This window comes from Streptomyces sp. TRM49041 (assembly GCF_008271805.1).
In the GTDB taxonomy this organism is placed as follows: Bacteria; Actinomycetota; Actinomycetes; order Streptomycetales; family Streptomycetaceae; genus Streptomyces.
In genome coordinates this window covers 61,890-117,197 of sequence record NZ_VSRY01000167.1, presented here as the reverse complement: position 1 = coordinate 117,197, position 55,308 = coordinate 61,890, and the positions used below count along the sequence as shown (strand labels likewise).

The window sequence follows — 55,308 nt, the reverse complement described above, 5'->3', positions numbered from 1 at the left end:
TCGCGCGAGGCGTTGATCACGCGGGTTCCGGTGCTGCCCAGCTCCGACAGCGAGGTGAGCATCGCCGTGAGCTTCTTCCGCTGGTCGGCCAGCACCTTCAGCGCCGCCGGCATGGTGTCGACGGCCTTGCCGATGGTGTCCTTCTCGCGGCTGAGCGTGGCGGACAGCTTGTCGACGCCCTCCAGCGCGCGCACGATGTCGGCACGCTGCCGGTCGAGGCCGCCGATGAACGTGTCGAGCTCGGAGAGCAGGGACTTGACCCGGTTCTCGCGGCCCGCCAGCGCCTTGTTCAGCTCGACCGTGATGGTCTTCAGCTGGGCCACGCCGCCGCCGTTGAGCAGCGCCGACAGCGCCGAGAGGACCTCCTCGATCTCCGGGTTGCGGCCGCTGCGGGCGAGCGGGATCACCGCCCCCTCGGTGAGCCGCCCGGCCGGCGCCACGTCCGTCGGCAGCTCAAGCGCCACGTACTTCTCACCGAGCATGCTGGTCTGCCGCAGACCGGCGACCGCGTTGGCGGGCAGCTTCACGTCGTCGGAGATCCGCAGCCGTACGCGCGCGTGCCAGCCGTCCAGCTCGACCTTCTCGACGGCGCCGACGGTCACGTTGTTCACCTTCACCGTCGACTGCGGTACGAGGTCGAGTACGTCCCTGAAGTGCACCGTCACGTGGTACGCGGCGCCGTCGGCGGCCGCGCCGCCGGGCAGCTCCACGTCGTACAGGCCGTTGAACTCACAGCCCGTCAGGAGGAGAGTGGCGACCGCCGTGCAGGCGGCCGTCCTCCGGTACGAGGTCCTTGCGCGGCTCATGTGCGGGCCTCCAGGATTCCGCCGAGCGTCCTGTCCGTCGACGCGGTCCCGGCGGCGGGCGCCGGCTGCTTCGGCAGGGCGTCGAACACGGTCTTCAGGTCCTCGCAGTCCGCCTTCTCGCCCGCAGTCCTGAGCAGGGAGCAGAGCAGGGCGGCCGGGTCCTGCGGGTGGTCGGGGTTGCTGCGTGTGTCGAGCGTGCCGGACTCCGGGTTGTAGGCGTTCTGCAGGTTGGAGAGCCCGGCGGGCGCCACGTCCATGAGTTCGGCGAGGGCCGCCCGCTGGGTGACGAGGACCCGCGTGACCTTGCTGAGGCCCTTGACGTCGGCCGTCAGCGCCTTCTCGTTGCCCCTGACGAACTGGGAGACGTCGGCGAGCGCGGACGCCAGGTGCGTGATGGCCGCGGCCAGGTCCTCGCGCTCCCCGGAGAGCTGCTCGGCGACCTTCGCGAGATTGCTGTTGAACGACCGGATCGCCGCGTCGTCCGCCGACAGGGCGGCCGTGAACACCTGGAGGTTCCGTACGGTCCCGAACAGGTCCTGCCGGCCGTCCGACAGGGTGGTGACCGCCTGGGACAGGTCCTCCACCGTCTGGTGGAGCTTCACGCCCTGGCCCTGGAGGTTGTCCGCGCTCACCGCGAGGAGCCGGGACAGCGAGCCGTCCTTGTTGGCGCCCTTCGGGCCGAGCGCGTCCGCCGTCGTACGGAGGCTGTCGAAGACCCGGTCCAGCTCGACCGGCACGGCCGTGCGGTGCTCGGGGATGACCGCGCCGCTCTTCATGGCCGCGCCGCCCCGGTACACGGGGAGCAGCTGGAGGTAACGGTCGCTGACGACAGAGGAGTTGATGATCGCGGCCCGGGCGTCCGCCGGGACCTTGCGGTGGCCCTCGTACTCCAGCTCGACCCGGACCCGGTCGCCCTCCGGGGTGATCGTCCTCACCTCGCCGATCCGCACGCCCAGGACCCGGACGTCGGACCCGGGGTAGATGCCGACCGTACGCGGGAAGTACGCCGTGACCCGGGTCTTCGGCGAGCTCGGCCACAGCGCGACGGCGGCCGCCGCGAGCAGCGCGAGCACCAGCGCGACGGCGGTCGCGCGCCCCGCGGGCATCGTCCTGAAGGGAATCCTCGGAGCGGGGACCCTCATCGTGCTCCTCCCGTCCGCGGTTCCACCGGCGTGGGCGCGACCATGTTCTGGATGTAGCTGTCGAACCAGCGGCCGTTGCCGAGGGTGTTGGTGAAGACCCGGGCGTACGGCGCCAGCAGCTGGACGCTGCGGTCGAGGCTCTGCTGGTTCCGCTCCAGCATCTTGACCACGGCGTTCAGCTTGGTGAGCGCCGGGCCGATCGCCTCGCGGTTGTCCTTGACGAGGCCGGACAGCTGGACGCTGAGCGCCACGGAACCGGTGAGCAGCGCGTGGATCGCCTTCCGCCGGGCGGTGATCTCCTGGAACAGCTTGTCGCCGTCCTTGACCAGCGTCCGGAACTCGCGCGTCCGGTCCGCCAGGACGCCGCTCACCCCGTTGGCGTGGGCGAGGAGTTCGCGCAGCGCCTGGTCGCGGGAGGCGACGGTGCGGGAGATCTTCGACAGGCCCTCGATGGACGCCTTCACCTCGGCGGGCGAGTCCTCGAACGTCGTGGAGAGGGTGTCCAGGGCGGTCGCGAGTCGCTCGGTGTCGACGGCCTCGGCGGTCGTCGTGAGATCGCTGAACGCCGTCACCACGTCGTACGCCGGGGTCGTCCGGCTCAGCGGTATCTCGCTGCCGGGCTTCAGCCGCCCGGAGCCCTTCGGTTCCAGCGCCAGGTACTTGGCGCCCAGGATCGTCTTGATCCGGACGGCTGCCCCGGTGCGCTCCCCGAGCTTCGGGTCGCCCTTCACCCGGAACGTCACCTTGACGTGGTCGCCGTCCAGGTCGACCTCGTCGACCTTGCCCACCTTGACTCCGGCGACGCGCACGTCGTCGCCGGGCCTGAGCCCGCCGGCCTCTGAGAACGCGGCGTGGTACCGGTCGCCGTTGCCGATCAGGGGCAGGTTCCCGGCGTTGAACGCCGTCACGACGAGCGCGAAGATCACGGCGAGGCCGACGGCGCCGATCACCACCGGGTCGCGGTCACGGAAGGGGGTCATCCGGCACACCTCGCCCGGGCCACATGCAGTTCGGGAGTGATGGTCTCGGCCGGCCTGCCGGCCGTCCTCGGCAGCACCACGCGGCCGTCGAAGTCGCACAGGTAGAAGTTGAACCAGGAGCCGTACGACGCCGTCCCGATGAGCTTGTCGAGCTTGTTCGGCAGCCGCCGCAGGACGCCCTCCACGGTCTTCTCGTTCTCCTTGAGCGTGCCGGCGAGCTCCGACAGCTCGGCGATGTCGTTCTTCAGCGGCGGCCTCGCGTCCTTCAGCAGCCCGGAGGTGGCGGCGGCCAGGTCGTTGATGCCGGTCAGGGACTCGCCGATGGGCTTGCGGTCGGCGGACAGGCCGGAGATCACCCGCTGGAGCTGCTTGAGCAGCTCGGAGAAGCGGGCGCTGCGCTTGTCGACGGTCGCCAGCACGTTGTTGAGGCGGGTGATGACCGAGCCGATCAGCTTGTCCCGGTCGGCGATCGTCGTGGTGAGCGAGGCGGTATGCGCGAGCAGCGAGTTCACCGTGCCGCCCTCGCCCTGCAGGGTCTTGATGATCTCGGTGGCGAGCTGGTTCACGTCCTGCGGGCTGAGCGCGGCGAACAGCGGCTTGAAGCCGTTCAGCAGCGCGTTGAGGTCGAGCGCCGGCTCGGTGCGGGAGAGCGGGATACGGCTGCCGGGCGCCATCCGGGTCCCGTCGCCCGCGCCCTCGGTCAGGGCGATGTAGCGCGTCCCGACGAGGCTGCGGTAGCGGATGACGGCGCGGGTGCTGGTGAGCAGCGGCCGGTCGCGGGAGACGCTGAACGTGACCTCGGCCGTCGCCCGGTCGTCCTCGGCGCCCTTGCCGTCGTCGCCGTCGTCGCCGTCGTCGCCGTCCTTGCCGTTCTTGCCGTCGTTGTCGTCCTTGGCGCGCCTGTCGGCGACCCGGATCTCCTCGACCTCACCGACCCGTACGCCCGCGACCCGGATGTCGTCGCCCTCCTGCAGGCTCGTCACATCGCTGAAGACGGCCGTGTACCTGTCCTCGGGGGTGAAGGACACATTGACGATGGTCGCGGCAAGGACCGCCGTGGCGGCGACGGTGACCAGCGTGAACAGACCGAGTTTGACCAGGGGCCCGGCCGTGGCCCGGGCGTCGGTGTTACGGCTCATGCGACGCTCACCGCCGTTCCGCGGGCCATGGGGCCGAACAGGAGGGTCGCGACCGCCGGGACGCGGTCCACCGGCACGCCCATCGCGGGCGCGACGAGCGCGGACACCGCCCGCTGCTCGGCCGGGGTCGCGGACACGGGGCGGTAGCCACCCGCGCCGCCCTTGCCGGCGTCCGGGTCCTTCGTACCGTCGCGGAGCCTGGTGTGGGGGGCCGGGACGTTCGGGTGGGGCAGACCTCTGCAGTTCGGTCCTGAGCGGTCGGCATAGCGCGGTTCCTCGCCGGGTCGGTAGGGGGGACGGGGATGGACGAGCTCGAGGGTGATGCGCATCTTCCCGCCGCGGAACGCCTCCTCGGACGCCGCTTCCTGCCGTACGAGCCCCTCCAGGAGGCAGGGGTACTCCGGCGAGTAGCGGGCGAACAGGGCGAGGGTCGGGCGGGAGACGCGGCCCAGGGTGATCAGCCGGTCGGCGTTCTCGTCGAGGACGCCCTCCGCGGTGTCGGAGGCGGTCGCCGTCCAGGTCAGGACGGACGCGAGCTGCTCCTTGCGCTCGACGAGGGTGCGGCTGGTGGTGAGGGTGTTGTCGAGGATGCGCAGCAGGTCGGGGGCGGCCTCGCTGTACACCTCGGCGACGTCGGCGAACCGCTTGATGTCCTCCCTGATGGACGGCATGTGCGGGTTGATCCGGCGCAGATAGCCGTCCAGGCGGACCAGGTTGTCGCCGATCCGGTCGCCGCGCCCGTCGAGGGCGGTGGCGAAGGCCGAGAGGGTCGCGTTGAGCTTGGCGGGCTGCACGGTGCGCAGCAGCGGCAGCAGGTCGTTCATCAGCTGCTGGAGCTCGATGCCGACGGCGGTGCGGTCCTGGGTGATGACGTCACCGGCGCGGATCGGCCGCCCGGCCGACGAGCCGTTCCCGGGGGCGACGAGGTCGACGTACTTCTCGCCGAAGAGGGTCTTGGGCAGCAGCCGCGCGTGCACGTCGGCGGGGATGTCCGGTACGTGCTCGGGCTTGAGCGCGAGGCTGAGCGTGGCCTTCTCGCCGTCGGCCCGCACCTCGCGGACCTCGCCGACGAGCAGGCCGCGCAGTTTGACGTCCGCGCGCGGCTGCAGCTGGTTGCCGAGCCTGTCGGCCTGCAGGGTGACCCGGACGACCGGGGTGAACACCTGCTGGTAGACGGCGACGGTGAGGGACAGCAGCAGGGCCAGTACGAGGAGGAAGAGAATCCCGTACAGCCGCAGCCGGGTCTTGGTGGCGGTGGGCATCGGCGCTCTACCCCGCTATTCGTACGGTCGTGTGGGCGCCCCAGATGGCGAGGCTCAGGAAGAAGTCGAGGATGTTGACGGCCACGATGGACGTCCGCACGCCGCGTCCGACGGCCACGCCGACGCCGGCCGGGCCGCCGCTCGCGTAGTAGCCGTAGTAGCAGTGGACCAGGATGATCACGACGGCGAAGACGATCACCTTGCCGAAGGACCACAGCACGTCGACGGGTGGCAGGTACTGCTGGAAGTAGTGGTCGTACGTGCCCGTGGACTGACCGTAGTAGCCGGTGGTGATGGTCCGGGCGGCGAAGTACGAGGAGAGCAGCCCCACCACGTACAGCGGGATCACCGCGACGAATCCGGCGATCATGCGGGTGGTGACGAGGAAGGGCAGCGACGGGACGCCCATGACTTCGAGGGCGTCCGTCTCCTCGCTGATCCGCATCGCCCCGAGCTGTGCGGTGAACCCGGCACCCACGGTCGCGGAGAGCGCCAGCCCGGCGACGAGCGGGGCGATCTCGCGGGTGTTGAAGTACGCGGACAGGAACGCCACGAAGTTGGACGTGCCGAGCTGGTTGAGCCCGGCGTACCCCTGGAGGCCGACTTCGGTGCCGGTGAAGAAGGAGAGGAACGCGATGACGCCGACGGTGCCGCCGACGACGGCGAGCGCGCCGCGTCCGAAGCTGACCTCGGCGAGGAGCCGCAGCACCTCCTTCTTGTAGCGGCGCAGCGTGCGGCCGGTCCAGGCGAGCGAGCGCCCGTAGAAGACGAGCTGGACGCCCAGCTCCTCCAGGGCGCGACCGGTGCGGGCGAGCGGGTTGTTGAGAGCCACGTCAACCCTTCTGCGGAACGAGCTGGAAGTAGACGGCGGTCATCACGAAGTTCGTGACGAACAGCAACATGAAGGTGATGACGACGGACTGGTTCACCGCGTCGCCCACGCCCTTGGGCCCGCCCTTGGCGGTCAGCCCCTTGTACGAGGCGACGATCGCCGCGATCGCCCCGAAGACCAGCGCCTTCAGCTCGGCCGCCCACAGGTCGGAGAGCTGGGCGAGATGCGTGAAGGACGCCAGGTAGGCGCCTGGGGTGCCGTTCTGGAGGACGACGTTGAACACATAGCCGCCGGCGACGCCGACGACGGAGACGAGGCCGTTGAGGAGGACCGCCACGAGCATGGTCGCCAGCACGCGTGGCACGACGAGCCGGTGGATCGGGTCGATGCCCAGGACCTGGAGGGCGTCGATCTCCTCTCGGATCTTGCGCGCCCCGAGGTCCGCGCAGATCGCGGTGCCGCCGGCTCCCGCGATGAGCAGCGCCGTCACGATGGGCGACGCCTCGCGGAGCACGGCGAGCACGGAGGCGGCGCCCGCGAACGACTCGGCGCCGAGCTGCCGGGTGAGCCCGCCGATCTGGAGCGCGATGACCGCGCCGAAGGGGATGGAGACCAGGGCGGTCGGGAGGATCGTCACGCCTGCGATGAACCATGCCTGCTGGATGAACTCCCTCACCTGGAAAGGCCGCCGGGGGAGCGTACGGACCACGTCCAGCGCCATCGCGAAGAGCGCGCCGGACTGGCGCAGACCGCCGGTCGGGGAGATGCTCACGCGTTCTTCACCTCCTGGCGGCCGGGCGCGGCGGCGGACCCGCCACCCGCGGATCCGGGGCCGCTGTGCGGCGCTGTCTCGCGTGCGGCGATCGCCTCCCACCGCGCCGACCGGGGGACCGCGGGGCTCGGGAGGAGACGCGGCGTCATCCCCTCGCCCGACGCGCCCTTGCCGCCCCGCGGCCCGCGGTGGTCGCCCGCGTCCAGCTGCGCCAGCTCCTGCTCGACCTGCGCGGCGTCCTTCTCCTCCGCCATGCCGATCGGCCCCTGCATCCGGCCGTTCAGGAACTGCCGCACCACCGGCTCGTCGCTGGTCAGCAACTCCTCGCGGGGCCCGAACATCACCAGCTCCCGCCGGAACAGCAGCCCGATGTTGTCCGGGACCTGCCGGGCGGAGGCGATGTCGTGTGTGACGATCAGGAACGTCGCGTCGATCTGCGCGTTCAGGTCCACGATCAGCTGGTTCAGATACGCCACGCGGACCGGATCGAGCCCCGAGTCGGGCTCGTCGAACAGGATGATCTCCGGGTCGAGGACCAGCGCCCGCGCCAGTCCGGCGCGTTTGCGCATGCCGCCCGAGATCTCGCCGGGCAGCTTCTCCTCGGCACCGATCAGGCCGACCATGTCCATCTTCTCGAGGACGATCCGCCGTATCTCGCTCTCCGGCCTGCGCGTGTGCTCGCGCAGCGGGAAGGCGATGTTGTCGTACAGGTTCATCGACCCGAACAGCGCGCCGTCCTGGAACAGCACGCCGAACAGTTTCCGTACCTCGTACAGCTCGTGCTCACGGAGCCGGGTGACGTCCTGCCCGGCGATCCTGATCGCGCCCCGGTCGGGCTTGAGCAGCCCGACGAGGGTCTTCAGGAACACCGACTTTCCCGTGCCCGAGGGGCCGAGCAGGACGGACACCTCCCCGGCGGGCAGGGTCAGTGACACGTCCTGCCAGATGACCTGGTGGCCGAAGGATTTCGTCAACCCTTCCACGCAGATCTCGACACCCATCCGGTTCACCCTTCAGCGGGGAGCAGCTCGACATCTGCTCTACGGGGAGGGGAGGGGCGTCCGTCGCCGGAAATACCAAGATTTTTTTACGACGCCGGAACGGGCGCGGGCGAGGGGACCAGCGGGTCCTGGAACACCCGCGGCGCGGGCCCGTCGGGCAGGGGCTCCGGGAGCTCCGCCGCCGGGAGCTCCGGCTGCGGCAGTGGCACGTCATCGGGCAGGGGCGCCCCCGGGAGCGAAGCCCCCGGCAGAGACGCCTCCGGCAGCGGTACGCGGGGCAGCGGCATCTCCGGCACCGCAGTCCGCGTCAGTTCCCCGGGCAGCGCCACCTCCGGCAGCACCTCCGGAAGCGGCGGGATCAGGGACGGGAGGGCCTGCGGCGACACGGCCGGGGCCGGAACCGGAGGAGCGCCCCCGTCGGCGTACCGGGCAGGCCCGACGGACGGCGGCGTCGGCACCTCGTACCCGACGGTGTCCGCGGCACCGTCGCCGGCCGAGGCGGCGGGCCGCGGCGGCCGGGCCCGGTCCGGGTCGTGCGGGGCGTGCGGGTCGTACGAGAAGGGGAGGGCGAGCCCGACGACGGCCAGCGCCGCAGCCGACGCCATGGCGGCGGCCTGGACATTCCCGCCGGCCTGCGACGACGCGCGTCCGCCGCGCCCGACCAGCCAGAGAGCGAGCCCCAATGTGCCGGCGAGCGAGTTGCGGAGCGTACGCCGGGCCCGGGCCAGCAGGGACTCGACCGCCTCGTAGCTGAGCCCCATCTCCCGGGCGACCTGCTCGACATCCCGGTCCTGGGCCTTCAGCCGGAGGGCCTCCGCCTGCCGCGCGGGCAGCTCCCGGCTCCGGTACGCGATCCAGGTCGCCTCGGCCCGGTCGCAGACGACCTCGTCGACCGGCACAGGGCCCGGCGCGGTGAGCTTGGGCAGCGTACGGACCTCGGCCTCGCGGTGGACCTGACGGTGCCGGTCGACGCAGATCCGCATGGTGACGGTGGTCAGCCAGGCGCCCAGCCGCGCGTCGTCGAGGTGCGGGTTCTCGGCGGCGCGCAGCATCGCCTCGTGCACGGCGTCCTCGGCGTCCTCGGCGCTCATGGAACGACGGCGCGCCACTTTGAGCAGGTGCTCCCGGTGGCTCCACATGTGGTGCCACCGCGTGTGGGCAGCCTGGTCACCCGGTCCGTCCGCGGACGGGGAAGGCGTCTCAGTCGTCGTCATGAGGGCCCCTTCGCGCTCACCACCGACAGCAGGGCAGGCCGCGACGTTACCCCTGAGTACGGTCGGTTGTGGAGAGGAGGGGCGCAGGTGAGTCCTAACCGTTGCCGGTGAGTCCTCCCGTCCCCGTGAGCAGACCGCCGTCCTGCGGCGGCACGACGGGCCCGGGCGCTGTGACCAGCGGGGAAACCACCGGCCCGGGGGCCGGCGTGGTCGCGGTAGGGGCGCTCGTACGGGTGGGCCGGGGCTCCGGCGCCGCGCCCGACGGCGACGGCGACGGCGACGGTGAGGCCGAACCGGACGGCGAGGACGAGGGCGGACGACCGGACGGCGACGGCGCGGGTGACGGCGAGGCCGCCCGGCCCTCCACCGACCCGCCGGCCGCGTCCACCGCCCGGGTGTCCACGGTCCAGCGCCCGTCGAGGAAGTAGCCGTACCAGGACCTGACGAGCCGCAGATAGGCCACCGACCGGTTGTACGCGAGGACCGCCCGGTCGAGGTCGCCGGGTACGGCCAGGTCGCGGCCGCCCGCGCACAGATACCGCCCGGCGGCCAGCGCCGCGTCGTGGACGTTGTGCGGATCGGCGACGCCGTCGCCGTTGCCGTCGGCGCCCCACGCCGCCCACGTGGACGGGATGAACTGCATCGGCCCGACCGCCCGGTCGTACACGGCGTCCCCGTCGTAGGCGCCGCGGTCGGTGTCCCGGATCAGCGCGAAGCCCCGCCCGTCCAGGCGCGGCCCCACGATCGGCGCGAACGTCGTACCCCGCGCGTCCACCCGCCCGCCGCGCGCCTGCGCCGATTCGACCTGGCCGATCGCGGCGAGCAGCTGCCAGCGCAGCCGGCACCCGGGGGCGCTCTCCCGCTGCCGGTCCTCGGCATTCCGGTACGCGGCCAGCACGGCGGCCGGGATCGTCCCGCCGCCCACGCCCACGGCCCCGTCGCCGCCGCGCCCGGCCCGCGCGTCCCGCACGGGCGGGGTACCACCGACCACCAGCGGGGGCAGCGCCGTGTGGTAGTACGCGTCGCCCGGCGTCCCGGCCGGCGACGCCGGTGCGGCCGCCTCCCGCCCGGCGGGCGTCACCGGGTCCGCCACCACCGGCGCCTGGGACGCGGTCAGTGCCGCCATGGCCGCCGCCGCGGCCGCCGTCCCGGTCATGCCCCTGCGCATCCGCCCCCTGAACCGCCCCACCACGGCCCCTCCCCATCCGATCACGCACCAGTCCGTCACCGGCTCTACGCGGGGGACCCGCCCGTCCGTCACACGGATCCGGTCTCGTTTCGGTCTCGACGGCCCGTCAGGCGAGAACCAGGTCGTCCGGCGCCGAACGGGCCAGCGCCGCGAGGGTGGTGAGGGCGTGGGAGAGGGTGTCGAGCGGGGGCGACGCCAGGCCGAGGCGGACGGCGCTGGGGGCACGGTGCGGGTCGGCGGTGAACGCGGACGCCGGGGTCACCGCGATGCCGTGCCGGGACGCGGCGGCGACGAACAGGTCGGCGCGCCAGGCGGGCGGCAGGTCCCACCAGCAGAAGCACGAGCGCGGGTCGGTGCGCAGGGTGAAGCCGGAGAGGCGGTCGCGGGCGAGGGCCTGGCGGCGCTCCGCCTCCTGCCGCTTGGCGTGGACGAGTGCCTGGACCGTGCCGTCCGCGTGCCAGCGGGTCGCGGCCTCCAGCGCGAACCGGGACGGCGCCCAGCCACCCGACCGGATGGCCGCCTCCACGCGCGCCGCGAGCGCCTCGGGCACCACCGCGAACCCGGCGGTCAGGCCGGGCGCGAGCCGCTTGGACAGACTGTCCACGACGACCGTCCGCTCGGGCGCCGACGCGGCGAGCGGCGCCGTGTCGTCGTACAGGAACGCCCAGACGGTGTCCTCGATCGCCGGGACGTCCAGTCGGCGCAGTGTCGCGGCGAGTTCGGCGCGGCGTGCGGGCGGCATGGTGAGGGAGAGCGGGTTGTGCAGGGTCGGCTGTACGTAGACGGCGTGCAGCGGGGCGCGGCGGTGGGTGTCCGCCAGGGACTCCGGGCGTACGCCGTGCTCGTCCATGGCCAGCGGGACGACCGTGACGCCCAGGCGGCCCGCGATCGACTTCAGCACCGGGTACGTGAACTCCTCCGCCCCCAGGCGGCCGCCCGGCGGGACCAGCGCGGCGACGGCGGCCGAGATCGCCTGCCGACCGTTGCCCGTGCACAGCACCTGGTCCGGGCGGGGCCGCCAGTCCGCGCGGGCCAGCAGCGCGGCGGCGGCAGCGCGGGCCTCCGGCGTGCCGGCCGCGCCCACCGGGCGCAGCGCCGCGTCGAGGACGTCGGTGCGGAGCAGGCCGCCCATGCCCTGGGCGAGGAGCCGGGCCTGCTCGGGTACCACCGGGTAGTTGAGCTCCAGGTTGATCCGCTGGTCCGGCGGGTCGCTCAGCGCGGGCGCCCCGCCCCGCCCTTCGGTGGCCCGTACGAACGTGCCGCGTCCCACCTCGCCGACCGTCAGGCCGCGCCGGGCCAGCTCCCGGTAGACACGGGCCGCCGTGGAACCGGCGATGCCGTACTGGCGGGCGAACCGCCGCTGCGGCGGCAGCCGGTCGCCGGGTCTCAGCCGCCCCGCCGCGATCTCCGCCGCCACGGCGTTCGCCACCTGTTGATAGTCGCTCAACAGCCTTGCCCCCAGACCCGTTTGATTGCACCGAGTGCAATGTTTCTATTGCTCCGAGTCAAGCGATGTCAATATGCTCCGACTCCAGGGTCTTCAGTGACTGGGGGAGAGGGAACGGCATGGTGGAGGGCAGTGCCCTGCTGGGGGTTCTCGTCATCGCGCTCGGCATGGTGCTCACACCGGGGCCCAACATGATCTATCTCGTCTCGCGCTCACTCACCCAGGGCCGCCGCGCCGGGGTCATCTCGCTCGGCGGCGTCGCCGTCGGCTTCCTGGTGTACCTCGTCGCCACCAACCTCGGCCTCTCGGTGCTGTTCGTCGCCGTGCCGCAGCTCTACCTGGCGGTGAAGCTCGCGGGCGCGGCGTATCTCGCGTGGCTCGCCTGGAGCGCGCTCCGGCCGGGCGGGGTGTCCGTCTTCACGCCGCAGGACGTCCCGTACGACTCGCCGCGCAGGCTGTTCACGATGGGGCTGATGACAAGCCTGCTCAACCCCAAGATCGCCATCATGTACCTGTCCCTCATCCCCCAGTTCGTGGACATCGACGACGGCCACGTCCTCGCCCAGGGGCTGCTGCTCGGCTCCGTCCAGGTGGTCGTCAGCGTCGGTGTGAACCTGGCCATCGTCCTCGCCGCCGGGGCCGTCGCGGTGTTCCTCGCCCGCCGTCCGGCCTGGCTGCGCGCCCAGCGCTACGCGATGGGCGCCGTGCTGGGCGCGCTCGCCGTCAGCCTCGCCGCCGACACGTCCGCGCCCAGGGCCGCGCACTGAGCGCCCCCACCCCGACGCGGGCGCGCGGCGTCGGGGTGGGGGCGGAGGTGGGTGGAGGTGGGGGTGGAGGTGGGGCGTCAGCTGGTCCAGAAGTCCCACCAGCGGGTCAGGATCAGCATCCCGACGATCCCGATGTGCACGACGGGCAGCACCCAGGTGAACTCGGCCAGGAAACGGCGCACGCCCGCCGGGGCGGGCTGGACGCCCTGACGGATGTTGTGCGAGGTCACGTACCAGAACATGACGATCGTCGCGACCCACGCGAGGCAGCACCACAGGCACAGGGCGTTGATCTCGTACAGGGACTGCTGCATCAGCCAGGTGCAGAACCCGACCCCGAACAGCGTCCCGGCGTTGAGGCCCAGCCAGTACCAGCGGCGGTGGCGCGCCCCTGCCAGCAGGCCGGCGCCGATCGCGATCACCATGCCGTAGGCGACCAGGCCGAGCATCGGGTTGGGGAAGCCGAAGACCGACGCCTGATCGCTCTCCATGACGCTGCCGCACGACACGACCGGGTTGAGACTGCACCCGGGCGTGAAGTCCGGGTCCTCCAGGAGCTTGAACTTGTCCAGGGTGATGACCCACGCCGCGAGCAGCCCCGCCGCGCCGGTCAGCACCAGCATCCAGGCGAACGCCCGGCCCGCCCCCGTACCGCCACCGGTGTCCGGTGCGTCGTCGGCGGGGGCGGAGGTGCCGGGTGCCGGGCCCGTGGATGTGTATGTGTCGTGTGTCGTCGTCATGGTTCTCACCGATTCTCCCGGTGTGTCAGGTACGCACCCGCAGCACGGGCGCCAGGCAGTGGGCGCTGCCCTCCAGGAGCCCCTCACCGGTGACGAAGGCGCGCAGTTTCTCCGCCGGCACCTCCTTGCCGGGCACGGCCTCGGGCCAGGGGCGGACCGCGAAGATCAGATAGACCTGGCCCTTCATGTGGGCCGCCTTCTCCCACTCCGGCGGCACCGGGCACTGCACCTTCATGAACGGCAGCGTCAGAACGGCCTGTTGAGCCTCCACCAGCAGAGTCACCGGGACGCCGCTGTCCTTGCCCAGGTCGGTGAGGCGTTCGCCGATCGACATGCCAAGCCGCTCCAGCTGTGCCCGCATCGCCTCCTCACCGGCCTCCGGGCCGTCGCGGCCGTCGCCGAGCGAGTACACCATCAGCAGCGGGTCACCGGGGTCGTCGGCGGTGGGCTCGCTGCACCAGGGAATGACGGTCAGCGTTCCCAGAAGGGAACGCTGCTGGTCCGGGGATACGGCGGGGGAAGAGGTCATGCCGCCGGATACTAGTGGCGCGAATGAGGACGGTTCGGTGTGTTTTCACCTGTTCGGCCGAAACTCGTTCGGCTCGATTCACCTTGACGGGTACGGGATTCGGCTTCGCGTTCCGGAACGGTTTCCGGCTTAAGGTCGCTCTGAACCCCGGGAGGGAGTCCACCGCCCGCCACTCCGCAGGGGGCGAAGCGGCGACTCGGGCCACCCGGGGAAGCCGGGCACGGGAATGGCCCGCGGAGCCCGGGGCGACGACGCTGGGTGCGTCGGTGCCCGGCGGGTTCCGCAGGCCGGTGACCATGCGACAAGCCGTCGGGTGTAACGAGCGGTTGTCATACGGGTGGCGGGGCGAATGCTTCCTTCACCCCCACGCGGCGCGGGTGGTTCAGGAGTCCGGGGAGGCCGGCCTGTGACCTCACGTTCATTTCTACGTGCACCTTCCCGGACCTGGACTGGTGAGCACGTTGCTGTCTGAATGAACGAGCACCGCCGAGAAAGGCTCGGAATTCGCCTGGTCGCAGCGCGCGACGAAGGGGACGGGCGGGAACGTCTCCATTCCCCCCGGCCCCCTCCCGGCCGTCCGTTCCTTGTGTTACCTGCCGACCGGGAGTCCACCCAGCAGCGGCGCGGTCCTCTCCGTGGCGTCCAGCCCGCCGGTGGTGTCCGAGACCTTGCCGACCAGGTTGTTGTCGGTCACCTTGCTCACGGCTTCCGCGGGGACCGCCTCGGCCAGGCCGCGCTTGCCCAGCGTGTCCACCGCCCCGTTGAGGCTGGCGGGGGTAAGAGTGTCAGCGGCAAAGGCCGGTGCGGCCGCGCCCATCGCCATGACGGAGCCGGCGACGACCGCAGCAACCTTCGTGGGCTTCATCGGGAGTGAATCCTTCCTGGAAGGGCGTCGTGCGTAACAACTCGCGCCGTGGACCGCTTATTTGTCCGGTCCCTGGGCGGCGCTCTCTGCTTCTGTAACGAGTCCCCCGCGCGGCGGAAACTCCATGTCGTGGGAATTCTCGACACTGCACCCGAATGATGTGTGGCGGTCATATTCTCGTACCAGTGTGAAAGAAGCATTCGTGGTCTTCCTTCCGGTGATACGTCGGACTGGTGACACCACCGTGCGCCGCCAAGGGGTGGCCGCACACGGAACGGCGCCGCCCCCGGTGTCCCGGGGGGCGGCGCCGTTCGCGTGGATCGTCTTCCGGCGTCAGTCGTTGATGCAGGCGTTGCCGAAAGCCGGGTTCAGGGCCCCGATGACATCGGCAGTGTTGCCGCACAGGCCGACCGGGATGTGGATCGGGGCCTGGGCGGCGTTGCCGGAGATGACGCCGGGCGAGCTCATGGTCGCGCCGTGCGCGTCGACGTCGGCGTTCGCGACGCCGGCGGCACCGGCCATGGACACGGCTGCGGCGGAGGTCAGGACGACAGCCTTCGCGATACGGGACATGGTGGAGCACTCCTCGGTTCGGAACGAGCGTTGCGGCCGACGCGGCCGACTCCATCAACAACGCGTGAGGCTTTCGCCGGTTGCTCTACTGAACGGGTGAACGCACCTCACCGACCGGTTCGCCGAGCACCTCACCCGTGACGGAGCTCCGGCTGGGCGCCGAGCCACTGCTTCATCCACGGGCTCACGCCCATGGGCCCGCACGGGCTTCGTATTCCTGTCGCACTGCAGACTCCGTGCGGGCAGTAATCGCTGAACGAGTGGTGCAGCGGCTTGTCCTCACCGATGCATTGGAGCACCCGCCGCATGCACTCGGGATTGTCGCCGTTTCGGAACAGCCCCCGCTCGGGACAGGAGATAGGCTTCCCGAGGGCCGCGGCGAATTCCACATGATGCCGCAGTCCGTACGGTTCGTTCGCCTGCTCGTCGAATGTCCGGCCCGGCGGCTGGTCGTAGGAATCCATCCCCACGATGTCCACGACGTCGCCCGGACAACCCTTGGTCCAGGGAATGGCGTCCCGGCCGCGATTGGGCGCGAAGTCGAACCGGAACTCCTGGCCGGGCACCTCACGCATGGCGGTGACGATGCGGTTCCAGTACCTCCTCCACGCGTCCGGGTCCGGCCCGCAGCGGAGCCACGTGGTCCCCCGGGCCGGCCGACACCACGGAACCGGAAATCAGCAGACCGCCGGTGAACACCCCGAATCAGACGTTCGTCGTCGTTCCCTTCCGGACGGTCATCTCCATGAGTATTCCCAATGGGCCGACCGGGAACTCGGTCCGGCTTCTCCATAGGCCATCAGAGGATTTCATCGCCCAGTCGGGGCATTGAGACGAGGACATGCCGTGCCGCCCTTCGACACCCGCGTCGCCGCCGTGCTCATGCGGTTCGACCGCGATCCGTTCCACCACGGCACGCTCGGCGCGGCCCGCTCCCTGGGCCGGGTGGGCGTCCCGGTCCACGTCGTGGCCGACACCCCGGCCGGTCCCGTGTCCCGCTCCCGTTACGTACGCCGGTGTCATCCCCGCCCGGCGAGCACGGCCCTGACGGACATGCGACGCACGCTCGCGCAGGTCTCCGATGCTCTTTCGGGCTCCCCGGCCGTCCTGCTCGCCCTGGACGACGTCACGGCCCTCGCGCTGGACGGACTACGTCGGGAGCCCGGCGGCCCGGCGGGCCGCTTCCTGCTGCCTGAGCAGCCGTCAGGGCTCCCCGGTCTGGTCGCCGACAAGGCCGCGCTCGCCGCGACCTGCCACCGCCTGGGCATCCCGCACCCGCAGACCCTGGCCCCCGCCGACGCCGGCGAGGCCGGAGCCATGGCCATGGCCCTCGGGCTGCCCGTCGTCGCCAAGTGGAGCCGCCCCTGGCTGATCCCCGCGGGCAGCGGGCTGCGCAGCACCGTCCTGGCCCACTCCGTGGAGCAGGTGCGCGACCTCCACGCGCGCGAGGCGGAGGCGGGCAGCCCGCTGCTGCTCCAGCGGTATTTGCCCGGCAGCCGCGACGGCGACTGGTTCTTCCACGCGTACTGCGACAGCGCCGGGGCGTGCGGGGTCGCGGCCACCGGCCGGAAGGCCCGCTCCTGGCCGGACGGCGCGGGCCTGACGGCCGTCGGGGCGTGGGCGCCGAACCCGGCCGTCGAGCGCATGGCCCGCGATCTGGTGGCCGCGCTCGGCTACCGGGGCATCGTGGACCTCGACTTCCGGCGCGACCCGGTGACCGGCACGTACCACCTGCTGGACTTCAACCCCCGCCCCGGCGCGCAGTTCCGGTTGTTCTCCGACCCGTGGGGCCTGGACGTCGTACGCGCCCTGCACCTGGACCTGACCGGGCGTCCGGTGCCCGACCTGGTCCGCTCGTACGGGCGCCGGTTCGTCGTCGAGAACTACGCCGCCCTGTCCGTCCTCACCTCGCCCCGGCCCCGCCCGCGCGCCTACGCCCCGGGCGGCGCCCTGGAGACGGCCTGGTACGCGGCGGACGACCCGGCCCCGGCGTTCGCCATGGCACGCGCGTGGACGGCTCACCTCGCCCGGCGCGCCCGCGAGGCGCTCCGCGACGCGTGGCGGGCGCGGAACCGCGCCAGGAACCCGGCGCAGCCGGCCGTAAGCACGGAGACCGCCCGAGGCCCTGCCCCCGCCTCCTCCGCCTCCTCCGCTGCCTCCTCCCCCTCCTCCCCCTCCTCCCCCTCCTCGCCCTCTCCCGTCCCTGCCCCCTCCCTCCCCCCGACGATGACGAAAGTGGTGGGTTCGATGCACGACGACGATCTCGTGATCGTGGGCGCCGGCCCGTACGGACTGTCCGTCGCCGCCCACGCGGCCGCCCGTGGCCTGGACATCCGCGTCTTCGGCCAGGTCATGCGGCCCTGGCATCTCATGCCGCCCGGCATGTTCCTGAAGTCGGAGCCGTGGGCCTCGGACCTGTCGGACCCCGCGGGCGCGTACGGCCTCGCCGCCTACGCCGCCACGCGCGGGGTGCGGGCCGAGCACGGCGTACCGCTGCCGATCGGGTTCTTCGCCGAGTACGGCGACTGGTTCGCCCGCCAGGCCGTCCCGCCCGTCGACCCGCGCACCGTCGTGGCCGTCCACGCGCGCGGGGACGGCGGCTACACGGTCACGACGGAGGACGGCGAGGTGCACGGCGCGCGGACGGTGGCGCTCGCGCTGGGCGTGATGCCGTTCCTGGACGCACCCGCCGGGCTGCGCCCGCTGATGCCGCACCAGGTGACGCACAGCAGCCACCACACCGACCTGGGCCGGTTCGCGGGCCAGGACGTGACCGTCGTCGGCGCGGGCCAGGCGGCCCTGGAGACCGCGGTGCTCCTCACCGAGCTCGGTGCCCACGCGCGCATGGTGGCCCGCTCCACCCGGCTCGTCTGGAACACCGTGCCCCCGTCGCTGCACCGCGGCCGCTGGGAGGCCGCCCGAGCCCCGCACACCGGCCTGGGCTGCGGCTGGCAGAACCTGCTGTACGCCCGTACGCCGGGCGTCTTCCGGCGGCTGCCCGCCACGACCCGCGAGCGGCTCTTCACCACCGCCCTGGGGCCGGCGGGCGCCTGGTGGCTGCGGCACCGGTTCGAGGCCGTGCCGGACGTACGGCTCGGCAAGACCGTCGTCGCCGCCGAACCGGCCGGCCGGGGCGGCACCCGGCTGCGGCTCACCCTCGCCGGGCCGTCCGGGCCCGAGGGGCTGACGACCGACGTGGAGACCGACCACCTCATCGCGGCGACCGGCTTCGCTCCGCGCCTGGACCGGGTGGACGTGCTGGCCGGGGAACTGCGCGAGGAACTGCACACGGTCGGCGGGAGCGGTGCCCCCGAGGTGAGCGGGCAGTTCGAGTCGTCCCAGCCCGGGCTGTTCCTGGCCGGCCTGCTCACCGCCCCGTCGTACGGCCCGGCCATGCGGTTCGTGTACGGCGCCGCCTACACGGCCGAGCGGCTCGTGCGGGGCGTCGAGCGGCGGCTGCGGTCGCCGAGGCTGCCGGCGGCGGTGCCGGGGACGCGGTCCCGCCCGGCGGACGACGGCGTACGGCCCGTCGCCTGAGCGTCGCCTGAGCGGCCGACCCGCGCCGGGAACGGCGGGAAGCCGGTCCCGGAGCGTCCTCCGGGACCGGCTTCCGCGGTGTGTCGGATACCGCTGCGTCAGCCGTTGACGCAGGCGTTGCCCATCGCCGGGTTCAGCAGCGCGACGATGTTCAGGCTGGTGCCGCACGCGTTGAGCGGCATGTGGATCGGCAGCTGGACGACGTTCCCGGACAGAACGCCTGGGGAGCTGCCGGCCAGGCCCTCCGCTCCGGCGTCGGCGACCGCCGGAGCGGCGGCGCCCATGGCCAGGAACAGACCGGCAACGGCCACTGCGGCCTTCTTGCACTTCATTTCTCGGCTTCCTTTCCGCAGCGGAAGTCTTGCCACGGATTTCGTGACCCACGAGCCGGTGAGGCCCGGCTGCCGCCGCAAATACCACAACGAATTAATCAACCGAAAAGGCACCAGCGGAACTGTCGCCGTATTGGATTCACTCGAACGCCAACGGGCCGACGCGTCACGGGAGTAGAGAAAGGCGGCCGGAGCCACTCGGGCGCATCGCGCGCGAACGGGTGACGGAGGCTCAGCGTCCGGGCCACACCGGGCGTCGCACGAGGACTTCCCACTCCTGGTCCCGCGCTCCCGGGACGACCCGGCCCTGGGCTCTCCACTCCCGGGCGAGGCGCGAGAAGAGCGGTGCCGCCTCGGCGCCCCGGTGAGACGTGGGGGTGGCCGCTGCCGCCTGCCGGTCTCGGGTCTGCGGAACGAGGGGCACCCGCTCCCACTTTCCGGCGCCTGAGGCCATGCCAACCCTTCCGTTCACAGCGCGTGGCGAGGCCCTCGCATCATGTCACAGCCGTCACGCGCGCACCCGCACTGTCCGCAGACGGATATCCGCCGCATCGCGGATGTGCATGCCCGCCGACCCCCCCGACGTCAGATAGGTCAGCACCGGTTCCGTGAGCCGCTCACCCGGCAGGACCACCGGGACACCGGGCGGGTGCGGCGTGATCATCTCGGCGGCGACCCGGCCGGCCGCCTCGCCCACCGGCACGTCCTCGAACGCGGCGAAGAACGCGTCGCGCGGCGGGCACACCTGTTCCATGCGCAGCTCGGCCGGGCCGGGCACGTCGGCCAGGCGGGCGTCGGCCACCTCGTCGGCGTGCTCGGCCAGCTCGCGCAGCGCGTCCAGCAGCGGCGCGGTGGTGGCGCGGGAGTCCGCGTAAGTGAGCTGCGCGCCGATCCTGCGGTGGTCGCTCATATGGACGTCGATGCTGCGGTGGCCGTGCAGCCAGTCGGCCGCGCGGTAGCCCGTGGTGCCGAGGCCGGACACGTCGACGACCACCGGCAGCGGGTCGAAGTCTGCGCCGCGGCCCGGTCCGGTGAGCTCCGCGCCCCCGTACACGTGCAGGCCCTCGATCCGGTCGATCTCGCCGCGCACCTCGTGAGCCAGCCGCAGGGCCTCGCCGAGCAGTTCCCGGCCGTACAGCACCATCTGCCGTCGCCAGCCGTCCAGCCCGGCGTAGATGAGCACCGACGGCGAGGTGGTGCCCAGCAGGTCGGCGCGGGACCTGAGCACCGCCGGGTCGACGAGGCCGCTCCGCAGATGGCAGACCGAGCCCTGCTCCAGGCCGCTGCCCATCTTGTGGATGCTTGTGAACGCCAGGTCCGCGCCCGCGTCCATCGCCCAGGACGGGAGGTCCGGGTGGAACGGCAGATGCGCGCCCCACGCCTCGTCGACGATCAGCGGTGCGCCGTGCCGGTGACACACCCGGGCGATCTCGTCGAGGGCGGCGCACGCACCGTACGCCGTGGGGCTGGTCACCAGGGCGCCGCGCGCGTCCGGGTGGCGTTCGAAGGCGGCCTCGTACGCGGCGGGGGACGGCGGGTACGAGATCCGCAGCCGCTCGTCCCACTGGGGCTCCACCCACACCGGCTGGATGCCCGACACGATGAGCCCGGCCACGGCCGACTCGTGCGCGTCCCGCCCGATCAGCAGTGTGTCGTGCGGCCCCGCGACCGTCAGCATGGCCGCCTTCACGGCGAGGGAACTGCCGCAGCTGGTGAACAGGGCGTGGTCGGCGTGGACGGCGTCGGCCATCAGCTGTTCGGCGCGGTGGAGGACGCCGCCGCTGGCGCGCCGGTCGTCGAGGCCGCCCGACACGGGCACGTCCGACTTGAACACCGCGTCGCCCAGCACCTTGCGCACGGCCGGGTCGGCGCCCCTGGCCTGCTTGTGGCCGGGCGGCGCGAAGGCCAGCGTCCCCATCTCGTGGTAGCGGTCGATCGCTTCGAGGACCGGGGCACCCAGATGGTCGAGACGGTTCAGGGACATGGGGTGCCACCTGCCTCAGTGCGGGAGCACCGCGAATCGCAGTCCGAAGTGGTCGAGGGTGCGGGGCAGTGGTCGGTCGGGCCGCAGCCGCCCGGGCCTGTCCGGCAGATAGGTGTGCCGCTCCACGAGGGCGGCGAGCAGCGTCGACGAGAGGAACAGCACCAGGTCCTCGCCGGGGCAGGCACCCGGTCCGGCGCTGAACGGGAAGAGGCCGGGGGTGTCCTGCGCGGTCCCGTCGAGCCAGATCTCGGGCATGAACCGGTCGGAGTACGGCAGGGCGTCGTCCCGGTGGAACAACGGCGTGTAGATCAGGAACTCGGTGCCCACGGGGAACGTACCGTCGCCCCAGCTGGTGTCCCGCACGGCCTCGCGCAGCAGGAACGGGGTCGTGGGCCAGAGCCGTACCGACTCCAGGACACAGGCCCTGGTGTACGGGAGGAGCCGGGGCTCGGTCAGGTCGGTGACAGCCACCTCGTTGCGTACCTGGGTGTCCTTCGCCGTGTGCGTGGCCAGCAGGGCGAGGGCCCGCCACGCGGCGATGCCGCCCGCCTCGAAGGCGAAGAGCCAGTGTGGCACCTGCCCGGCGGGGTCGGTGCCCGGCGCGGCCGGTGCCCTGGCCATCGCGGACGCGAGACTGCCCGGTTCGGCACGCTCGACATGGGCGCGCAGCCGCTGCTCGAAGCGCTCCCGCAGGCCGGTGCGGCGCGGGGCGGCGGCGGACCAGTTGGCGGCGGCGCGGAGCCGGCTGAGCATGGCGGTGAGCGCTGTGTCGTCCCGGGCGGCGTCCCCGAGCACCGCACGCCGTACGGCCCGGTTCCAGCCCCGGGCGAAGTCGTCCCACCCGAGCTCGCCCTGCTCGCCGCCCGTGGCCGCCAACAGTGCCCCGGCCTCCTCGCGGACGGTGCGTACGAGCCGGGGGGCGAGGCTGTGCAGCTGGTTGCCGGTCTCCAGGACGGTCTCGTTGAGTGCCCGCCGCGCGGCCCGCTCGGCGCCCCGTGAGATCAGCAGCCCGTGTGGCTGGAACTGCTCCAGCGAGGCCCGCTTCTCGCGGGTGGCGGGGGAGTACGGATCGGGCGTGCGGTCCAGGACGTGTATCGCGTCCTCGGGGTCCAGCACGAGCACGAAGTGCCGGCCGGCCAGCTGCACCCGCAAAGGCTCGGGGCCGTACCGCCGCCGCAGCTCTCCGAGCAGTCCGATGGCCCGTCGGTCGACGGCGTACCGCTCGGCCAGGGCCATCCCGCTGCGCCGCCGTACGACCACACCGGCGGCGAGCGTGGGCGCCACCACCACCGCGGCGACCCGGGCCGCGTCCCGCCCCGAAGCCTTCCGGGGCACCGCCTCCATCCGCACCATGTCCCCCGAGTGCCCCGGCCCACCCCCGCAAAACGAGCCGCGTCGCCCGGGGCCGAAGCGGGCCCGGGCAGCCGGGAGCAGTTCCCGGGCCCGGAGGGGACGTAGGCCCGGGAACTGCACGTTCAGGCGGTCAGCCGCCGCCCGTGGTAGGCCCGCCGCTGCCGAAGCCGCCGCTCGGCGCGCCGCGCCACTTCTGGTCCTCCTCGGACACGGGCGACGTGTCCGGCTCGGTGCTCTCGTGCTTGAACTCGTACGGCATCATCCGCCGCTCGCTCCTCGGTACCTCCGCCGGCCTCCGATGCCCCTCCACCTCGCCGGGGATCCCGGAATCCGGCGGGCGATGCGGCTGATCCTCCGGCTTCGGCGGAGCCGCCTCCTTCATCCAGATCCGCCGGCCCAGCCAGAAGGCGCCGAGCAGGAACGAGACGACCAGAAGCCCGGCGATGAGCTGCCCGATGCCGCCCTTGAGGAAGTGTGACTCGGCGAATTCCGCGCCGTACGTGATGAGACCGTTCATAAAATAGGAGTACCCACCCCGGCGTGAATCAGACATGCGTTTACCAGGGCCACCCTCATTTATGGCCACGCGCACTATCGTCGTAGGAATTCTGAGCCTTTATTCATTGATTGCGCTCTTCGAGTGACGTCGCGCAACCTGAACAGCGCCGCGGTGTTGGGCAGGGCGACCCGAGACCGGGTCTCTCGACGAGAAGGATCACGTAATGATCAAGAAGGCTCTGGCAACCGCCGGCGTCGCGGCCGCCGTCCTCGGCGCCGGTGCGCCGATGGCCGCCGCGACCGGCGACCACGGCGTTGACACCCAGAACGGCAACTCCGCCACGCAGACCTACGGCAACACGTACACGGGCGGGTACATGAGCCCGCAGATCGGGCTCGTCCAGGGCTCGTTCAACAAGCCTTGCCTGGGTATGCCGGTCCAAGGGGCCGACGTCCAGAACGTCCTCGCCCTGGCCAACGTCGGCGTTCAGGACATCCTCAGCGACACGCAGAGCCAGCAGTGCGCGGAGAACTCCACGGCGGTCAAGGGTGACAGTGCCCTGTCGCACATCCTGGAGAACGTCCTCTCCGAGAACGGCGCCATGGCCGCCGGCTGACGGCGTGCCGCGGCCGGCCCGCGCGTGTGAAGCGCTGCCCGAGCCGGTTCCTCGTGGCCCTTCCGGCCACCGCTCCATCTTTCAAACCATGCGCCCCGCCTGCGGGTGCGGCAGGACGACCCGGACGCCGGGTCTCTCGACGAGAAGGAACAACCATGATCAAGAAGGTTCTGGCCGGCGCCGGTGTCGCTGCGGCCGTCCTGGGTGCGGGCGCGCCGATGGCCGCCGCGACCGGTGACCACGGCGTGGACACCCAGAACGGCAACTTCGCCACGCAGTCCTACGGGAACACCGTGACCGGCGGGCAGATGAGCCCGCAGATCGGGCTGGTCCAGGGTTCCGTCAACAAGCCCTGCCTGGGTATGCCGGTCCAGGCCGGCGTCCAGAACATCGCCGCCCTGGCCAACGTCGGCGTCGAGGACATCCTCAACGACACCCAGGACCAGCAGTGCGCGGAGAGCTCCACGGCGGTCAAGGGTGACAGCGCCCTGTCGCACATCCTGGGGAACGTCCTCTCCGAGAACGGGTCCGCCAGCGTCAGGTGACACCGCCCCGCTGACAGGGAGCGCATGGGCCGGCCCCGCATCCGAGACCACGGGTGCGGGGCCCGCCCATGTCCGCACCCATGTCCGCACCCATGTCCAGATCCATGTCCAGACCCGTGTCCTGACCCGTGTCCCATCCCACCCGCGTCCGCGCGCCGGAATCCATGTGAAACATTCCCGCATGGTCACCGCGTCGGTGAGGTGAACGATGGCAGCGGTGCGAAGGGGAGGGCATGAGAAGGTCCCGCACGGAGGAGTTCCTGGAGTTCGCCACGGCACAGTCCGGGCAGCTCTTCCGCTCGGCCTGCCTGCTCACCAGCGGTGACACCCATCTCGCGGAGGACCTGGTGCAGGAGACCCTCGGCCGGATGTACGCCCTGTGGGGGCGGACCGGCCTGCTGGGCCGCGCGGTACGGATCGACAACCCGGCCGCGTACGCCCAGACCGTGCTGGTGCGCACCTTCCTCAGCCACCGGCGGCGCCGCTCCGCCGGCGAGCGGCCGCTCGGCGAGCTGCCGGACGTGGCTCAGCCGCCCGCGCCCGGCGACGACCCGGAGCTACGGGTCGCGCTGCTCGACGCCCTGGCCGAGCTGGCGCCCAAGGACCGGGCGGTCGTCGTCCTGCGGTACTGGGAGGATCGCAGCATCGAGGAGACCGCCCAGATCATGCGGGTCAGCTCCGCCGCCGTACGCACCCGGTCGGTGCGCGCGCTGGCCAGGCTCCGGGACGGGCTCGGCGGCAGTCTCGTCGAGTACGCCGCCTGCTGAATCGTTCAATCGTGTTCCACCATGAACCGGACTTGGGGGTTCGGCATGTCTGCAGATGAGAGGTTCGAGGAGGATCTCATGGCCGCTCTTCGCCGCACCGGAGACGCATTCGGCTCGGACGACGGCCGCCGCCTGGTGGCCGGGGGAGTGGCCCGGGGGCGCCGCCGCGTCGTGCGGCGCCGGGTCGGGGTGGTCACCGGCGGTGTTCTGGGGCTCGCCCTGGTGAGCGTCGGTGGCGTCTACGCGGCGGGCGCGCTCGGCGGCGGGGCCGGTGGGGGCGGTGACCGGGGGAACGGGGGTTCCTCGGTCGCCGCGCCCGACGGCCCACGGCCGAGCACGTCCGTCCCGCCCGCCGGGGACATCGGCGCCGACCGGCTGATCGCCACCTTCAGGAAGGTCGTGCCGCGCGGCGAGCTGACCGACGCCGTGGCGCGGGGCACCGCGGACGAACGCGGGCCGATGATCAGCGGCGTCCTCGACGACGGCCAGGGCAGGGCGGCGGTCGGCCTGGGCTTCTACCGGACCGCCCCGAATTCGGTGGGCACCACCGAGTGCCCCGACAAGGTGATCAACACCTACGACGACTGCACCGTGGAGAAGCTCCCCGGCGGCGCCCAGCTGATGATCTACCAGGGCTACGAATATCCGGACAGGCGCGAGCCCACCAAGCTCTGGCGGGCGACGTACTACAAGAACGGGATCGTCACCGACCTGAGCGCATGGAACGCGCCCGCCGAGAAGGGCGCCCCCGTCTCCCGCACCGACCCGCCGTTCACCCCGGCGGAGATGAAGCGCATCGTCACCGCCGAGGAGTGGCGGCCCGTCGCCGCCGCCGTACCGGACCCGTCCGGGGCCTGGCAGAACGATGGCGACCCGGCCGACCCCGGGCAGCCGGGCGCCGGGACGGGCCGCGACGGGTTCGACGGCGCCGCCGTGCGGCCCACCTTCATGTCCCTGCTGCCCAAGGGGCTGGAGGTGACGGCCGAGGGCGGTGACGGCGAGTACGCGTACGCGGTCGTCGACGACGGCGAGGGCGGGAGCCTCGTGGAGGTCAACGCCCAGCCGGACATGAGCGACGTCGAGTCCCAGCTCTTTCCGGAGGGCTCGTACACCACGCTGCCCGACGGCACCAAGGTCGCCGTCCACAAGCGGAGGGGCGACAAGCCCGGCGAGGTGTGGTGGAACGTCGACACCATGCGGCCCGGCGGCTACCGGGTCGTCGTCTCCGGCTGGAACAAGGCCACGGCCCACGGCGACCCGAACCGCGCCGAGCCCGCACTCGGCATGGAGCAGCTGAAGGCCATCGCCATCAGCGAGAAGTGGCTCAAGCTGAAGCAGTGACGCCGCCGCGTCGCTACTTCGCGTCCGAGTAGCGCTCCACAGACGCCGTCGTGAACGGGAACCGCACCGGCGTGTCCCCGAAGGCGATCCGCCCGGCCAGGTCACCGGCCGCGCAGATCGCCCCCGCGACCGCCTCCGCCTCCTCCGCGGGGCAGTGCACGATCACCTCGTCGTGCTGGAAGAACACCAGCTCCGCCCGCATCCCGGCGGTCGCGCGGCGCAGCGCGGCCAGCATCAGCAGCGCCCAGTCGGCGGCGCTGCCCTGCACCACGAAGTTCCGGGTGAACCGGCCCCGGGCGCGGGCCGCCGCCCCGCCGCCCGCGGCCGCCCCGTCGTCGTCCTGGGGGATGCCGGCCTCCTCGGCCTCTCCGGCGCCCACGGCGCTCGGACTGGTCCGGCCCAGCCATGTGCGTACCCGCCGGCCCTCCTCGCCCGCGCGCGCCGCGTCGTCGACGTACGCCACGGCGCGCGGGAACCGGCGCCGCAGCGCCGCCAGGTTCTTCAGCCCGTCCCCGCTGGTCTGCCCGTAGACCGCGCCCAGCAGCGCCAGCTTCGCCTGGTCGCGGCTCCCCGCGAACGCCCGGTCCGACAGGCGTGTGTACAGATCGCCGTCGTGCCCCGCCACCTCCATCAGACCCGGGTCGCGGGAGACCGCCGCCAGCACGCGCGGCTCCAGCTGGTCGGCGTCCGCCACGACCAGCCGCCAGCCCTCGTCCGCGACGACCGCCCGCCGGATCACCTTCGGGATCTGCAGCGCCCCGCCGCCGTTTGTCGTCCACCGCCCGCTGACCGTGCCACCCGGCACGTACTCCGGCCGGAACCGCCCGTCGCGGACCCAGTCCCGCAGCCAGCTCCAGCCGTGCGCCGTCCAGATCCGGTACAGCGTCTTGTACGCGAGGAGCGGCTCGACCGCCGGATGGTCCACCTCCGCGAGCTCCCAGCGCCGTGTCGACCGCACCTTGATCCCGGTCTCCGCGAACGCCCTCACCACATCCGCCGGCAGGTCCGGCCGCACCCGGCGGCCGAACGCCGCCGACACCTGGTCCGCCAGCTCCGCCAGCCGGCGCGGCTCGCCCCCGCCCGCGTACCGCTCGCCCAGCAGCTCGTGGAGCACCGCCCGGTGTACGTCCGCCCGCCACGGCAGACCCGCCCGGTGCATCTCGGCGGCCACCAGCATCCCGGCCGACTCGGCCGCGGTCAGCAGCCGCATGCGGTCCGGGTGCTCGGCGGCCCCGTGTCTTCGCTGCTGCTCGGCATAGACCTCCAGCAGCCCGTCGAACGGCAGCCCCGGCCCGGTGGGCTCCGCCTCGAACAGCGACGACTGCGAGCCCGGCTCGGCCGCCCGCGCCGGGGGATCGGGCGGCACCGGCCGGTCGTGCAGCCGCGCCCAGGCGGCCGCCGCCGACCGGGGCTCGCCCAGCCGCCCCTCATGGCCGAGGAGAAGCTGCTCGGCGGCCTCGATGTCGTAACACCGCTCGACCCCGACCCCCGCCGCGAGGAGGCGTGGGAAGACATCGGCCGTGGACCGCCACACCCACCGGCCGACCTCAGGCCGCGCCCGCACCGCCGCCACCAGGTCCGGCTCGGTGACGACCGGGCCGGCGGGCAGCCCGTCCCGGCCGAGGGGGACGAGCCGCGCCCCGCCGCCCTCGACACCGTCCAGCGCCCACCGATCGCTCACGGGTGCGAGTCTCGCACCCGGCACTGACAATCCCCCGGACGCCCGCCGGTCACCCGGGCAGGAGGCCGCGGATCACCCGGGCAGGGCCGCCGACCGCGAGCACCCCGGTCGCCAGGTCCTCCGTGACGACCGATCAGGCGCCGACCACCGTGTCGGCGCCTGATCGTCACACCCGGCAGACGATCACGCCGCCGCGCAGCCGGACGCCGACCCCGATCGTGATCGGCTCGCCCTTCTCCCACCCGGCGCGGCGCCGTCCGGTGTCCGGCGGGATCCGCCCCCGCCCGGCCCGCGGGGCGGGCGGTTCGCGTGGTACGCGCCCATCGCCGCCCCCCGTACTGTGCCCGCGCGGTCCGCGTGTTCTGTGCGCTGCGACCATGGTGTGCGGAGGGCGTCGAGAGCGTAAGGAGGCACCCGCATGCGCGTGGCGCACACGGAGACGAACGGCGAGGACCGCCGCGTCGCCCACGACGGGCGCAGCCGGGCCCGGTCGGCATGAGCGCCGCCGGCACGACCGTCGAGCGCGCCCTGGCGGCCGCCCTGTACAGCGACGGCACCGCCGCCCTCGACACGGGTGCGTCGCTGCTGGCCGCCGATCCCGGCGCGGACGCCGAACTGGCCCGGCGCGGCGAGGAGCTGGTACGCCGGGCGTGGGCGCGCGGCTGGCAGCCCGCCGATGTGCTGCGGCTGGTCCGCCGGGACCTCGACGAGCACCACGCGCGCGTGGCCGGCGGGCTGATCGCCGGCGAGACGGCCGGGTACGCCCACCTGCCCCCGCGCTGGCGCGACCAGCTCGACGCGCTCGACGCGCTCGACACCACGCCCCGGCGGGCCGACCGCTTCTCGTACGCCACGGCCGTGCTGGAGCTGTACCGGCTTCTCGCCCGGCTGCCCGCGATCGAACCGGTCGGCCCGCCGCCCGGCTCCGCCCCGGTCACCGGGCCGGTGGCGGGCGAGCCGCGGATGCTGGCCCGGATCAGGGCGCTGCTGGCCAAGGCGGAGGCGACCGGATACCCGGAGGAGGCGGAGGCGCTCACCGCGAAGGCGCAGGAGCTGATGGCGCGGTACAGCCTGGACGAGGCGGCGCTGGCGGCGCGCACGCACAGCGCCGATGAGCCCGCCGCCGTACGGATCGGTGTGGACGCCCCGTACGAGACGGCGAAGGCGATCCTGCTCGACGCCGTCGCGTCGGCGAACCGCTGCCGCGCGGTGTGGAACGAGGCGTTCGGCTTCTCGACCGTCGTCGGCTTCGAACCGGACCTGGAGGCGGTGGAGCTGCTCCACACCTCGCTGCTGGTGCAGGGGACGGCCGCGATGACGAAGGCGGAGGCGGCCCAGAGAGCGGGCGGCCGGAAGCGGACCAAGACGTTCCGTCAGTCGTTCCTGCTGGCGTACGCCCACCGCCTGGGCGACCGGCTGTCGGCCACGTCCCGCCGGGTCGCCGCCGAGGAGCCGACGCTGCTCCCGGTCCTGGCGGCGCGGGACGTCGCGGTCACGGCCCGTACGGACCGCATGTTCCCGCAGACCACGACGGCGCGGGTCCGGGGCGCCACGGACCCGGCCGGCTGGGACCACGGCACAGCCGCGGCCGACCGGGCCGACACGGGTCGCGCGGCGCCCCCCTGACGGACCGTTCCGCCTCCATTGCGCCGGGGTGGGCGGCGATGACGACGCAGGTGACGAAGGGGAAACGACGGATACGACGGCCCCCGGTGTCGGGGGCCGTCGACGGGCCTACGGCTGCGGCGGCAGCGACGGAAGCGGCGGGATGGAGGGGAGGCCCGGGGGCAGCTCGCTGCCGGTCGGCTTCGCGAGCGTGTCCGTCCTGCCGGAGTCCCAGGCGACGACCAGTTTTGTGCCGTCCGCCGCCCGCACCGTGCCCGACGTGCGGTCGGTGTTGCCGTCCTTGCACGTGAGGTCGAGCGTCAGTGAGTCCGCCTCCTTGGCGGTGCCCTGGCAGACATGGGCGTCGCTGACGACCACGGCATGGCCGCCCTTGCTGATCGTCAGCGTGACGGGCTTGCCGTCCGTGACGCCGATCCAGGAGCCCTCGGCGTCGGCGAGTGCCACGCTTCCGGCGCCCGCGTCCGGCGAGGCGCCGGCGGACGGTGCGGTGGAGCCGCCCTTGTCCGCGTCGTCGCTCTTGCCGGAGCCCGAGCCGCAGGCGGTCAGTGCGACGGCCGCGGCCAGCGCGGCCGCGGCCACCACACCGTTCCGTACGAGCTTCTGCACGATCAAGTCCCCCTTGTCGGTTGAAAAGACCGCGCCAAGCTACCAGGAGCCCGTACGGCGCCTACCAGGACGACTTGCGTACGCCGGGGAGGAACCCGGCGTGCGCCTGTTCCCTGACGCGCACCCGCGACAGGCCGAACTTCCGCAGGTGGCCGCGGGGTCGGCCGTCCACGCCGTCCCGGTTGCGCACCCGGGTAGGGCTGGCGTCGCGCGGCTGGCGGCGCAACTCCGCCTGGGCGGCCAGGCGTTCCGCCTCGGGGGTGCCGGGGCTGCGGATGAGTTCCTTGAGTGCGGCGCGGCGGGCCGCGTACCGCTCGACGACGGTCTTGCGGTGCTCGTTGCGTGCGATCTTGCTCTTCTTCGCCATCAGATCTTCACCCCACGCGCGCGGATACGGGCCACGGCGGCCTCGATGCCGATGGTGTCGACGGTCTTGATGCCCTTCGTGCTGAGGGTGAGCCGGACGTACCGGCCCTCGCTGGGCAGCCAGTAGCGCTTGCGCTGGATGTTGGGGTCGAAGCGGCGGGGCGTACGCCGGTGGGAGTGCGAGACGCGGTTGCCGAAGCCCGGCTGGGCGCCGGTCAGCTGGCAGTGGGCGGACAAGGGTGACCTACCTCTCGGAACGCTGTCTTGGTAATGGAAACCATTTCCATCTACTGTAACCCTCATGGCCCGCAACGAACTCCGCCCGATCATCAGACTCCGGTCCACCGCCGGCACCGGCTACACGTACGTGACCCGCAAGAACCGCCGGAACGACCCCGACCGCCTGACCCTGCGCAAGTACGACCCGGTCGCCGGCCGACATGTCGACTTCCGAGAGGAGCGCTGAGCCGCCATGCAGCCGGAAATCCATCCCCCGTACGGGCCCGTCGTCTTCCGTGACAAGGCAGGCGGCTTCGCCTTCCTCACCCGGTCGACCCTGACCGGCGACAAGACGGTCGAGTGGGAGGACGGGAACACCTATCCCGTCGTCGACGTGGAGATCTCCTCCGCCAGCCACCCCTTCTACACGGGCCAGACGCGCGTCCTGGACACGGCCGGGCGCGTGGAGCGGTTCGAGCGGCGTTACGGCGCCGGGGCCGGACGACGCGGGGTCCGCTGATGCCGTCCGTCCCCCTCTCCGTCGCCATCGTCGGCGGGCTCCACTCCGACGCCCGCAAGGCCGCCGTCGAGCGGCTGCTCACCACCGTGCCGGGCAGTGTCGCGCTCCACCACGACCTGTCGGCCGCCGAACGGGGCGCGGTCCTGCGGACCGTCCGCGACGCCACTGGCGTGCTGTCGTCCGGCGAGACGCCGCTTGTCAACGACTGCGCGTGCTGCGCGCTCCGCGAGGACCTGGTGCCCGAGCTGGAGCGGCTCGCCGACGCGGGCCTGACCCGGCTCGCGGTCGTCGAGCTGTGGGACTCCGTCGAGCCCAGGGCGATGGCCGAGGTCGTGGCCGCCGCCGGGCTCGACCTGACCGGCGTCGTCACGGCCGTGGACCCCGCCCTCGTCCTGCCGTACCTGGGCAACGGCGACGACCTCATGGACGCCGGGCTCGCGGCCGCCCCCACCGACCGGCGCACCGTCGCCGACACGTGGGCCCGCCAGTTGGAGTACGCCCCCGTGCTCGCCGTCCTGGACAGCCCCGAGGCCGACGACGAGGACCGGGCGCTGCTCGTCCAGCTCCACCCGACCGCCCGGAGGGCCGCCGTCACGGACGTACCCGACGGGGAGCTGGCCGCGGCCGCGCTCGCCGGGTTCGACGTGGAGGCCGCGGCGGCCGCCCAGCATCCGGCGTGCGCGCTGCTCCCGCAGGAGGCGGAGGCGGCGGGCGTCGGCACGTACGTGTGGCGCAGCCGCCGCCCGTTCCACCCCGAGCGGCTGTACGCGGCGCTGGAGGACCTGGCGTGCGCCGCCGCCCGAAGCCGCGGCCGGTTCTGGCTCGCGGACCGGCCCGACACGCTGCTGCACTGGGACGCCGCCGGAGGCGCCCTGTGCGTCGAGAGCGCCGGTCCCTGGCTGGCCTCGCTGCCGGACGGCGCCTGGGAGATGGTCCCGCCCGTGCGCCGCGCCGCCGCCGCGCTGGACTGGGACCCGGAGCAGGGGGACCGCTGCCAGCACCTGGTCTTCACCTCGCCCGGTCTGGACCGCGACGGGCTGTCCCGGCTCCTCGACTCCTGCCTGCTCACCGACGCCGAGTACGCCGCGGGCCGCGCCGCCTGGAAGCGGCTGCCGCCCGCCTTCGACACCCTCCTGGAGGTCTGACCCATGTCCCCGCGCCGCCCCGCCGACCGCAAGCCCGCGAAGGCCCGCCCCAACCCCCTGGACAGGGCCGGCATCACATACATCGACTACAAGGACACCGACCTGCTGCGGAAGTTCATCTCGGACCGTGGCAAGATCCGCAGCCGACGGGTGACCCGTGTCTCCGCCCAGCAGCAGCGGCAGCTGGCCCGCGCCGTCAAGAACGCCCGCGAGATGGCGCTGCTGCCGTACGCCTCGTCGGCCCGCTGACCGCAAACCCCTCGGAGGGGCTTTCCCCGCGCACGCGCGCGGGGGAGGCCCCTTTTCCGCGTTGTGCGGCCCTGTACGGCCGCTTTTCCGAATGGGTACAAGCGGAAGGAGCCCGACGAAGTTCGCGCGCGTCTGAGTAGTCGGAGGAACACCCCCCGTGCACGTGCATCTGCTCATGCAATCGCAGGTGAACGCAGCTATGATCCCGGATAGTTGACACCTGCAACATCACTCACTCATGTAACTCATGTGACTCGGGGAGCGTCCTGTGCACCACGTGTTGAACGTGTACAACGGCATGGCGGCCACGGAGCTTCATGGGGTCGTCTGGCAGAAGAGCCGCCACAGCAATTCCCAGGGCTCGTGCGTGGAGTTCGCCAAACTGCCCGGCGGAAATGTGGCGGTGCGCAACTCGCGGCACCCCGAAGGCCCGGCCCTCGTCTACACCCCTGCGGAGATCGAAGCGCTGCTGCTCGGCGTCAAGGACGGGGAATTCGACCATCTGGTGGGCGGCTGAAGCACCCTGCCGCCCCGCCGGCACCCACGGAAAAAGGGGCTCCGCGAGCGGAGCCCCTCTTCATCGGCGTCGAGTCCCCCGTGGCCTCGTGCCGACGTCTCTTCCGGCCGGCCCGGTCTCTCCGGGCTTTTGGCCTCCGGTTCTCCGGTGTGACGGGTCCTACGCGGTGTCCGTGAGCCGGAACAGCGCCCAGACCACCTTTCCGTGCAGTCCCCCGCCGTTGACCCCCCTGCCCGCGTCGAGGTGGGAGCTCGGGGAGGGGTGCCAGCCCCAGCTGTCGCTGAACGACTCGACCAGGAACAGCCCGCGCCCCGACTCGGCCGAGAAGTCCTCGTCGGTCTGCCTGGCCTCCGGTGTGTCGGGGCTCGGGTCGCGCACCGCGCACACCAGGCGGCCCGCCCACCGCATCAGATGCAGCCGTACGGGCGGGTCGAGCGAGTGGTCGCGCGGTGTGTCGGCGGGCAGCGCGTGCCGCAGCGCGTTGGTGACCAGCTCCGACACGACGAGCGCCACATCGTCGAACCGGTCGCTGAGGTTCCACTGCGCCAGCGTCGTGTCGGTGAACTGCCGCGCTCCGCGCACGGCCTCGTATCTGGCGGGCAGTGCGCAGGACGCGGAACTCGAGACGGACGCGGCGTCGATCGGAGGAAGCCCCTGCCTCAGCGGCTCGAGCATGGTCGATCCATTCGTCCCCATGCGAGGCACTCCCCGGATTCGCAGCTGTGGTGCTACAACACGAACGACTACGCAGGTGCGCGGGGACCATGGTTCCGAAAGGGAGGGTCGGATGCAAGGGCAGATGCACGTGCACGCGCCCGACGTGTCCGACCCCGTGACGGTTCTTGGCCATATCTTCCTCGGGGTATCTTCGCGGTCGTGGCCGAACTGTTCGCCATTCTGTAATCGTTCGAGTACGGGGCGGAGTGTTTTGGTGGCAGAATCCACATCCTCGGGGCTCGGGGGTTGCTCCGTCGTACACATCAGCGATGGGGAGGGTTGGAGACGTGACCGCGACTGAATCGGGCGGTTCCGTGGTGCGGCGCATCCTGCTGGGCTCACAGCTGAGGAGGCTGCGGGAGTCGCGCGGCATCACACGCGAGGCCGCCGGCTACTCGATCCGGGCGTCCGAATCCAAGATCAGCCGTCTGGAGTTGGGCAGGGTGAGCTTCAAGGCGAGGGATGTGGAGGATCTGCTCACGCTCTACGGCGTCACCGACGACCAGGAGCGCGCCGCGCTCCTCGGCCTCGTCCGCGAGGCCAACCTCGCCGGCTGGTGGCACAGTTACGGCGACGTCCTGCCGGGGTGGTTCCAGACGTACATCGGGCTGGAAGGCGCCGCCTCGCTCATCCGGATCTACGAAGTCCAGTTCATTCACGGACTGTTGCAGACCGAGGCGTACGCGCACGCGGTCGTCGCCCGTGGCATGCGGGGCGCGCCCGCCGCCGAGATCGACCGCCGTGTGGCCCTGCGCCTGGAGCGCCAGAAGACGCTGGTCTCCGAGCGGGCCCCGCAGTTTCACGCCGTTCTCGACGAGGCGGCGCTGCGCCGCCCCTACGGCGACCGGGCCGTCATGCGCGAGCAGCTCAAGCATCTGATCGAGATGTCCGAGCGGCCCAATGTCACGCTGCAGGTGATGCCGTTCAGCTTCGGCGGCCACGCGGGCGAGAGCGGCGCGTTCACCATGCTCCGCTTCCCCGAGTCGGACCTCTCCGACATCGTGTATCTGGAGCAGCTGACGGGCGCTCTCTACCTCGACAAGCGCGAGGAGGTGTCCCAGTACGAGCGGGCCATGGAACGGCTCCGCGCGGACAGCCCGGGGCCCGAGGAGAGTCGGGATCTCCTCAGGGGACTCCTCCAACTCGGCTGATACAGAAGTAGGATGACGTCTCGTCACGAGTGTCCTGCTGCGGCCCGGTGGGCCACACGGCCTTCGGAAGGGATGGCATGTCCTACTTCACAGATCTGGCCCTGCAGTACATCGATGGTGAGTGGCGGGCCGGTGGCGGCTCGTGGGACATCATCGACTTCAATCCGTACAACGAGGAGAAGCTCGCCTCCATAACCGTCGCCACCGTCGACGAGGTCGACCAGGCATACCGCGCGGCCGAGAGAGCGCAGGTCGCGTGGGCCGAGACCAATCCGTACACGCGGCGCGCCGTCTTCGAGCGCGCCGTGCGGATCATCGAGGAGCGCGAGGAGGAGCTGACCGAGGCGATCGTCGCCGAGCTCGGCGGCACGCGCGTCAAGGCGGCCTTCGAGCTTCACCTCGCCCGGGAGTTCATGCGCGAGGCGGTCTCCCTGTCGCTGCACCCGGCGGGCAGGATCCTGCCTTCGCCGATCGACGGCAAGGAGAACCGGCTCTACCGGCTCCCCGTCGGTGTCGTCGGCGTCATCAGCCCCTTCAACTTCCCCTTCCTGCTCTCCATCAAGTCGGTCGCCCCGGCCCTGGCGCTCGGCAACGCGGTGGTGCTCAAGCCGCACCAGAACACGCCGATCCTCGGCGGCACCATGGTCGCGAAGGTATTCGAGGACGCGGGCCTGCCGCCCGGCGTGCTGAACGTCGTGGTCACCGACATCGCGGAGATCGGGGACGCGCTCATCGAGCACCCGGTGCCCAAAGTCATCTCCTTCACCGGCTCCGACCGTGTCGGCAAGCACGTCGCCACCGTGTGCGCCTCCCACTTCAAGCGGTCCGTCCTCGAACTGGGCGGCAACAGCGCCCTCATCGTCCTCGACGACGCCGACATCGACTACGCCGTCGACGCGGCCGTCTTCAGCCGGTTCGTGCACCAGGGTCAGGTGTGCATGGCGGCCAACCGGGTGCTGGTCGACCGGTCCGTCATGGCGGAGTTCACGGAGAAGTTCGTCGCGAAGGTCCGGACGCTGAAGACCGGAGACCCGGCCGATCCCGGCACGCACCTCGGACCGCTGATCAACTCCTCGCAGGCCGAGTCCGTCACCACCGCGGTCGAGCAGGCTCTCGCGGCGGGCGCCACCGCCCTGGTGCGGGGCACCACCGAGGGCAACGTCGTCCCGCCGACCGTTCTCACCGACATCCCGGCCGACGCGCCCGTGCTCTCCCAGGAGATCTTCGGCCCGGTCGTCCTCCTCATCCCGTTCGACGGTGAGGACGAGGCCGTCCGCATCGCCAACGACACTCCGTACGGGCTCAGCGGCGGCGTCCACACGGCGGACGTCGAGCGCGGCGTACGGATCGCCAAGCGCGTCCACACCGGCATGATCCACATCAACGACGGCATCATCCACGACGAGCCGATCGTGCCGTTCGGCGGCGAGAAGCACTCCGGCCTGGGGCGTCTCAACGGCGAGGCGACGGTGGAGGCGTTCACCACCCAGAAGTGGATCTCGGTCCAGCACGGGCGCAGCGGCTTCCCCTTCTAGGGCAGCCGCGGAGAAGCCCGCGGAGTAGTCCCCGGAGTAGTCCCCGGAGAAGTCCCCGGAGAACCCGTCCGCGATGACGAGCCCTTGCGGACAGAATCTGACCGCAAGGGCTCCTAGCGTGGTCCGCGTCGGATCAGGGCATCGACTACGAGAGGCGGACCGGTCATGGTCACCCACATCCCCGCAGAGGCACACGGCGACGAGCGCGGCGTGCTCCTCTCCTACATGGCGGCGGAACGCGGCGCGATCCGCCGCTCCCTGCTGGGCCTCACCGAGGAACAGGCGGCGAGCCGCCCCAGCGCCAGCGAGCTGTGCCTTTCCGGGCTGCTCAAGCACGTCGCCGAGGCCGAGCTGAGCTGGCTGCGCATGGCCCAGCACAGGCAGAACGAGAAGCAGCGTGACGAGGACACCTGGGGTGACAGCTTCCGGCTCGTCGGCGGCGAGACGGTCCCGGACGTGCTGGCACTCTGGGACGGCGTCGCGAAGGAGACCGAGGAGTTCCTCCGGTCGGCGCCCGATCTGGACGAGACCTTCCCCCTGCCGGACGTGCCGTGGTTCCCCAAGGACGGCAGGGTCTCTCTGCGCTGGATGGCGCTGCAACTGATCAGGGAGATCAGCCGGCACGCCGGTCACGCGGACATCATCCGCGAGTCCCTGGACGGCAGGACCGCGTTCGAGCTGATCGCGATGGAAGGCGCTCAGCAGGAGTCGTAGGCGTCGCCGCCCGCCGTGCCCGTACCCTAGTCAAAATTGACGACGCGGTACGAAGGGACGGGTGCGCGCATGTCGGCGATCCGGCTGCTGGTTCTCGGGGCCGTGCGCCAGCACGGGCGGGCGCACGGCTACCAGGTGCGCAACGACCTCGAGTACTGGGGCGCGCACGAGTGGTCCAACGCCAAGCCCGGGTCGATCTACCACGCGCTGAAGCACATGGCGAAGCAGGGCCTGCTGCGCGCCCACGAGACGGCGCCCAGCACGGCCGGCGGCCCGCCGCGCACCGAGTACGAGATCACCGACCAGGGCACCGAGGAGTTCTTCACCCTGCTCCGCGAGGCGCTCACCGCGTACGACCAGAAGCCCGACAGCCTTACCGCGGCGCTCGGCTTCCTCGTCGACCTGCCCCGCGAGGAGGCCGTCGCGCTGCTCCGGCAGCGCATCGAGGGCCTGGAGCGGTGGCGGTCGACGGTCACCGAGCACTACACGCCCGAGGGCGGGCCGGGGCAGCTGGGCCACATCGGCGAGATCATGAACCTGTGGCTGCACCAGGCCGACGCGGGCGCCGCCTGGACGCGCGGCCTCATCGACCGTATCGAGGGCGGTGCGTACACCTTCGCCGGCGAGGGCGAACCGTTCGTCGGCGTCCTCACCGACGGCCGGGAGAACCCCTACGCGACGGGCACCCCGCACCCGGGCGACCAGGTCTGACGGTCCTTCGGCGGAAACGGCTTGCACCTCACGTCGCGTGAGGACCGAGGCTGAGGGACGTACCGAAGGAAGGAGCGGTGAGTCATGAGCTACTCCGTGGGACAGGTCGCCCGTTTCGCCGGCGTCACGGTGCGCACCCTGCACCACTACGACGAGATCGGGCTGCTCTGCCCGAGCGGCCGCAGCCACGCCGGGCACCGGCGCTACGAGGACGAGGACCTCGAGCGGCTGCAGCAGATCCTGTTCTACCGGGAGCTCGGCTTTCCGCTCGACCAGGTCACGGCCCTGCTCGACGACCCGGACGTGGACCCGCGGGAACACCTGCGGCGCCAGCACCACCTGCTGACCACCCGGATCGCCGAACTGCAGAAGATGGCCGAGGCCGTCGAACACGCCATGGAGGCGAAGAAGATGGGCATCAACCTCACGCCCGAGGAGAGGTTCGAGGTGTTCGGGGAGCAGGACCCGGCGAAGTACGCCGACGAGGCCGAGCAGCGCTGGGGGGACACCGAGGCGTACAAGGAGTCCCAGCGCCGCACCGCCCGCTACACCAAGGCGGACTGGCAGCGCATCCAGGACGAGAGCAAGGACTGGGGCACGCGCTACGGCGCACTGATGGCCGACGGCGAGGAGCCGTCCGGCGAGCGGGCCATGGCCATGGCGGAGGAGCACCGGCAGCACATCTGCCGCTGGTTCTACGAGTGCCCCTACGAGATCCACCAGTGCATCGGCGACATGTACGTGGAGGACGAGCGCTTCAAGGCGTTCTACGACAGCACGCTCCCGGGCATGGCCGAGCACCTGCGCGAGGCCATCCGAGCCAACGCCGCCCGGCAGGCGTAACCGGCACCGCCCGCGGCACAGCCGCCCCGCGCGCACCGGGGACGCCCGGGACGGCACCGCCACGGGCACCGGACACCCGCACAGAAGAAGGCGCCGCCAGAGCCCCGACAGGCCCTGGCGGCGCCTCCGCACCCGCCGGTCGTCACGTAAGGCGACGAGCGACGTACGGTTTCAGTCGTCCGGTTCCGTCGTCCGGTTCCGTCATCCGGTCCGGTCGCCCCGCTCCGTCGTCCGGTCCGCTCACCGCCCGCGGGGGTCGCCCGCGAATTCCGCGCCCGCGCCCGCGTCCGCGTCCGCGTCCGCGCCCGCGTCGGTGTCGGTGTCCGGGGCCGGTACGCGCGCGTGCCGGCCGCGCCCGGCCGGGGCGCTCTCCCGCCGCTTCTTCGCACGGTGCTCCACGATCAGTACGGCGATGACGACCAGCGCGCCGACACCGGCCAGCGCGAAGGTCAGACCGGTCTCACCGCTCGGCGCGAGCAGCGTGCGGTCGTCGTCCTGCCAGGGCCACAGCGCGCGCAGCGAGCCCGCCATCAGACCGGTCATCACGACCAGCGTCATGTGGTGGTAGTTCTCCAGCAGCCACTTCAGCAGCTTCACGAAGAGGGCGAGGCCCACGACGCAGCCCACGGCGAAGGCGCCCAGGTGCGCGAAGTTCCGCTCGTTGACCGCGTCGATCGTCGGCTCGTACAGGCCGAGCGTCAGCAGGATGAACGAGCCGGAGACACCCGGCAGCACCAGCGCGCAGATGGCGAGCGCGCCCGCCGCCGTGACGATCAGCGGATGCGTGGGCATCTGCGCCGGCGGCAGCCCCGTCAGGACGAACGCCCCGGCGGCAACCGCCAGGCCGAGCACGTAGTCCAGCGGCCGCCAGCGCCGCCCGGAGCTGGAGAACGGCACCCACAGGGAGGCCAGCACCAGCCCGAAGAACACCGCGTAGGCGTTCGTCGGCTCTTCCTTGACCAGCGGGGCGATCAGCTTCGCGGCGAGCACCAGGGCCGCGGCCATGCCGATGAGCAGCGGTACGAGGACGCCCCAGTCGACCTTCTTGACCTCGGCGACGGCCCGGCTCCCGCCCTTCCCGCGCGGCAGGTCCGTCGCGGCGATGCGCACCGCGCTCGTCAGGTTGCCCGCACCGCCGATGAGCTTCTCGTACACGCCGGTGATCAGGGCGACGGTGCCGCCGCTGATACCGGGCACGGCCTCCGCGGTCCCGATGAGGGCGCCGCGGAACATGTTGAAGAACTGGGGGCCGGCCAGCTTAGCCATGATCTCCCGTTTCGTAGCAGGACCGCGCCAGCGCGAACCGTCCTGAGGGCGGTCTGGAGTGAGCAACCATCCTAGGCGGTCCGGGTAACGGCCCTCGCGCACGGCGCCGCGTCGGGACGGGCGGGTCAGAAGCCCCTCGTCCGCTTCGCCGCGCGGCGCGCCGCCGACGAGCTCGGGGCCCGCATGAACATCCGCGCCAGCTCGCTGCCCAGGTTCACGCCGATCGCGATGGCCAGTGCCAGGGCCGCCGCGCGTGCGAGGGACGCGAATCCGGCGTCGATGTTGCTCTGAGCGATGTTCAGCACGCCGTAGTACATCGCGGAACCGGGCAGCAGCGGCCCGATCGCCGCGGTCACGTACGGCAGCGACGTGCTGCGTTCGTACCTCGCCATCAGCTGCCCGAACAGGCCCACCAGGCCGGCCGCGAGCGCCGTCGCCAGCACCGCCGAGCCATCGGCCGTGATCGCGATGGCCGCGAAGACCACGTATCCCGCCGCGCCGTTGACCATCACGAAGAGGACCGTGGTGCGCTCCTGCTGGAGCAGGATCGCGAAGGTCAGCGACAGCACCATCGCCGCGAGGATCTGCACCACCGGCCGCTCGATCTGCTCGACGGTGCCCTCGGGGTTGAGCTCGGCGCCCAGCTGCACGCCCACGTACAGCGTCGTGAGCACGCCCACGACGATCGCGACGAAGAAGTACGCGACCTCCAGGAGGCGCGCCGAGGCCGTGATGTAGAAGCCGGTCAGCCCGTCCTGCACGGCCGCGACCAGCGCCCGTCCCGGGATCAGCGCGAACAGCCCACCAGTGATCACAGCCGACGGCCGCAGCCCCGCGTGCAGCAGGCTCACCGACACACCCAGTGCCGCGGGCGGCACCGCGGCCACCGCGAACTGGTAGAACTCCGGCAGTCCGCGCCCCGCGGCCAGCCACGCCAGCCGGTCGCCGAGCATCGCCCCGGCAGCCGCGATCAGGAACACCGCGATATTGCCGCCCAGCAGCACCGACGCCGCACCGGCCAGGCCGCCTGCCGCGAGGGTCAGCGCCCAGCCGGGGTACGGGTGCCGGTTGCGGCGGATCAGGGCCAGCCGCCGATACGCCTCCTCCAGGGTGACGTCGTAGCTCTCGGTGCTGATGTCGGCGACCAGCTGGTACACGGCCGTCAGCCGTGTGTAGTCCGTGCCGCGCCGCCGCACGATCCGGCTCGCCGTCACCGGGTCGTCCACCAGCGACGGCTGGTGGGTCACGGACAGCAGGGTGAAGGTGACCGTCGGCTCGCAGCGGTCGATCCCGTACGAGCGGCAGACCGCGAACATCGCCGCCTCGACGTCCTCCGCGCCCTCGCCGCCCGCGAGGAGCAGCTCGCCGATACGCAGGGTCAGGTCGAGCACGCGCGGTACCGCGGGGCCGACCGTCTCGTCGTGCCGCTGCGCCGCCTCGGCAAGCGGACGGTCGCTGACCGGCATCCGCAGCATCGTGCGCATGCGGTCCTGCCACGGGGCGTCCTGCGAAAGCCGGATCCCGGGGACGCCGTGCGCGGGCGTGTAAGCGGGGTGGGACAGCCGGGCGTCGAACGTGGACGGCGGTATGAACGCCGACCCCTCCGGCTCGATCGCCGACTCCGTCGCCAGCCCCTCGGGGACGGCGAACTCCGAGCTCGGATGGTCCTCCTCGGAGGGCCCGGGCGGCTCCACACCGGCAGGCGGGAGGAAGGCGCTGTGTGCCTCGTCCGACTGCGGCTTGCGGTCCTCCTCGGGACCGTACTGCTCCGCCACCACTGCGCCTGCCCTCACTCCTGTCCGCCACGTGTCACGGTTCGCCCGCGTCCGCCCAGTATGGGCATGTGGACGGGGTGCTCAAAGCGCGGCGGGCGGCGCCCCCCCTCGGACACAGGGGGTGCGCCGCCCGCCGGCGGAAGACGAGGGGGGCTCAGTGAGCGCCGCCCTGCGCCTCCAGGCGCTTGACGGAAGCCTCGATCTCGGCCTCGGCCTCGGCGCGGCCGACCCAGTTGGCGCCCTCGACGGACTTGCCGGGCTCCAGGTCCTTGTAGACCTCGAAGAAGTGCTGGATCTCCAGGCGGTCGAACTCCGAGACGTGGTGGATGTCACGCAGGTGCTCCATGCGCGGGTCCGACGCCGGGACGCAGAGCAGCTTGTCGTCACCGCCGGCTTCGTCCGTCATCCGGAACATGCCGATCGCGCGGCACTTCACCAGGACACCCGGGAAGGTCGGCTCGTCGAGGATGACGAGCGCGTCCAGCGGGTCGCCGTCCTCACCCAGGGTGCCCTCGACGAAGCCGTAGTCCGCCGGATAGACGGTCGAGGTGAACAGGTGGCGGTCGAGGCGGATACGACCGGTCTCGTGGTCCACCTCGTACTTGTTCCGCGAACCCTTCGGGATCTCGATGCAGACGTCGAACTCCACGGGTGGCTCCTCCAAGATCAACACAATGTCGGGTCACTGGACCGCCGTGATCACCCGTGATCATCGGGGTGCCGTGCTCGTGGCCCAGCTCAGTGGTTAAGTGTCCCTCACGCAACCGAGTGCTCGCGAAAGGGGCTGGTGAGCCGTGCTGGAGCGGAACGTGCTGCGGCTCGCCGCAGGCTCCGCCGTCGTCGGTCTCGCCCTGGCCGCCACGGCGGCGGGTCTCGCCGGCCCCTGGGACGGGGGTCAGCGTAGGGCCGAACGCGCCCGCGCGGTCGAACCGGCCGGCACAGGTGGCGCACATCACGACAGGCCCGCGCCGGCAGCCCCGGCCCCGAGCGCTGCGGCGGTCCTGACCCCTCTGACCCCTCCGACGGCCCCACCGGCGCGGATCGCGTCGCTCCCCCTGGCGCCCGCCCTGGACCCCCTGCTCCGTGCTCCGGGCCTGGGTTCCCTGCGGACTGCCTCGGTGGTGGACGTGGCGACCGGGCGCCGGCTGTACGGCCACGGGGCGGCGACCCCGATGACCCCGGCCTCCACCATCAAGATCGCCACAGCGGCCGCCGCGCTCTCCGCCCTCGGCCCGGACCACCGCCTGGCCACCACGGTCGTGGCCGCGCCCGGCAACCGCACGATCACTCTGGTGGGCGGCGGCGACCCGACGCTGGACGGCGGCCGGCTGAAGCGGCTGGCGGATGACACGGCCAAGGCCCTCCGCACGGCGCAGACGACCGAGGTCACCCTCGCCTACGACACCTCGCTGTACGAGGGCCCGGTACGCCACCGCATCGGTGTCAACGACAACATCGCCCCCGTCACGCCGCTCATGACGGACGAGGCCCGACTGGACGGCTCGGCGTGGGGCCCCGCCCCGCGCGCGATGGACCCGGCGGGGCGAACGGCCCGCGAGTTCGCGAAGCTGCTGAGGACGCGGGGCATCACGCTCACCGGAGCCCCCGCCGAGTCCCGTACCGAGTCCCTTACCGAGTCCCGTACCGAGTCGCCTACCGGGTCCGGTGCCGGGTCCGGTGCCGGGTCCCGCTCTCCCGAGCAGCCGAAGAAGCAGATCGCCGCGGCGTACTCGGCCCCTCTGGCGGCCCTCGTCGAACGCACCCTGACATTCAGCGACAACGACCTGGCGGAGGCGCTGGCCCGGGCGACGGCACGGGCCACGGGCCACCCCGCGAGCTTCGACGGCGCGGGCCGGGCGGTGCGCGCCGAGCTGAGGAAGCTGGGCGTACCGCTGGACGGGGCCCGGTTCGCGGACGGCAGCGGCCTGGACCGCCGCAACCGCGTCTCCGCGCGCCTCCTCACCGGCCTCCTCACACGCGCGGCCGATCCGGCACACCCCACCCTGCGCCCGGTCCTCACCGGCCTCCCGGTCGGCGGCTTCAGCGGCACCCTCCGGAGCCGCTACGCCGACGGCTCACCCGCCGCCGGCCTCATCCGCGCGAAGACGGGCACCCTGACCGGCGTGAACGCGCTCGCGGGCACCGCGGTCACCGCCGACGGCCGCCTCCTGGCCTTCGCCTTCCTGGCCGGTGACACCCCGTCGCCGTCCAGGGCCCAGCGGGCCCTGGACGCCCTGGCCACCGCCCTGACGAGCCCCTACGCCACCACCCGGCCCGCTCCCCACACGGCCGGGTGACGGCTCGCGCCCTCACCGTTGTGGCGTGGAGCACGTACGGTTGACGCATGACGAGCATCGGTGGTGCCGAGATGGTCGACTGGAACCTCGCGGTCGCGACCGCGACCCGATTCGTACGGCCCGGGCCCGAGGTGAGCCGCGAACAGGCGCGGGAGGTCGTCGCCGAGCTACGGCGGCACGCCAAGGCGTCCGAGGAGCACGTCCGGGGCTTCACCCGCATGATCCCCGAGGGGCACGAGCCCGAGGACACCCCCGTCCTCGTCGTCGACCGGACCGGCTGGATCCGGGCCAATGTCGCCGGCTTCCGCGAGCTCCTCAAACCGCTCCTGGAGAAGATGTCGGAGCGCCGCTCCGCCGCCCCCGGCGGCGCCGTCCTCGGCGCGGTCGGCGGCAAGGTGACCGGTGTGGAGCTGGGCATGCTGCTGTCCTTCCTGGCCTCCCGCGTCCTCGGCCAGTACGAGACCTTCGCGCCCGCCACCCGAGAGCTCCCGGCCGGTGAGAACGGCGGCGGGCGGCTCCTCCTCGTCGCGCCGAACATCGTCCACGTCGAGCGCGAGCTCGACGTCCGGCCGCACGACTTCCGCCTCTGGGTCAGCCTCCACGAGGAGACCCACCGCACCCAGTTCACCGCCGTGCCCTGGCTCCGCGACCACCTCCAAGGCGAGATCCAGTCCTTCCTCGGCGCCACCGAGGTCGACCCCATGACCGTCCTGGAACGGCTCCGCGAGGCTGCTCAGGCGTTCTCCGGCGCCCGCCCCGAGGGCGACGAGGAGGACGGCGGCCACTCCCTCGTCGAGCTCGTCCAGACCCCCGAGCAGCGCGAGATCCTCAGTCGCCTCACGGCGGTCATGTCGCTCCTGGAAGGCCACGCCGACTACGTCATGGACGGAGTCGGCCCCCAGGTCGTCCCGTCCGTCCTGGAGATCCGCGAGAAGTTCCAGCAGCGCCGCGCCCGCGGCGCCTCCCGCCTGGACCAGGCACTGCGCAAGCTCCTCGGCCTCGACGCCAAGCTCCGCCAGTACCGCGACGGCGAGCGGTTCGTCCGTGCCGTCGTCGAGGAGGCCGGCATGGACGGGTTCAACCGGGTGTGGACCTCACCCAACACCCTCCCCACCAAGGCGGAGATCGCCAAGCCGGCGGACTGGATCGCGAGGATGCACCGTAAGGCAGACTGAGACGGCCGGGAGACCGAGAAGACAGAAGCAGAAGACAGCGAAGGAACGGTTCCGGCCGTCGGCGAAGAAACGCCTCTCCATTCACCCATCCGAGGGACCGTGGGCGAGGGATAGGCGTGCGATGCTCGGGTAACGGCCGTGTTCTGTCACCATCGACGCACGCTGAGTGACGATCTGAGTGACCGAACCCCCCTCTCCGACCGTTAAGACTCCGACCGAGGCACCCCCCAACTTCCACGAAGGGCACCGGACATGGGTCCCCATCCTGCGGTCGCGGCGATACGCCTGGCGGTTCGCCGCGTACTCCACGACGTACTCAACGAACTCACCGAGACCGGTGAGGCCGCACCCGCCTCCCCCGAGGCGGGCGCATCCGCACGTCCCCGCACCGGCGAGCCCCCGCTCGTCCTGGTCGCCTGCTCCGGCGGCGCCGACTCCATGGCGCTCGCCTCCGCCCTCGCCTTCGAGGCGCGCAAGCTCGCCGTCCGCGCCGGCGGCATCACCATCGACCACGGCCTCCAGGCCGGCTCCGACCTCCGGGCCGCCGAGGTCGCCTCCCGGCTCGCCGCCCTGCGGCTCGACCCGGTCGAGGCCATCGCCGTGACCGTCGGCCGCGACGGCGGACCCGAGGCCGCCGCCCGCGACGCCCGCTACGCCGCCCTGGACGAGGCCGCCGAACGGCTGGGCGCCGCCGCCGTGCTGCTCGGCCACACCCGCGACGACCAGGCCGAGACCGTGCTCCTCGGCCTCGCCCGCGGCTCCGGAATCCGGTCCCTGTCCGGCATGGCCGCCGTCTCCGGCGCCGCCGGCCGCTACCGCCGCCCCTTCCTGCAGCTCGACCGGCAGACCGCCCGCAAGGCGTGCCTGGTCCAGTCCCTCCCCGTCTGGGACGACCCGATGAACGCCGACCCGGCCTACACCCGGTCCCGGCTGCGCCACGAGGGCCTGCCCGCCCTGGAGAAGGCGCTCGGCAAGGGCGTCGTCGAGTCCCTCGCCCGTACCGCGCGGCTCTGCCGTGACGACGCCGACGCCCTGGACAGCTGGGCCGCTCAGGCCGACGCCACCGTCCGCGACGAGGCCGGCCTCCTGGAGTGCTCCAGGCTGTACGCGCTGCCGCCCGCCGTACGCCGCCGTGTCCTGCGCCGCGCGGCCATCGCCGAAGGCGCCCCCGCCGGCTCGCTCTTCGCCCGGCACATCGAGGAACTCGACCGGCTGATCACCGGATGGCGCGGACAGGGCGCCATCAATCTGCCCGGCCGCGTCGTCGCCCGTCGTCAGGGTGGCAGACTGGTCATCCGGCAAGGCTGACCGAAAACCGGCCGAGGCGTCGGCCGGCAGGCCGACCAGGCCGGTCCAGGCTGACGCAGGCTGCAACGAAAGTGACCCGGGTGAACCAGAACGACATGGGTGCCGACCTCAAGTCGGTACTCATCACCAAGGAAGAGATCGACGCCAAGCTGGCTGAGCTGGCAGCGAAGATCGACGCGGAGTACGCGGGCAAGGATCTCCTCATCGTCGGCGTCCTCAAGGGCGCCGTGATGGTGATGGCGGACCTGGCACGCGCCCTGTCCACCCCCGTCACCATGGACTGGATGGCCGTCTCCTCGTACGGGGCGGGCACCCAGTCCTCGGGCGTCGTCCGGATCCTCAAGGATCTGGACACCGACATCAAGGGCAAGCACGTCCTGATCGTCGAGGACATCATCGACTCGGGGCTGACCCTGTCCTGGCTGCTGTCCAACCTGGGCTCGCGCGAGCCGGCCTCTCTGGAGGTCTGCACCCTGCTGCGCAAGCCCGAGGCCGCCAAGGTGGCGATCGACGTCAAGTGGATCGGCTTCGACATCCCCAACGAGTTCGTCGTCGGATACGGGCTGGACTACGCGGAGAAGTACCGCAACCTCCCGTTCGTCGGCACACTCGCACCGCACGTCTACGGGGGCTGAACGGCCCAAGGGGCACGGCGGCCCGGGAACCCTGGCCGCCTTCCCGCCGTTGGAGCAGGGGAAGGCGGCCACGGGTGACAATGCTGGGGTACCGTCCGAAGAACAGCTTTTTCCCACACGAGTGCTGATCCAAGACACCAGCACGTACTCTCACACTCTCACAGCAGCATTTACCTACGGGCAGGAGGGACGGGGCGTCATCGCTCCGTATGGATGGACGTGAAGCGATACTTCCGTGGGCCGGTCATGTGGATCGTGCTGGCCGTCCTCGCCGTGGTCGTGTTGATGCAGGTCGTCGGCTCGTCGGGCGGCTACAAGACGGTGGACACCGGCAAGGTCGTACAGACGATCGCCAAGAACCAGGTCGAACAGGTCAAGCTGACCACCGGCGACGAACAGATGATCAAGGTCGACCTCAAGGACGGCCAGAAGATCGACGGCAGCGACAAGATCCAGGCGAGCTACATCGGCACGCAGGGGTCCGACCTCGCCGCGACGCTGCAGCAGAAGTACGAGGCGGGTGAGATCGAGAAGGGCTACACGATCTCGCCGACGAAGCAGAGCGCCTTCGTCTCGGTGCTGCTCTCGCTGCTGCCCTTCGTTCTGATCGTTCTGGTCTTCCTCTTCCTGATGAACCAGATGCAGGGCGGCGGCTCCCGCGTCATGAACTTCGGGAAGTCCAAGGCCAAGCTGATCACCAAGGACACCCCCAAGACGACCTTCTCCGACGTGGCCGGGTCGGACGAGGCGGTCGAGGAACTCCACGAGATCAAGGAGTTCCTGCAGGAGCCCGCCAAGTTCCAGGCAGTCGGCGCCAAGATCCCCAAGGGTGTGCTGCTGTACGGCCCGCCCGGAACGGGTAAGACGCTCCTCGCGCGCGCCGTCGCCGGCGAGGCGGGCGTCCCGTTCTACTCGATCTCCGGCTCCGACTTCGTCGAGATGTTCGTCGGCGTCGGCGCCTCCCGCGTCCGCGACCTGTTCGAGCAGGCCAAGGCGAACGCCCCGGCGATCGTCTTCGTCGACGAGATCGACGCCGTCGGCCGCCACCGCGGCGCGGGCCTCGGCGGTGGCCACGACGAGCGCGAGCAGACCCTGAACCAGCTGCTCGTCGAGATGGACGGCTTCGACGTCAAGGGCGGCGTCATCCTGATCGCCGCCACGAACCGCCCGGACATCCTCGACCCGGCGCTGCTCCGCCCCGGCCGCTTCGACCGGCAGATCGCGGTCGACCGCCCGGACATGCAGGGCCGTCTGGAGATCCTCAAGGTCCACCAGAAGGGCAAGCCGGTCGCCCCGGACGTCGACCTCTCGGCCGTCGCCCGCCGCACGCCCGGCTTCACCGGAGCGGACCTGTCGAATGTGCTGAACGAAGCGGCGCTCCTCACGGCGCGCAGCGACAAGAAGCTCATCGACAACCACATGCTGGACGAGGCGATCGACCGTGTGGTCGCGGGCCCGCAGAAGCGGACCCGGATCATGTCGGACAAGGAGAAGAAGATCACCGCGTACCACGAGGCCGGTCATGCCCTCGTCGCCGCGGCGTCCCCGAACTCCGACCCCGTCCACAAGATCACCATCCTGTCCCGCGGCCGCGCCCTGGGCTACACGATGGTCCTGCCGGACGAGGACAAGTACTCGACCACCCGCAACGAGATGCTCGACCAGCTCGCCTACATGCTGGGCGGACGCGCCGCCGAGGAACTGGTCTTCCACGACCCGACCACGGGCGCGGCCAACGACATCGAGAAGGCCACCACGACGGCCCGCGCGATGGTCACCCAGTACGGCATGACCGAGCGCCTCGGCGCGATCAAGTTCGGCGGCGACAACACCGAGCCGTTCCTCGGCCGTGAGATGGCGCACCAGCGCGACTACTCGGAAGAGGTCGCCGCGCTCGTCGACGAAGAGGTCAAGAAGCTCATCGAGGCCGCGCACAACGAGGCGTGGGAGATTCTCGTCGAGAACCGTGACGTCCTCGACAACCTGGTGCTTCAGCTCCTGGAGAAGGAGACGCTCGGCAAGGAGGAGATCGCCGAGATCTTCGCCCCGATCGTGAAGCGCCCGGCGCGCCCGGCCTGGACCGGATCCTCGCGGCGTACGCCCTCGACCCGGCCGCCGGTCCTCTCCCCGAAGGAGCTGGCCCTCACCAACGGCGCCACGCCCTCGACGGCGACCGCCGCCACCGCGGTGGACACCAGCAAGGCCCCCGAGGCGGTGCCGGAGGAACGCCCCGAGTCCTGATCTGCGGATCAGACCCTGCTCGGCCCCGGGCCAGACCCGGAATGGATGCCGCGCCCCCCAGGTTCTAGCCTGTGGGGGCGCGGCATTCGCGCACTTCAGGCAAGACGGAACGAGGCACACATGACCGACCCGGTGACGCTGGACGGCGAGGGCACGATCGGCGTGTTCGACGAGAAGCGCGCCGAGAACGCCGTGCGCGAACTCCTCATCGCGGTCGGCGAGGACCCGGACCGTGAGGGCCTGCGCGAAACGCCCGCGCGGGTCGCGCGGGCGTACCGGGAGATCCTCAGCGGGCTCTGGCAGGAGCCCGAGGACGTGCTGACGACGACGTTCGACCTGGGGCACGACGAGATGGTCCTGGTGAAGGGCATCGAGATCGTCAGCCTCTGCGAGCACCATCTGCTGCCGTTCCACGGCGTGGCCCACGTCGGCTACATCCCGGCGGACACCGGCAAGATCACGGGCCTGTCGAAGCTGGCCCGGCTGGTCGAGGTGTACGCCCGCCGCCCGCAGGTCCAGGAGCGCCTGACGACACAGATCGCCGACTCCCTGATGCGCATCCTGGAGGCGCGCGGCGCGATCGTCGTCGTGGAGGCCGAGCACATGTGCATGTCGGTGCGCGGTATCCGCAAGCCCGGCGCGAAGACCACGACCTCAGCCGTACGCGGTCAGCTGCGTGACGCGTCGACCCGCGCCGAGGCCATGAGCCTGATAATGGCCCGCTAGGGATTGTCCGGCGGATCACGGCGGCATTGCGGCCGGGCGTCTCTGCGGTGCGGATGTGCGTGCCAGGCCCGGCGGCCCAGGCGTGAGCCGCCGGACACGACCTGGCGAGGGGGAGTCCCCGGGGGCCTACGCCGTCGTGGTCGAGCTCCCCGGGGGCTCGTCGTCCTCCGGGAGCTTGCACACGCGTTCCAGGAACAGGGCAGCGGCGATCACCGCGAAGCCGGCCAGCACCGCGAAACCGGCGTAGATGGCCTGGTCGCGTCGGGCCGGGACATCGAGCGAGCCCAGCAGGAAGACCCCGGCGCCGCCGTACATACCGCTCACCACAGCCGTGACGAGCGCGCTCGCCTGGCCGAAGACCACCGCGCGCGCCGCCATCAGGGGCTCCACGCCCTTCGCGCCGGGACGGCGCTCCCGCTGGGCCTTGAGCCGGGCCCGCAGGGAGAGCGCCGTCGCGGCGAGGACCGCCGCGATCACGGCGAGCACGATGGGCGCGGCCAGGGGCACGCTCGGCAGTGTGCCGAGCGAGTCCCACAGCCTCGCGCCGCCCCAGGACAGGACTCCGGCCACGACGAAGAGCCCGGCCAGTACCTTGACCCGCAGTTGCTTCACCGGTGTCCTTCGTGTGTGTCGGTGCGGTGCGTTCCGTGCTGCCGTACGGTCAACGCTCAGTCGGGCAGGCGGAGTTCCAGGTCGCCGCGGGGTACGACGCCCTCCTGACCGACACCGGCCAGCAGGTCGGCGACCCGCCCGGCGCCGGGCAGCTGCGCGTCCGGGTCCACGTCCAGCCACGGGCGGAGGACGAAGGCCCGCTCGCGGGCGCGCGGGTGCGGCAGGGTGAGGACGGGGTCGTCGGAGACCCTGTCCGCGTACGTCACGATGTCGACGTCGATGGTGCGCGCACCCCAGCGCTCGGTGCGCACCCGGCCGAATGCCTCCTCCACGGCGTGCGCCCGCTCCAGCAGGGAGGACGGCGGCAGGGTCGTCTTCACGACGACCACCGCGTTCAGGTACGACGGCTGGGAGCCGGGGTCCACACCCCAGGGCTGGGTCTCGTACACCGGCGACACGGCCTTGACGCGTACGCCCGGGGTGTCCTCGAGGGCGTCGATGGCGCTCTGGAGGTTCTCCAGGCGGTTGCCGAGGTTGCCGCCGAGGGACAGGACCGCCTGCTTCGGGTTGGACAGCGTGGTGTCGGCGGCGTCGACCTGCTCCGTCACGGAAGCGGGCACCGGCTGTACCGTCGGGTCGCTGGGCGTGCGGTTCATACGCGGCTCCGGGTGATGGTGATGGTCACGTCGTCGAACGGGACGGTGATCGGGGCGTCCGGCTTGTGCACGCACACCTCGACCTCCTGGACGCCGTCGTGCTTCAGGCACCGCTGGGCGATGCGCTCGGCCAGCGTCTCGATGAGGTCGACCGGCTCGCCCTGCACCACGTCGACGACCTCTTCCGCGACGATGCCGTAGTGGACGGTCTTCGCCAGGTCGTCGTCCGCGGCGGCGGGCCGGGTGTCGAGGCCCAGCACCAGGTCCACGATGAACGTCTGGCCCTCCTCCCGCTCCCTCGGGTAGACGCCATGGTGCCCGCGGGCCTTGAGGCCGCGCAGCGCGACACGATCCACGCGAATCACTCCTGCTGTCGTAGGTCTGGCGGACATCCGGCCGGGTGCGGTCGGTCCGGTTGCCACCACTCGAATCTACCTGCGGGCACTGACGCTGCCCGCGCACGGCCCCGCCGACGGTGTCCTCATGGGCTCGACTACCCGCTTTGGAGGCTCACACCGCGCTCTCGTCGTCCTCGTCGTCGTCGGTTTCCGCCAGTACGGGCGAACCGTGGTGGGACCAGACCTTCCAGCCCTCCGCGGTGCGGCGGAACACGTTCGTCGCGACGACCAGCTGCCCCACCAGGGGCCCCAGCTCGGCACCGTCCTCGGCGGGCCCGCCGCTGAGGATGTTCTCCGTACAGGTCACCAGCGCGGTGTCCCCGGCGACGGAAACCTTCACATCGGTCAGGAAGAACTGGATGTACTCGGTGTTCGCCATGATCAGCGCGTATGACCGGAGCACCTCGCCCCGCCCCGAAAGCACCGGCCACCCCGGGTGGACGCAGGAGATCTCGCCGTGCCGCTCGTCCAGCCACAGATCGGCGACCTCCTCGAAGTCGCCGCGCTCCATCGCCTCGTAGAAGGCGGTGTTGGCCAGCTCGACCGCCTCGGTGTCGGTACGGGCGCCGCTCACGAGGCGGCGCCCTCGACGGCGCGGGCCACGCGGACCGCGTCCGCCGTCGCCCGTACCTCGTGGACGCGGACGGCCCAGGCGCCCTCGTGGGCGGCGATCGCGGAGACCGCGGCGGTCGCGGCGTCGCGCTCCCGGGCGGGCGGCGGTGTGTGGTCCTCACCGGCCAGGACCCGGCCGAGGAACCGCTTGCGGGACGCGGCGACGAGCAGCGGCCGGCCCAGGGCGCGCAGCTCGGCCAGGTGGGCCACCAGGGCCAGGTCGTGCTCCGCCCGCTTGGCGAAGCCCAGACCGGGATCGACGATCAGTCGCTCCGGGGCGATGCCGCCCGCGACGACCGCCTCCACGCGCGCGTGGACCTCGGCGACGACCTCGGCGACCACGTCGTCGTACACGGCGAGGCTGTTCATGTCCTCGCTGAAGCCGCGCCAGTGCATGACCACGAAGGGCACCTCGGCGGCGGCGACGGACGGGACCATCTCGGCGTCGGCCTGGCCGCCGCTGACGTCGTTGACGAGGACGGCACCGGCCGCGACGGCCCGGCGGGCGACCGAGGCGCGCATGGTGTCGACCGAGACGGTGACCCCCTCGGAGGCCAGCCCCCGTACGACCGGGACGACCCGCCGCAGCTCCTCGTCCTCGTCGACCCGGGTGGCGCCCGGGCGGGTCGACTCGCCGCCGACGTCCACCAGGTCGGCGCCCTGGGCGACCAGGTCGAGGCCGTGCTTGATGGCGGCGGTGGTGTCGAACCAGCGCCCGCCGTCGGAGAAGGAGTCGGGCGTCACATTGACGACGCCCATGACCGCACAGCGGTCCCACTCCGGCAGGCCCTGGACCGTGCCCCGTCCACGCAACGTACTCATGCCCCCAGCCTAGGGCCTGTCATTCGGCGGGACCGGACGCGGGACGGGGCGCCGCCCGGTCCGGTCCTGGTGGTCCGGGCGGGTGGCGCCCCGTCGGTGGGGGGTGCGGGTGGGGTCGGTCAGGCCGCGCGCATGCCGGGCTCGGTCGTGGAGGGCGTGATGTGGGCGCACGGGCGGGCGGTGCGGGCGGCCCCCCGGCGGCGGAACGGGCGGGGCGGGGCCAGGTTCACGAAGCCCTCGGCCTGCATGGCGGCGAAGCCGATGCGCGGCAGGTCGCGTGTGCTGCGGTAGACGACGAAGCGGGGCTCCCAGCGGGGCCGGAACTTGGCGTTGAACTTGTACAGCGACTCGATCTGGAACCAGCGGGACAGGAAGACCAGCAGACCGCGCCAGACGCGCAGGACGGGTCCCGCGCCCAGCTTCTCGCCGCGGGCGAGCGCGGAGCGGAACATCGCGAAGTTCAGGGAGACCTGCTTGACGCCCAGCTGGGGGGACGCCTGGAGGGCGGCGACGATCAGCAGCTCGTTCATGCCGGGGTCGGCGGCGCGGTCGCGGCGCATCAGCTCCAGGGACATGCCGTCCCCACCCCACGGCACGAAGTGGATGATCGCCTTGAGGTCGCCGTACGGGGAGGTGTCGGCGTCGTCGTCCGCCTTGTGCGCGGTGGCGATGACCGCGTCGCCGTCGGCCGGGTCGCCGATGCGGCCGAGGGCCATGGAGAAGCCGCGCTCGGTGTCGGTGCCGCGCCAGTCGGCCGCGGCCTGGCGTATCCGCTCCAGCTCGCCCTCGGAGAGGTCATGGGCCCGCCTGACCCGGGTCTCGTAGCCGTTGCGCTCGATGCGCTTGACCATCTGGCGCACGTTACGCATGGCGCGCCCGGACAGGGAGAAATCCGCGACGTCCACCACCGCCTCGTCGCCGAGCTCCAGCGCGTCCAGGCCGGTCTCGCGGGTCCACACCTGGCCGCCGGTCTCGGAACAGCCCATGACGGCGGGGGTCCAGGAGTGGGCCTTGGCCTCGTCCATGAACCGCTCGATGGCGCCGGGCCAGGCTTCGACGTCGCCGATCGGGTCGCCGCTGGCGAGCATCACGCCGGAGACGACACGGTAGGTGACGGCGGCCTTGCCGCTGGGGGAGAAGACGACGCCCTTGTCGCGGCGGAGCGCGAAGTGGCCGAGGGAGTCGCGACCGCCGTGCCTGGCGAGCAGCTCGCGCAGCCGGGCCTCGTCGTCCTCGGTGAGCCGGGCGACCGGGTGCTCGGGGCGGAACGCCAGGTAGATGGTGGTGACGGCGGTGAGCAGGCCGAGCGCGCCGAGCGAGTAGCCGACGGTCCAGGAGACGCTGCCGCCGTAGCCGACCGGCCCCTCGACGCCGAACAGGCCGAACAGGACGTGCTCCAGGCGGTCGCTGAGGCCGGGGCTGCCGACCACCTTCCCGGGGTGGGCGCTGACGATGACCAGGCCGAGGCCGATGGAACCGGCGCCCATCAGGACGAAGTTGGCCAGGGCCCGCCAGCGGCTGCGCGGGTCCGGCAGCGCGGCGAACTCCTTGCGGTGGCGCAGCAGCAGAGCCAGCAGGACCAGGGAGAGCAGGACGCCGATGACGGAGTGGCGGTAGACGAACTGCGCCAGGGCGCCGGCCGGGAGCAGGACCACCGCGGCGCGCCAGGCGCGGCGCTTGTGGCGCTTGAGCCCATGGGCGAGGAGGAGCAGCAGGACGCCGACGCTCAGCGAGAGCGCGGCCGACAGCGGGCCGAGGGTGCCGGGCAGGACCTCCATGAAGTCGTGGAACCTGCTCGCCCTGAAGCGGGGGAACACCCCGGCGGCGATGTCGACGAGACCGATGAACGTGCAGGCCGTGCCGACGAGGGCGGGCACCTTCTCGGCACGCGGTCCGCGCAGGACCCGGCGTACCCGAGTCGGAACCGATGCCGACTTATCCCCATCTACCGTG

The 55,308-nt window shown here is 72.0% G+C and carries 56 protein-coding genes and 2 pseudogenes (2 of these 58 running past the window's edge); 23 read left to right on the top strand and 35 right to left on the bottom strand.

The window, feature by feature from the left end; genetic code table 11:
• The 11 genes from FVS66_RS30505 to FVS66_RS30455 all read right to left on the bottom strand — a co-directional run.
• Positions 1–806 carry the 5' portion of an MCE family protein gene (locus FVS66_RS30505; protein WP_149184478.1) on the bottom strand. It extends 532 nt beyond the left edge of the window, so the window shows 806 of its 1,338 coding nt (coding positions 1–806); it begins with the start codon at positions 804–806; its stop codon lies beyond the left edge, outside the window.
• A complete protein-coding gene (locus FVS66_RS30500; RefSeq protein ID WP_262387294.1) occupies positions 803–1,912 on the bottom strand; it encodes an MCE family protein in 1,110 nt (369 codons plus the stop codon). Before FVS66_RS30500 ends, FVS66_RS30505 begins: the two co-directional genes overlap by 4 nt.
• Positions 1,913–1,944: 32 nt before the next feature.
• A complete protein-coding gene (locus FVS66_RS30495) occupies positions 1,945–2,928 on the bottom strand; it encodes an MCE family protein (RefSeq protein WP_149184476.1) in 984 nt (327 codons plus the stop codon).
• Positions 2,925–4,067 carry an MlaD family protein gene (locus FVS66_RS30490; RefSeq protein ID WP_149184475.1) on the bottom strand — a complete coding sequence of 381 codons (1,143 nt, stop codon included), beginning with the start codon at positions 4,065–4,067 and terminating at the stop codon, positions 2,925–2,927. The genes FVS66_RS30495 and FVS66_RS30490 overlap by 4 nt, the downstream gene beginning before the upstream one ends.
• Entirely contained in the window at positions 4,064–5,329 is a 1,266-nt protein-coding gene (locus FVS66_RS30485; RefSeq protein WP_149184474.1) for an MCE family protein, read from the bottom strand. The genes FVS66_RS30490 and FVS66_RS30485 overlap by 4 nt, the downstream gene beginning before the upstream one ends.
• Positions 5,330–5,336: 7 nt before the next feature.
• Positions 5,337–6,161 carry an ABC transporter permease gene (locus tag FVS66_RS30480; protein WP_149184473.1) on the bottom strand — a complete coding sequence of 275 codons (825 nt, stop codon included), beginning with the start codon at positions 6,159–6,161 and terminating at the stop codon, positions 5,337–5,339.
• A 1-nt stretch (position 6,162) separates the two neighbouring features.
• Positions 6,163–6,933, bottom strand: a complete 771-nt coding sequence (locus FVS66_RS30475; protein ID WP_149184472.1) for an ABC transporter permease — start codon at positions 6,931–6,933, stop codon at positions 6,163–6,165.
• Positions 6,930–7,934 (bottom strand): ABC transporter ATP-binding protein, encoded by a 1,005-nt coding sequence (locus tag FVS66_RS30470; protein WP_222946995.1) that lies wholly within the window; start codon positions 7,932–7,934, stop codon positions 6,930–6,932. Before FVS66_RS30470 ends, FVS66_RS30475 begins: the two co-directional genes overlap by 4 nt.
• Before the next feature lie 86 nt (positions 7,935–8,020).
• Positions 8,021–9,148 carry a sigma-70 family RNA polymerase sigma factor gene (locus tag FVS66_RS30465; protein WP_149184471.1) on the bottom strand — a complete coding sequence of 376 codons (1,128 nt, stop codon included), beginning with the start codon at positions 9,146–9,148 and terminating at the stop codon, positions 8,021–8,023.
• 94 nt (positions 9,149–9,242) lie between these two features.
• Entirely contained in the window at positions 9,243–10,304 is a 1,062-nt protein-coding gene (locus FVS66_RS30460; RefSeq protein ID WP_262387293.1) for a lytic transglycosylase domain-containing protein, read from the bottom strand.
• 139 nt (positions 10,305–10,443) lie between these two features.
• Positions 10,444–11,784 carry a PLP-dependent aminotransferase family protein gene (locus tag FVS66_RS30455; RefSeq protein WP_149184470.1) on the bottom strand — a complete coding sequence of 447 codons (1,341 nt, stop codon included), beginning with the start codon at positions 11,782–11,784 and terminating at the stop codon, positions 10,444–10,446.
• A gap of 119 nt (positions 11,785–11,903) precedes the next feature.
• Here FVS66_RS30455 and FVS66_RS30450 point away from each other — a divergent pair, with 119 nt between their 5' ends.
• A complete protein-coding gene (locus FVS66_RS30450) occupies positions 11,904–12,551 on the top strand; it encodes a LysE family translocator (RefSeq protein WP_149184469.1) in 648 nt (215 codons plus the stop codon).
• Positions 12,552–12,628: 77 nt separating this feature from the next.
• On the opposite strand, the gene FVS66_RS30445 is transcribed toward FVS66_RS30450, so the two are convergent.
• The 5 genes and pseudogenes from FVS66_RS30445 to FVS66_RS30425 all read right to left on the bottom strand — a co-directional run.
• Entirely contained in the window at positions 12,629–13,291 is a 663-nt protein-coding gene (locus FVS66_RS30445) for a vitamin K epoxide reductase family protein (protein WP_149184468.1), read from the bottom strand.
• A gap of 25 nt (positions 13,292–13,316) precedes the next feature.
• Positions 13,317–13,820 carry a DUF5949 family protein gene (locus FVS66_RS30440; protein WP_149184467.1) on the bottom strand — a complete coding sequence of 168 codons (504 nt, stop codon included), beginning with the start codon at positions 13,818–13,820 and terminating at the stop codon, positions 13,317–13,319.
• A 589-nt stretch (positions 13,821–14,409) separates the two neighbouring features.
• The gene (locus FVS66_RS30435) at positions 14,410–14,685 is read right to left on the bottom strand and encodes a hypothetical protein (protein WP_149184466.1); all 276 of its coding nucleotides are present in this window, start codon (positions 14,683–14,685) and stop codon (positions 14,410–14,412) included.
• Positions 14,686–15,018: 333 nt separating this feature from the next.
• The gene (locus FVS66_RS30430) at positions 15,019–15,258 is read right to left on the bottom strand and encodes a chaplin (RefSeq protein ID WP_149184465.1); all 240 of its coding nucleotides are present in this window, start codon (positions 15,256–15,258) and stop codon (positions 15,019–15,021) included.
• Positions 15,259–15,488: 230 nt separating this feature from the next.
• A pseudogene (locus FVS66_RS30425) lies at positions 15,489–15,905 on the bottom strand (glycosyl hydrolase family 26); the annotation flags it as partial.
• A gap of 199 nt (positions 15,906–16,104) precedes the next feature.
• Here FVS66_RS30425 and FVS66_RS36635 point away from each other — a divergent pair.
• Positions 16,105–18,795 carry an NAD(P)-binding domain-containing protein gene (locus FVS66_RS36635; protein WP_316248230.1) on the top strand — a complete coding sequence of 897 codons (2,691 nt, stop codon included), beginning with the start codon at positions 16,105–16,107 and terminating at the stop codon, positions 18,793–18,795.
• 98 nt (positions 18,796–18,893) lie between these two features.
• Here FVS66_RS36635 and FVS66_RS30410 read toward each other — a convergent pair whose 3' ends face one another.
• The 4 genes from FVS66_RS30410 to FVS66_RS30395 form a co-directional block, all read right to left on the bottom strand.
• On the bottom strand, positions 18,894–19,127 hold the full coding sequence (locus FVS66_RS30410) for a chaplin (protein WP_149184464.1): 234 nt from the start codon (positions 19,125–19,127) through the stop codon (positions 18,894–18,896).
• A 508-nt stretch (positions 19,128–19,635) separates the two neighbouring features.
• Positions 19,636–21,111, bottom strand: a complete 1,476-nt coding sequence (locus FVS66_RS30405) for an aminotransferase class I/II-fold pyridoxal phosphate-dependent enzyme (protein WP_149184463.1) — start codon at positions 21,109–21,111, stop codon at positions 19,636–19,638.
• A gap of 15 nt (positions 21,112–21,126) precedes the next feature.
• Positions 21,127–22,464: a cytochrome P450 gene (locus tag FVS66_RS30400; RefSeq protein WP_149184462.1), complete on the bottom strand. Its 1,338-nt coding sequence runs from the start codon at positions 22,462–22,464 to the stop codon at positions 21,127–21,129.
• A gap of 130 nt (positions 22,465–22,594) precedes the next feature.
• Positions 22,595–22,981, bottom strand: a complete 387-nt coding sequence (locus tag FVS66_RS30395; RefSeq protein WP_149184461.1) for a DUF6479 family protein — start codon at positions 22,979–22,981, stop codon at positions 22,595–22,597.
• A gap of 205 nt (positions 22,982–23,186) precedes the next feature.
• Here FVS66_RS30395 and FVS66_RS30390 point away from each other — a divergent pair, with 205 nt between their 5' ends.
• The 4 genes from FVS66_RS30390 (at position 23,187) to FVS66_RS30375 (ending at position 26,232) form a co-directional block, all read left to right on the top strand.
• Positions 23,187–23,579 (top strand): rodlin, encoded by a 393-nt coding sequence (locus FVS66_RS30390; protein WP_149184460.1) that lies wholly within the window; start codon positions 23,187–23,189, stop codon positions 23,577–23,579.
• Between the two features lie 155 nt (positions 23,580–23,734).
• Positions 23,735–24,124, top strand: coding sequence for a rodlin (locus FVS66_RS30385; RefSeq protein ID WP_149184459.1), 390 nt, complete (start codon positions 23,735–23,737; stop codon positions 24,122–24,124).
• Positions 24,125–24,357: 233 nt separating this feature from the next.
• Positions 24,358–24,891: a SigE family RNA polymerase sigma factor gene (locus tag FVS66_RS30380; protein ID WP_149184458.1), complete on the top strand. Its 534-nt coding sequence runs from the start codon at positions 24,358–24,360 to the stop codon at positions 24,889–24,891.
• A gap of 78 nt (positions 24,892–24,969) precedes the next feature.
• Positions 24,970–26,232 (top strand): hypothetical protein, encoded by a 1,263-nt coding sequence (locus FVS66_RS30375; protein ID WP_262387292.1) that lies wholly within the window; start codon positions 24,970–24,972, stop codon positions 26,230–26,232.
• Between the two features lie 13 nt (positions 26,233–26,245).
• Here the strand turns inward: FVS66_RS30375 and FVS66_RS30370 are convergent, their stop codons facing one another.
• Together FVS66_RS30370 and FVS66_RS36325 are read right to left on the bottom strand one after the other, a co-directional pair.
• Positions 26,246–27,913 (bottom strand): bifunctional 3'-5' exonuclease/DNA polymerase, encoded by a 1,668-nt coding sequence (locus tag FVS66_RS30370; RefSeq protein WP_149184456.1) that lies wholly within the window; start codon positions 27,911–27,913, stop codon positions 26,246–26,248.
• 49 nt (positions 27,914–27,962) lie between these two features.
• Positions 27,963–28,178: pseudogene (locus tag FVS66_RS36325) on the bottom strand (sugar O-acetyltransferase); the annotation flags it as partial.
• 230 nt (positions 28,179–28,408) lie between these two features.
• On the opposite strand from FVS66_RS36325, the gene FVS66_RS30360 reads away from it, so the two are divergent.
• Positions 28,409–29,539, top strand: a complete 1,131-nt coding sequence (locus FVS66_RS30360; protein ID WP_149184455.1) for a DUF2786 domain-containing protein — start codon at positions 28,409–28,411, stop codon at positions 29,537–29,539.
• A gap of 108 nt (positions 29,540–29,647) precedes the next feature.
• Here FVS66_RS30360 and FVS66_RS30355 read toward each other — a convergent pair whose 3' ends face one another.
• The 3 genes from FVS66_RS30355 to rpmB form a co-directional block, all read right to left on the bottom strand.
• On the bottom strand, positions 29,648–30,145 hold the full coding sequence (locus FVS66_RS30355; RefSeq protein ID WP_187645759.1) for a hypothetical protein: 498 nt from the start codon (positions 30,143–30,145) through the stop codon (positions 29,648–29,650).
• Positions 30,146–30,206: 61 nt separating this feature from the next.
• Positions 30,207–30,512, bottom strand: a complete 306-nt coding sequence (gene rpsN, locus FVS66_RS30350; protein WP_149184453.1) for a 30S ribosomal protein S14 — start codon at positions 30,510–30,512, stop codon at positions 30,207–30,209.
• A complete protein-coding gene (gene rpmB / locus FVS66_RS30345; protein ID WP_149184452.1) occupies positions 30,512–30,748 on the bottom strand; it encodes a 50S ribosomal protein L28 in 237 nt (78 codons plus the stop codon). The genes rpsN and rpmB overlap by 1 nt, the downstream gene beginning before the upstream one ends.
• A gap of 64 nt (positions 30,749–30,812) precedes the next feature.
• Here rpmB and rpmG point away from each other — a divergent pair, with 64 nt between their 5' ends.
• The 5 genes from rpmG to FVS66_RS30320 all read left to right on the top strand — a co-directional run bounded on the left by rpmG (position 30,813) and on the right by FVS66_RS30320 (position 33,161).
• Positions 30,813–30,977 carry a 50S ribosomal protein L33 gene (gene rpmG, locus FVS66_RS30340; RefSeq protein WP_149184451.1) on the top strand — a complete coding sequence of 55 codons (165 nt, stop codon included), beginning with the start codon at positions 30,813–30,815 and terminating at the stop codon, positions 30,975–30,977.
• A gap of 6 nt (positions 30,978–30,983) precedes the next feature.
• Positions 30,984–31,250, top strand: coding sequence for a type B 50S ribosomal protein L31 (locus FVS66_RS30335; RefSeq protein ID WP_149184450.1), 267 nt, complete (start codon positions 30,984–30,986; stop codon positions 31,248–31,250).
• Complete coding sequence (locus FVS66_RS30330; RefSeq protein ID WP_149184449.1) at positions 31,250–32,395, top strand: GTP-binding protein; 1,146 nt, start codon at positions 31,250–31,252, stop codon at positions 32,393–32,395. The genes FVS66_RS30335 and FVS66_RS30330 overlap by 1 nt, the downstream gene beginning before the upstream one ends.
• A 3-nt stretch (positions 32,396–32,398) precedes the next feature.
• Positions 32,399–32,644 (top strand): 30S ribosomal protein S18, encoded by a 246-nt coding sequence (gene rpsR / locus FVS66_RS30325; RefSeq protein WP_149184448.1) that lies wholly within the window; start codon positions 32,399–32,401, stop codon positions 32,642–32,644.
• 268 nt (positions 32,645–32,912) lie between these two features.
• The gene (locus tag FVS66_RS30320; protein WP_187645758.1) at positions 32,913–33,161 is read left to right on the top strand and encodes a DUF397 domain-containing protein; all 249 of its coding nucleotides are present in this window, start codon (positions 32,913–32,915) and stop codon (positions 33,159–33,161) included.
• Positions 33,162–33,320: 159 nt separating this feature from the next.
• Here FVS66_RS30320 and FVS66_RS30315 read toward each other — a convergent pair whose 3' ends face one another.
• Positions 33,321–33,857: an ATP-binding protein gene (locus FVS66_RS30315; protein ID WP_149184447.1), complete on the bottom strand. Its 537-nt coding sequence runs from the start codon at positions 33,855–33,857 to the stop codon at positions 33,321–33,323.
• A 308-nt stretch (positions 33,858–34,165) separates the two neighbouring features.
• Between FVS66_RS30315 and FVS66_RS30310 the strand changes: the two genes are divergently transcribed.
• The 5 genes from FVS66_RS30310 (at position 34,166) to FVS66_RS30290 (ending at position 38,832) form a co-directional block, all read left to right on the top strand.
• The gene (locus FVS66_RS30310; protein ID WP_262387291.1) at positions 34,166–35,029 is read left to right on the top strand and encodes a helix-turn-helix transcriptional regulator; all 864 of its coding nucleotides are present in this window, start codon (positions 34,166–34,168) and stop codon (positions 35,027–35,029) included.
• 77 nt (positions 35,030–35,106) lie between these two features.
• Positions 35,107–36,564 carry an aldehyde dehydrogenase family protein gene (locus FVS66_RS30305; RefSeq protein ID WP_149184445.1) on the top strand — a complete coding sequence of 486 codons (1,458 nt, stop codon included), beginning with the start codon at positions 35,107–35,109 and terminating at the stop codon, positions 36,562–36,564.
• A 165-nt stretch (positions 36,565–36,729) separates the two neighbouring features.
• The gene (locus FVS66_RS30300) at positions 36,730–37,278 is read left to right on the top strand and encodes a DinB family protein (RefSeq protein WP_149184444.1); all 549 of its coding nucleotides are present in this window, start codon (positions 36,730–36,732) and stop codon (positions 37,276–37,278) included.
• Positions 37,279–37,347: 69 nt separating this feature from the next.
• Complete coding sequence (locus FVS66_RS30295) at positions 37,348–37,989, top strand: PadR family transcriptional regulator (RefSeq protein ID WP_149184522.1); 642 nt, start codon at positions 37,348–37,350, stop codon at positions 37,987–37,989.
• An 84-nt stretch (positions 37,990–38,073) separates the two neighbouring features.
• Positions 38,074–38,832: a MerR family transcriptional regulator gene (locus FVS66_RS30290; RefSeq protein WP_149184443.1), complete on the top strand. Its 759-nt coding sequence runs from the start codon at positions 38,074–38,076 to the stop codon at positions 38,830–38,832.
• Between the two features lie 240 nt (positions 38,833–39,072).
• Here FVS66_RS30290 and FVS66_RS30285 read toward each other — a convergent pair whose 3' ends face one another.
• The 3 genes from FVS66_RS30285 to FVS66_RS30275 all read right to left on the bottom strand — a co-directional run bounded on the left by FVS66_RS30285 (position 39,073) and on the right by FVS66_RS30275 (position 42,522).
• A complete protein-coding gene (locus tag FVS66_RS30285) occupies positions 39,073–40,098 on the bottom strand; it encodes a DUF368 domain-containing protein (protein WP_149184442.1) in 1,026 nt (341 codons plus the stop codon).
• 125 nt (positions 40,099–40,223) lie between these two features.
• A complete protein-coding gene (locus FVS66_RS30280; protein ID WP_149184521.1) occupies positions 40,224–41,876 on the bottom strand; it encodes a threonine/serine exporter ThrE family protein in 1,653 nt (550 codons plus the stop codon).
• Between the two features lie 151 nt (positions 41,877–42,027).
• Positions 42,028–42,522 carry an inorganic diphosphatase gene (locus FVS66_RS30275; RefSeq protein ID WP_149184441.1) on the bottom strand — a complete coding sequence of 165 codons (495 nt, stop codon included), beginning with the start codon at positions 42,520–42,522 and terminating at the stop codon, positions 42,028–42,030.
• Between the two features lie 145 nt (positions 42,523–42,667).
• Here FVS66_RS30275 and dacB point away from each other — a divergent pair, with 145 nt between their 5' ends.
• From dacB to folE, 6 genes are all read left to right on the top strand, one after another.
• Positions 42,668–44,170 (top strand): D-alanyl-D-alanine carboxypeptidase/D-alanyl-D-alanine-endopeptidase, encoded by a 1,503-nt coding sequence (gene dacB / locus FVS66_RS30270; protein ID WP_149184440.1) that lies wholly within the window; start codon positions 42,668–42,670, stop codon positions 44,168–44,170.
• 47 nt (positions 44,171–44,217) lie between these two features.
• Positions 44,218–45,345, top strand: coding sequence for a zinc-dependent metalloprotease (locus FVS66_RS30265; protein ID WP_149184439.1), 1,128 nt, complete (start codon positions 44,218–44,220; stop codon positions 45,343–45,345).
• 252 nt (positions 45,346–45,597) lie between these two features.
• The gene (gene tilS, locus FVS66_RS30260) at positions 45,598–46,653 is read left to right on the top strand and encodes a tRNA lysidine(34) synthetase TilS (RefSeq protein WP_149184438.1); all 1,056 of its coding nucleotides are present in this window, start codon (positions 45,598–45,600) and stop codon (positions 46,651–46,653) included.
• Positions 46,654–46,748: 95 nt separating this feature from the next.
• On the top strand, positions 46,749–47,288 hold the full coding sequence (hpt, locus tag FVS66_RS30255; protein ID WP_149184520.1) for a hypoxanthine phosphoribosyltransferase: 540 nt from the start codon (positions 46,749–46,751) through the stop codon (positions 47,286–47,288).
• Positions 47,289–47,501: 213 nt separating this feature from the next.
• Entirely contained in the window at positions 47,502–49,529 is a 2,028-nt protein-coding gene (gene ftsH / locus FVS66_RS30250; protein WP_149184437.1) for an ATP-dependent zinc metalloprotease FtsH, read from the top strand.
• Positions 49,530–49,649: 120 nt separating this feature from the next.
• Entirely contained in the window at positions 49,650–50,255 is a 606-nt protein-coding gene (folE, locus tag FVS66_RS30245) for a GTP cyclohydrolase I FolE (RefSeq protein ID WP_149184436.1), read from the top strand.
• Positions 50,256–50,381: 126 nt separating this feature from the next.
• Here the strand turns inward: folE and FVS66_RS30240 are convergent, their stop codons facing one another.
• From FVS66_RS30240 to FVS66_RS30215, 6 genes are all read right to left on the bottom strand, one after another.
• Positions 50,382–50,867, bottom strand: a complete 486-nt coding sequence (locus FVS66_RS30240) for a DUF3180 domain-containing protein (protein ID WP_149184435.1) — start codon at positions 50,865–50,867, stop codon at positions 50,382–50,384.
• 56 nt (positions 50,868–50,923) lie between these two features.
• Positions 50,924–51,523, bottom strand: a complete 600-nt coding sequence (folK, locus tag FVS66_RS30235; protein WP_149184434.1) for a 2-amino-4-hydroxy-6-hydroxymethyldihydropteridine diphosphokinase — start codon at positions 51,521–51,523, stop codon at positions 50,924–50,926.
• Complete coding sequence (gene folB / locus FVS66_RS30230; RefSeq protein ID WP_149184433.1) at positions 51,520–51,879, bottom strand: dihydroneopterin aldolase; 360 nt, start codon at positions 51,877–51,879, stop codon at positions 51,520–51,522. Before folB ends, folK begins: the two co-directional genes overlap by 4 nt.
• A 154-nt stretch (positions 51,880–52,033) precedes the next feature.
• The gene (locus FVS66_RS30225; RefSeq protein WP_149184432.1) at positions 52,034–52,495 is read right to left on the bottom strand and encodes a nuclear transport factor 2 family protein; all 462 of its coding nucleotides are present in this window, start codon (positions 52,493–52,495) and stop codon (positions 52,034–52,036) included.
• The gene (gene folP, locus FVS66_RS30220; protein ID WP_149184431.1) at positions 52,492–53,355 is read right to left on the bottom strand and encodes a dihydropteroate synthase; all 864 of its coding nucleotides are present in this window, start codon (positions 53,353–53,355) and stop codon (positions 52,492–52,494) included. The genes FVS66_RS30225 and folP overlap by 4 nt, the downstream gene beginning before the upstream one ends.
• A gap of 119 nt (positions 53,356–53,474) precedes the next feature.
• A protein-coding gene (locus tag FVS66_RS30215) for a phosphatidylglycerol lysyltransferase domain-containing protein (RefSeq protein WP_149184430.1) crosses the window boundary here: on the bottom strand, positions 53,475–55,308 show its 3' portion. Its footprint extends 8 nt past the window's final position; only the last 1,834 of its 1,842 coding nucleotides appear in the window; its start codon lies beyond the right edge, outside the window — the gene reads right to left on this strand; the stop codon is at positions 53,475–53,477.

What these genes read in the sequence shown, in the direction of transcription:
- FVS66_RS30500 (WP_262387294.1), bottom strand. Translation starts at nt 1,912, where the DNA reads ATGCCCGCGGGGCGCGCGACCGCCGTCGCGCTGGTGCTCGCGCTGCTC.
- FVS66_RS30495 (WP_149184476.1), bottom strand. Translation starts at nt 2,928, where the DNA reads ATGACCCCCTTCCGTGACCGCGACCCGGTGGTGATCGGCGCCGTCGGC.
- FVS66_RS30490 (WP_149184475.1), bottom strand. Translation starts at nt 4,067, where the DNA reads ATGAGCCGTAACACCGACGCCCGGGCCACGGCCGGGCCCCTGGTCAAA.
- FVS66_RS30485 (WP_149184474.1), bottom strand. Translation starts at nt 5,329, where the DNA reads ATGCCCACCGCCACCAAGACCCGGCTGCGGCTGTACGGGATTCTCTTC.
- FVS66_RS30470 (WP_222946995.1), bottom strand. Translation starts at nt 7,934, where the DNA reads ATGGGTGTCGAGATCTGCGTGGAAGGGTTGACGAAATCCTTCGGCCAC.
- FVS66_RS30465 (WP_149184471.1), bottom strand. Translation starts at nt 9,148, where the DNA reads ATGACGACGACTGAGACGCCTTCCCCGTCCGCGGACGGACCGGGTGAC.
- FVS66_RS30460 (WP_262387293.1), bottom strand. Translation starts at nt 10,304, where the DNA reads ATGACCGGGACGGCGGCCGCGGCGGCGGCCATGGCGGCACTGACCGCG.
- FVS66_RS30450 (WP_149184469.1), top strand. Translation starts at nt 11,904, where the DNA reads ATGGTGGAGGGCAGTGCCCTGCTGGGGGTTCTCGTCATCGCGCTCGGC.
- FVS66_RS30445 (WP_149184468.1), bottom strand. Translation starts at nt 13,291, where the DNA reads ATGACGACGACACACGACACATACACATCCACGGGCCCGGCACCCGGC.
- FVS66_RS30440 (WP_149184467.1), bottom strand. Translation starts at nt 13,820, where the DNA reads ATGACCTCTTCCCCCGCCGTATCCCCGGACCAGCAGCGTTCCCTTCTG.
- FVS66_RS30435 (WP_149184466.1), bottom strand. Translation starts at nt 14,685, where the DNA reads ATGAAGCCCACGAAGGTTGCTGCGGTCGTCGCCGGCTCCGTCATGGCG.
- FVS66_RS30430 (WP_149184465.1), bottom strand. Translation starts at nt 15,258, where the DNA reads ATGTCCCGTATCGCGAAGGCTGTCGTCCTGACCTCCGCCGCAGCCGTG.
- FVS66_RS30410 (WP_149184464.1), bottom strand. Translation starts at nt 19,127, where the DNA reads ATGAAGTGCAAGAAGGCCGCAGTGGCCGTTGCCGGTCTGTTCCTGGCC.
- FVS66_RS30405 (WP_149184463.1), bottom strand. Translation starts at nt 21,111, where the DNA reads ATGTCCCTGAACCGTCTCGACCATCTGGGTGCCCCGGTCCTCGAAGCG.
- FVS66_RS30400 (WP_149184462.1), bottom strand. Translation starts at nt 22,464, where the DNA reads ATGGTGCGGATGGAGGCGGTGCCCCGGAAGGCTTCGGGGCGGGACGCG.
- FVS66_RS30395 (WP_149184461.1), bottom strand. Translation starts at nt 22,981, where the DNA reads ATGAACGGTCTCATCACGTACGGCGCGGAATTCGCCGAGTCACACTTC.
- FVS66_RS30390 (WP_149184460.1), top strand. Translation starts at nt 23,187, where the DNA reads ATGATCAAGAAGGCTCTGGCAACCGCCGGCGTCGCGGCCGCCGTCCTC.
- FVS66_RS30385 (WP_149184459.1), top strand. Translation starts at nt 23,735, where the DNA reads ATGATCAAGAAGGTTCTGGCCGGCGCCGGTGTCGCTGCGGCCGTCCTG.
- FVS66_RS30380 (WP_149184458.1), top strand. Translation starts at nt 24,358, where the DNA reads ATGAGAAGGTCCCGCACGGAGGAGTTCCTGGAGTTCGCCACGGCACAG.
- FVS66_RS30375 (WP_262387292.1), top strand. Translation starts at nt 24,970, where the DNA reads ATGGCCGCTCTTCGCCGCACCGGAGACGCATTCGGCTCGGACGACGGC.
- FVS66_RS30360 (WP_149184455.1), top strand. Translation starts at nt 28,409, where the DNA reads ATGAGCGCCGCCGGCACGACCGTCGAGCGCGCCCTGGCGGCCGCCCTG.
- rpsN (WP_149184453.1), bottom strand. Translation starts at nt 30,512, where the DNA reads ATGGCGAAGAAGAGCAAGATCGCACGCAACGAGCACCGCAAGACCGTC.
- rpmG (WP_149184451.1), top strand. Translation starts at nt 30,813, where the DNA reads ATGGCCCGCAACGAACTCCGCCCGATCATCAGACTCCGGTCCACCGCC.
- FVS66_RS30335 (WP_149184450.1), top strand. Translation starts at nt 30,984, where the DNA reads ATGCAGCCGGAAATCCATCCCCCGTACGGGCCCGTCGTCTTCCGTGAC.
- FVS66_RS30330 (WP_149184449.1), top strand. Translation starts at nt 31,250, where the DNA reads ATGCCGTCCGTCCCCCTCTCCGTCGCCATCGTCGGCGGGCTCCACTCC.
- rpsR (WP_149184448.1), top strand. Translation starts at nt 32,399, where the DNA reads ATGTCCCCGCGCCGCCCCGCCGACCGCAAGCCCGCGAAGGCCCGCCCC.
- FVS66_RS30315 (WP_149184447.1), bottom strand. Translation starts at nt 33,857, where the DNA reads ATGGGGACGAATGGATCGACCATGCTCGAGCCGCTGAGGCAGGGGCTT.
- FVS66_RS30305 (WP_149184445.1), top strand. Translation starts at nt 35,107, where the DNA reads ATGTCCTACTTCACAGATCTGGCCCTGCAGTACATCGATGGTGAGTGG.
- FVS66_RS30300 (WP_149184444.1), top strand. Translation starts at nt 36,730, where the DNA reads ATGGTCACCCACATCCCCGCAGAGGCACACGGCGACGAGCGCGGCGTG.
- FVS66_RS30295 (WP_149184522.1), top strand. Translation starts at nt 37,348, where the DNA reads ATGTCGGCGATCCGGCTGCTGGTTCTCGGGGCCGTGCGCCAGCACGGG.
- FVS66_RS30290 (WP_149184443.1), top strand. Translation starts at nt 38,074, where the DNA reads ATGAGCTACTCCGTGGGACAGGTCGCCCGTTTCGCCGGCGTCACGGTG.
- FVS66_RS30285 (WP_149184442.1), bottom strand. Translation starts at nt 40,098, where the DNA reads ATGGCTAAGCTGGCCGGCCCCCAGTTCTTCAACATGTTCCGCGGCGCC.
- FVS66_RS30265 (WP_149184439.1), top strand. Translation starts at nt 44,218, where the DNA reads ATGACGAGCATCGGTGGTGCCGAGATGGTCGACTGGAACCTCGCGGTC.
- tilS (WP_149184438.1), top strand. Translation starts at nt 45,598, where the DNA reads ATGGGTCCCCATCCTGCGGTCGCGGCGATACGCCTGGCGGTTCGCCGC.
- hpt (WP_149184520.1), top strand. Translation starts at nt 46,749, where the DNA reads ATGGGTGCCGACCTCAAGTCGGTACTCATCACCAAGGAAGAGATCGAC.
- ftsH (WP_149184437.1), top strand. Translation starts at nt 47,502, where the DNA reads ATGGACGTGAAGCGATACTTCCGTGGGCCGGTCATGTGGATCGTGCTG.
- folE (WP_149184436.1), top strand. Translation starts at nt 49,650, where the DNA reads ATGACCGACCCGGTGACGCTGGACGGCGAGGGCACGATCGGCGTGTTC.
- folK (WP_149184434.1), bottom strand. Translation starts at nt 51,523, where the DNA reads ATGAACCGCACGCCCAGCGACCCGACGGTACAGCCGGTGCCCGCTTCC.
- folP (WP_149184431.1), bottom strand. Translation starts at nt 53,355, where the DNA reads ATGAGTACGTTGCGTGGACGGGGCACGGTCCAGGGCCTGCCGGAGTGG.